A 57082-nucleotide genomic window follows, 5' to 3' on the forward strand; every position below is an offset into this window, starting at 1 on the left:
CATTGCTGGCTGTGCGGCGAACGCCAAAACTGAGGTCAAACACGGCAAGAAGGGCATGCACATCAACTGCTCGGGCCTGTCGTCTTCATGGAACAAGTGCTACGCCAAGGCCGCCAGTTCCTGCGGCACCAAAGGCTACAAAGTCGTCGCCAAGTCTGGCGATGGCGAAGACGAGCCAGGGGACTACCCCTTCGGGCTCAACCCCGCCGGCTACACCAGCCGAAGCATGATCGTCATCTGCAAGTAACGAAAAAGGGCAACCCGCAGGTTGCCCTTTTTCATGTGCCCGATCAGACAGCTTCGGTTCTTTGTTCCAGCCAGTGCAGAGCAGCACCTGCCAGCAGTGGCGAAAGCCGTTCACGCACCGTGCGGTGGTAATCATTGAGCCATTCGCGTTCTTCGCTGCCAAGTTGCTCAGGCAACAGGCATCGTGTGTCGATAGGGCACAAGGTCAGCGTTTCGAATTCAAGAAAGTCACCAAACCCACTCTTGCCCGAATCCCGGGTGAACACCAGGTTCTCGATGCGCACGCCCCACTGCCCAGGCCGATAGGTGCCCGGCTCGATGGAGGTGATCATGCCGGCCTGCATGGCTGTGTGCGGCGCAGGCGAGGCCTGATAGGCGATCACCTGTGGCCCTTCGTGCACGTTCATGAAGTAGCCGACGCCGTGGCCGGTGCCATGCCCGTAATCCACATGCTCGGCCCATAACGGTGCTCGGGCAATCGCATCGAGCAAAGGCGAGGCAATGCCCCGCGGAAAACGCGCCCTGGATAGTGCAATCATGCCCTTGAGCACCCGCGTGCAATCCAGCTTCTGTTCCAGGCTTGGCGTGCCGATGGGCACCATACGGGTAATGTCGGTGGTCCCTCCCAGGTACTGCCCACCTGAATCGATCAACAACAGCCCATCACCTTCGATGAGCGCATGCGAGGCGTCGGTGGCGCGGTAATGCGGCATGGCCCCATTGCTGTTGAAGGCGGCAATGGTGGCAAAGCTTGGGGACACATGACCGGGACGTCGAGCCCGGGCTGCGCCGAGCAAGGTGTCAACACTGACCTCGGTAAGGGTCGAATGCCCCAGTGCGGCTTCGAAGTCCGCGAAGAACTCGCACAACGCCGCACCATCCTGTTCCATCACCTGCCTGATATGAACGAGGTCCGCCTCGCTCTTTCTCGACTTGGACAGAACGCTTGGATTGATGCCTTCGAGCAGTTGCACCTGGGCACCGAGGTTGGCCAGCAACCCGCTGGTCACCCGTGCCGGATCTACCAGCAGGACACTGCCCGCCTCGATGCCTGCCAGCGCGCTGCCCACTGCTTCATACTCGCGCAGTTGCACCCCGTCAGACTCAAGTGCCTCGCGCACAGCGCTGTCGACCTTGCTCGATGCCACGAACAGAATGGCCTGATGCTGACCGATCAATGCGAAGGAAACGAATACCGGGTTGTATGAAACGTCGCTGCCACGCAGGTTGAACAGCCAAGCGATGTCATCCAGCGTCGCAATGAAATGCCAATCTGCGCCGCGCTCCTTGAGCGTTGTGCGCAGTTGCGCCAGCTTGTCGGCACGGCTGACGCTCGCGTGCGGCGGCAGGTGCTGGTAAACCGGGCTGCCTGGCAACGCAGGCCGCTCCAGCCACACCTGTGCCAGCAGGTCCCTGTCACTGAGCAGGCGCACATTGCGCACCCTGAGGCGATCCTGCAGCTGCCGCGCCGACGCCAGTTGCATCACCGCACCGTCTACTGCCACCGTGCCGCCTGCGGGCGCCTGCTCTGCCAGCCAGTCAAGGGCCCCCGGCTGACCCGGCATCAGCTTCATCAACGCGATGCCGCTACCCGCCAGCTCCTTTTCGGCCTGCTCCCAGTAACGACTGTCGGCCCACAGCCCGGCAAAATCGGCCGTCAGCACCAGCGTACCCACCGAGCCATGAAACCCGGACAGCCATTGGCGCCCCTGCCAGTAGCCTGGAAGGTATTCGGACAGGTGCGGGTCTGCCGAGGGCACCAGCAGTGCATCGACCCCTTCGCGGTTCATCACTGCACGCATGCGCGCCAGGCGCGCGGTTACTGCTTCCTGCATTCCAGGCTGACTGTTCATTATGTTGTGCCACCACCGCGACCAATGTTCTGGTGGACGATAATGAAGCAGCACTCAACCGTGGGCAACCGCCCAGAAAGGCACATTGTGTAACGCTGCGTGGATGGCACCGGCAGCGGCGTCGATATCCTCTTCGCGGGTATAGCGCCCCAGGCTCAGACGCAACGTCTGCCGTGCCGCACGCTCGTCATGCCCAAGCGCCAGCAGCACATGCGAAGGCGCACTGCTGGCCGAATTGCAGGCCGACGTCGAGGAAAACGCCAGCGTACGGGCCAGCGCCTGCAGATCGATACCGTCACCGCCAAAGGTCAGGCTCAACGTATGAGGGATGCGCTGGACAGGGCTGCCGTTGAGCCCCAGGCCGGGAATATCGGCCAGCTGCTCCAGCAGCCGCTCACGCAACCGGTGCATACGTGCAACTTCCTGCTGCTGCACCTGCCCGGCCAGTGCGAAGGCAGCGCCCATGGCGGCAATCTGGTGAGTGGCCAGGGTGCCCGAGCGCAATCCGTTCTCGTGCCCGCCACCGTGAATCTGTGCCTGCAGCAGCGGCGCGGCGCGCTTGCCGACGTAGAGCGCACCGATCCCTTTGGGCCCATACACCTTGTGCGCCGAAAACGACATCAGGTCCACCGGCCAGCGTGACAGGTCGATAGGCACCTTGCCTGCCCCCTGGGCGGCATCCACATGCAGCAATGCGCCGTGGCGGCGCACCCGCTCGCCGATGGCCTGCACATCGTTCAGGGTGCCCAGTTCATTGTTGACCAGCATCAGCGATACCAGAAAGGTGTCGTCACGCAGCGCCGCCGATACCGCCTGTTCAGTGATCAACCCCTGGGCATCGGGGCTCAGCCACGTCACCTCGATGCCTGCCAGCTCGAGCTGTCGGGCAGTATCGAGCACGGCCTTGTGCTCGATGCGGCTGGTGATGACATGCCCACCTGTGCGGCCCTGAGCCAGCCCTTTTAGGGCCAGGTTGTTGGATTCGGTGGCACCCGACGTCCAGATGATCTCGTCGGCCCGCGCCCCTACCAGGCCGGCGACCTGGGCCCGTGCCTGCTCGACCGCCAGGCGTGCCTGCTGACCATACCGATGGGAGCTGGAAGCCGGATTGCCAAAACGCCCGGATACCCCCAGACACTCCACCATTACCTGAATGACTCGCTCGTCGACGGGTGTCGTGGCGGCGTAGTCGAAATACAGCGGGAGTGTGGTCATGGCCAGGCGCTTCCTGAATGCGTGGAGTAGTCGTGCATCTATAGTGCACGAACACGCATAGAACCATTAATTATCAATTTTCATATTTATATAACAAAAATATAATTACGGTGATGACTCAGGCTCCCGCGTCAGACGAGCAGCCAATCCCTTGGCCTGCAACGCCACGTCGGTGACGGCAGTACTTTCCCACCACAGGCCACGCAGCGGCGGGCCCATCGCAAACAGGCGCGTACTGACCGCGCCATCGGCATCGATCACTGCGCCCTGCGGGTCGGCATCAATTCCAAGGGCCAGCGGCCCTGGCCGGATCAGCCTGCGCTGCAGCAATGCTTGCGGCAGCGGGCGTGCCACGCGCCGCCAGTCATACTCGATACCGGTGGAGTTGACCAGCGCGGCACCCTCGACCCGCGTCGCCTGGGCCTCGCCGCGAAACCGCAGGCGCACCCCCACCCCGGCTCCGGTAGCCGGTTCGACCCTCTGCAGGGAGGCCGCATAAATATGCAGGCGCCCCTCCTGGCGCAACCGCTCCAGCAGCGCTGCACCCTGGGGCGGCGAACGGTGATGATGGCTTTCCCACCAGGGCCGCACATGGCGCACGAACTGGCGGCGTTCGCGGTCACTGGCCTGGCTCCACAGCCTGGGGATATGCACCCGCACAGTGTCCAGCGGGGCCTGCCAGTCGATGCCCTGGGCCAACGCCAGCCTGCATTGCCGGCGCAGCGCACGCAGCAACTGGCGCGGGCTGCGCAGCGAAGGGTCCGCCTCGAGAAAATCCTCCCAGGGCGGTGGCTGACGGCGCTCGTGGGGCCACAACCCGTGGCGCGAAAATACCTCGACAGGCCCACGATGCCCGGCCAGTTGCAACGACACCAGGGTGTCGACCATGGTCAGCCCGGAACCGATGATCAACACTGTGCCTTGCGGGTCGATCGTGCGCATGGCGGCCACGTCCCAGGGGTCGATGGCTGCGGCGTTGAGGCTGTTCTCACCCACCTGCGCCGTGCGCGCCGCGGCAAACATGCCGGTAGCCAGCACCGCCTGGCGCGCCTGCACCCGGCGCCCATCCTGCAATTGCGCCTGAACCCTGTCATCGTGCACCTGCAGGTCAACCACCTCGGTACACACATGCTCCAGCGTGGAGCCGGCCTTGGCGCCGACACGCTCGGCCTCTGCCAGACGCTGGCGGGCATAGCGACCGAACAGACCTCGCGGCGGGAACAATTCGGCCACCGGCACGCCCTGCTCGGCGGATTCGGGCCACTGCCCGGCATCGATCTGCTGTTGCAGCCAGTGGGTCAGGTCATCGGGATTGTCCGGATCGACGCTCATGCGCGCCGCATTGCCATTGAGGGTATGACCGTTTTCGGTAGCGCTGTAGGCTTCGCCACGCCCCAGCTCCCCACGCGGCTCGACCACCAGCAGGCGCCAGCGTCCGGGGCGACGCAGCAATTGCGCCGCCAACAAGGCGCCGCTCAGGCCACCCCCGATGATCAGTACATCCGCCATGTCGTCGCAGGCAGGTGCCGGTTGTTGTTCGTGCATCGGTATCTCCTTTCCCGGGAGACCGGATAATAAGCAGCAATCCACCGCAAGGGCAGCAGTGCGGTACCAAAGGAGGATCAGCCCGCAGGCCCGACCACGTGCTTGCGGTACTCGCCTGGCGCAAGCCCTGTGACCTTGTGGAAGACCTTGCGAAACGCACCAGGGTCCTGGTAGCCAACACCCCAGGCGATCTGGTCGATGCTGCGGTTGGTGAACTCGAGCATCCGGCAAGCGCGCCCTACCCTCACCTGCTGACAGTACTCGGTGGGTTTGAGGCCGGTGGCGCTGCGAAAACGCCGCAGGAAGGTGCGCTGCTCGAGCCCTGCGCAGTCGGCCATCAAGGCCAGGTTGACCTCCCGCGCCCCCGTGCTCTGCAGCCAGTGCTGCACCTTGAGCACCGCTTCGTCGCCATGGTCCAGGCGCGGGCTGAACACGCTGCCCGGCCCAGGCATGGCATGCACTGGCGCCACCGCGAGAAATCGCGCCGTCTCAGCCGCCAGGGTCTGCCCCTGGAAGCGCTCGACCAGCTTGAGCCCCAACTCGGTCCAGGCCATCAATCCGGCCGAGGTAATGATGTCGCCATCTTCCAGCAACGGCAGGTTGGCCTCGACCTTGACCAGGGGAAAGCGCTCGGCCAGCGATTGGGCAAAATTCCAGTGAGTAGTGGCGGAGCGACCGTCGAGCAGGCCGCTGGCGGCAATGAAGAACACCCCGACACACACCGACACCAGCAGCGCGCCTTCGCGGTGCCACTGGCGCAGGTCGTTGCAGAAACGTTCGATCAGTTCGGGGCCCGGCTCCTCGGTCAGGCTGGGCGGGATGATCATCACTCGTGGGCGGTGATGCGCCTGCGGGTGACTGTCGAAGCTCACCGCCAGCGGCTGTCCCGGCACCTCGGCCCAGTGGCACACCCGCAGCAGCGGGCTGCGTCGCGCCCCGAGGTCGGCGGCCATGCGGTTGGCTACCGCGAACAGGTCGGTCAGGCCGTGCACTGCCGCCATCTGGGCACCTGGGTAAACCAGAATACCGATCTCGACCTGATCGCCGATTGCATCCATTGTCAGTTTTTCCCGCCAATTTGTCGGTCGCGCCAATGCGCAAGCCTGTCGCACAAGCCTATAACTATCAGCACGTCACAACCATTCTCCTGAAGGACTGCACCATGAGCAAACAGGCACTGATCATCGTCGACATCCAGAACGACTACTTCCCCGGCGGCAAATGGACGCTGCACGGCGCCGATGCGGCCGCCGACAACGCCGCACGGATCATCCAGGCCGCCCGCGAAAACGGCGACCTGGTGGTCCATGTACGTCATGAGTTCGAGTCCGCCGATGCACCTTTCTTCACTCCGGGCTCCGAAGGCGCGCAGATTCATCCGAAAGCAGCCGCTCGCGAGGGCGAGCCGGTGGTGCTCAAGCACAACGTCAACAGCTTTCTGGGCACCGACCTCAAGGCCCTGCTCGACCAGCACAAGATTACCGGCCTGACCCTGGTCGGCAGCATGAGCCACATGTGCATCGATGCCGCCGCCCGGGCCGCCTCGGACATGGGCTATGGCACCACGGTGGTGCACGATGCCTGCGCCACCCGCGACCTGGAATTCAACGGCGTGGTCGTACCGGCGGCCCAGGCCCACGCGGCGTACATGGCGTCGCTGGCCTTCGCCTACGCGCAGGTGGTCTCCACCCAGGAGTGGCTTGACGCCAATCGGCGCTGACAGGCCTTCAGATCACCACGTTGCGCACGAAGCGCGTCGCCACGTCGCCATCGTTGCGGTAGGCATGCATGCGGTTGCTGGCGAAGCTGTAGAAATCGCCAGCCGCCAGCACATATTCCTGCGTTTCTATCACCAGGGTAAGGCGCCCCTCGAACACGTAGATCTGTTCGCTCCAGCCGTCGAAATCGGCCTCGGCCGGGTACACCTCGCCCGGCTCCAGGCGCCACTCCCACAACTCCACCTCGCGGCTGGCCCTGGAACTGGCCAGCAACACGGCCTTGCTGCCGGGGTGCACACCGGCCCAGGCCAGTTCGTTGATGCGATCAGGGTCACGGCTGTCAGGTGCCTGGATCAGGTCGCTGAACGCCACCGACAAGGCCTCGGCGATCAGGTCGAGGGTGGTCAGGCTGACATTCTTTTCACCCGCTTCTATTGCCACCAGCATGCGTCGGCTGACACCGGATTTTTCTGCAAGGGCGCTCTGGCTCAGCTCTGCCGCATGGCGCAGGCGCCGGATATTCTGGCTCACGTGCTGAAGCACGGAGGCCCGCTGACTGGAATCTTTGTGCACTATATTGCTCACTCACATGGCTTGCGCAGTATACTGCCCACCTTCCGACGCATTGTGCGTCGCTCGCCCCACGTGTGCAAGCCCATGACCTCGCCGACCACTGCCCGATCCCTCTTCCTTTCATTGCGCCTGAGCAAGGCCGAACTGGTGCTGGTGTTCATCACCATGCTCTGGGGCGCCACTTTTCTGCTGGTGCATAACGTGATGACCGTCAGCGGCCCGATGTTCTTCGTCGGCCTGCGCTTTGCAGCGGCGGCGCTGTTTGTCGGAGCGTTCAGTGCGCGTGCGCTGTCCGGCCTGACCTGGTTCGAAGTCAAGGCCGGCGTGCTGATCGGCGCCTCGATCATGCTGGGCTACGGCCTGCAGACCGTGGGCCTGCAAACCATCACCAGTAGCCAGTCGGCATTCATCACCGCCTTGTACGTACCTTTTGTACCGCTGCTGCAGTGGCTGGTGCTGGGCCGGCGCCCGGGGCTGATGCCGAGCCTGGGCATTGGCCTGGCGTTCGCCGGACTGATGCTGGTGGCCGGCCCCAGTGGCAGCTCGCTGCAGTTCAGCCCCGGCGAAATCGCCACGCTGATCGGCGCCGTGGCGATCGCAGCCGAGATCATTCTGATCAGCAACTATGCCGGCAAGGTCGACGTGCGCCGCGTGACCGTGGTGCAACTGGCTACCGCGTCGGCGCTGTCGTTCATGATGGTGGTGCCCACCCGGGAAGCCCTGCCGGACTTTTCCTGGCTGCTGCTGGGCAGTGCCGTCGGCCTGGGCGCCATGAGTGCGGTGATCCAGGTGGCAATGAACTGGGCCCAGCAATCAGTCTCGCCCACCCGGGCTACGCTGATCTACGCTGCAGAGCCGGTATGGGCCGGTATCGTCGGCCGCCTGGCGGGCGAGCGTCTGCCGGGCATCGCACTGCTCGGCGGGCTACTGATCGTGATCGCGGTGGTGGTCAGCGAACTGAAGATCAAACGCCGTGGCGAGCCCCTCGGCGCCAGTGATGACGATCAACAGGTGCAACAAACGGACCGGTAATCTGCAATAGCGGCACAATTCTTGTAAAAAACTGTTATAAAAAAACGCGTTGATGAGGCGCAAAAGTAGGATTCTGCGACAGCTTGCGTGTTGGTGATCGACGGGACGCCACGTATGATCCCTTACAAACCTCTGCAGATTAGAAATCTATGTCCTTGATAGTTCTACTGCTTCTGCCGTTTGTTGGCAGCTGTCTGGCGGCTGTACTGCCGCACAACGCGCGTAACAGCGAATCACTTCTGGCCGGCCTTGTCGCGCTGGTCGGTACCGTGCAGGTCGCACTCCTGTACCCGCAAATTGCCGATGGCGGCGTCATCCGTGAAGAATTTCTGTGGCTGCCGAGCCTGGGCTTCAATCTCGTGCTGCGCATGGACGGGTTCGCCTGGCTGTTCTCGCTGCTGGTGCTGGGCATCGGCACCCTGGTGTCGCTGTATGCGCGCTACTACATGTCCCCCCAGGACCCGGTTCCGCGTTTCTTCGCGTTTTTCCTGGCGTTCATGGGTGCCATGCTGGGCCTGGTGATCTCTGGCAACCTGATCCAGATGGTGTTCTTCTGGGAACTGACCAGCCTGTTCTCGTTCCTGCTGATCGGTTACTGGCACCACCGTGCCGATGCACGGCGCGGCGCCTATATGGCGCTGATGGTCACCGGGGCCGGTGGCTTGTGCCTGCTGGCGGGGGTACTGCTGCTCGGCCATGTGGTGGGCAGCTATGACCTGGACAAGGTCCTGGCCGCCGGTGACCTGATTCGCAGTCATGCCCTCTACCCCATTCTGCTTCCCCTTATCCTGCTCGGCGCCCTGACCAAGAGCGCTCAATTCCCCTTCCACTTCTGGCTTCCCCACGCCATGGCCGCGCCCACGCCGGTCTCGGCCTATCTGCACTCGGCCACCATGGTCAAGGCCGGGGTGTTCCTGCTGGCCCGGCTATGGCCGTCGCTGGCCGGCAGCGAAGAATGGTTCTGGATCGTCAGCGGCGCAGGGGCCTGCACCCTGCTGCTGGGCGCCTATGCGGCCATGTTCCAGAACGACCTCAAGGGCCTGCTGGCCTACTCGACCATCAGCCACCTGGGCCTGATCACCCTGCTGCTGGGCCTGAACAGCCCGCTGGCAGCGGTAGCGGCGGTGTTCCACATTCTCAACCATGCCACCTTCAAGGCCTCGCTGTTCATGGCCGCCGGCATCATCGACCATGAAAGCGGCACCCGCGATATCCGCAAGCTCAGCGGGCTGTTCCGGCTGATCCCGTTCACCGCCACCCTGGCCATGGTCGCCAGTGCCTCGATGGCCGGCGTACCCTTGATGAACGGCTTTCTGTCCAAGGAAATGTTCTTCGCCGAAACCGTGTTCATCAGTTCCACGGCCTGGGTCGAAACCACCTTGCCGATCATCGCGACCCTGGCGGGCACCTTCAGCGTCGCCTATGCGCTGCGCTTCACCGTCGACGTGTTTTTCGGCCCGCCGGCCACCGACCTGCCCCATACCCCCCACGAGCCGCCCCGCTGGATGCGCGCGCCGGTCGAGCTGCTGGTGCTGACCTGCCTGGTGGTGGGTATCTTCCCTGCGCAGTCGGTGGGCCCGCTGCTGGCCGCTGCCGCACTGCCGGTGGTGGGTGGCACGCTGCCCGAGTACAGCCTGGCCATCTGGCACGGCTGGAATGCACCACTGATCATGAGCCTGATCGCCATGTGCGGCGGCGTGGTGCTCTACCTGGTGCTGCGCAATCAGCTCAAGCGCGGGCGCTTCCTCTACCCGCCGCTGATCGAGCTGTTCAATGGCAAGCGCCTCTTCGAACACGGCCAGGTACTGCTGATGCGGGTGGCGCGCCGCTTCGAGCGCCTGTTCACCACCCGCCGCCTGCAGAAGCAGCTGTTCATGCTGGTGCTCATCGCCCTGCTCGCCGGCGTGCTGCCCATGCTGCAAACCGGGTTGAGCTGGGGCGACCGGCCAAAAATCCCGGGCTCAGGTGTATTCGTGATGCTCTGGCTGATCGCGATCATCTGTGCCATCGGCGCTGCGTGGCAGGCCAAATACCACCGGCTGGCGGCCCTGACCATGGTCAGCGTCTGCGGCCTGATGACCTGCATCACCTTTGTCTGGTTCTCGGCGCCGGACCTGGCGCTCACCCAACTGGTGGTAGAAGTGGTCACCACGGTGCTGATCCTGCTGGGCCTGCGCTGGCTGCCACGGCGTATCGAAGACATCTCGCCCCTGCCCGGCAGCAAGGAGCGCGCTGTGGCACGCCGCCTGCGCGACCTGCTGCTGGCGGTGCTGGTCGGCGGTGGCATGGCCTTGCTGTCGTACGCAATGCTGACCCGCCCGACACCCAACGTGATTTCTTCCTTCTACCTGAGCCGGGCGCTGCCCGAGGGTGGCGGCACCAACGTGGTCAACGTGATGCTGGTTGACTTCCGCGGCTTCGATACCCTGGGTGAAATCACCGTACTGGTGGCTGTGGCACTGAGCGTGTTTGCCCTGCTGCGCCGCTTCCGCCCGCCCAAGGAGAGCATCCAGCTGCCTGCCCAGCAGCGCCTGCTGGCGCCGGACGTGGTCACCGACCTGGTCAACCCGCGTCAGGCCGCCGATACCGCGCTGGGCTTCATGATGGTGCCCGCCGCCCTGGTGCGATTGCTGCTGCCGATCGCGCTGGTGATCTCGATGTACCTGTTCATGCGCGGCCACAACCAGCCCGGTGGCGGCTTCGTCGCCGGCCTGGTGATGTCGGTGGCTTTCATCCTGCAGTACATGGTGGCCGGCACCCAGTGGGTGGAAGCCCAGATGAGCCTGCGTCCGCTGCGCTGGATGGGCACCGGCCTGCTGCTGGCAACCCTCACCGGGGCCGGGGCGATGCTGCTCGGCTACCCGTTCCTGACCACGCATACCGCGCACCTTGACCTGCCGATACTGGGCGACATCCATGTCGCCAGCGCCCTGTTCTTCGACACGGGCATCTTTACCGTGGTGGTCGGGTCCACGCTGCTGATCCTCACCGCACTGGCCCACCAGTCGGTGCGCAGCCACCGGCCGAGCAGCCAGCCCAAACCCACCGTCAACCCGGGAGCCGCCTGATGGAAGAAGTGATTGCAATTGCCATCGGTGTGCTCGCCGCGTCAGGCGTGTGGCTGATCCTGCGCCCACGGACCTTCCAGGTGGTGATGGGCCTGTGTCTGCTGTCGTACGGCGTCAACCTGTTCATCTTCAGCATGGGCAGCCTGTTCATCGGCAAGGAGCCGATCATCAAGGACGGCGTACCCCAGGACCTGCTCCATTACACCGACCCGTTGCCCCAGGCACTGGTACTGACGGCCATCGTCATCAGCTTCGCCATGACCGCCTTGTTCCTGGTGGTGCTGCTGGCTTCGCGCGGGCTGACCGGCACCGACCACGTGGATGGCCGGGAGCCTAAAGAATGAGTGTGATGAACCAACTGATCGTCGCGCCCATTCTGCTGCCGCTGCTGACCGCCGCACTGATGCTGCTGCTGGGCGAAAAGCGCCGGCCGCTCAAGGCCCGCATCAACCTGATCTCCAGCCTGGCCGGGCTGGGTATTTCGATCTGCCTGCTGCTGTGGGTGCAGGAGCAGGGCCAGGCCAGCTCGATTGGCGTGTACCTGCCGGGCAACTGGCAGGCACCTTTCGGCATCGTGCTGGTACTCGACCGCCTTTCGGCACTGATGCTGGTACTCACCGGCATCGTCGGGGTCAGCGCGCTGGTGTTCGCCACCGCGCGCTGGGACCGCGCAGGCGCCAGCTTCCACGCCCTGTTCCAGATCCAGCTGATGGGCCTGTACGGCGCCTTCCTGACGGCCGACCTGTTCAACCTGTTCGTGTTCTTCGAAGTGCTGCTGGCCGCCTCCTACGGCCTGATCCTGCATGGCTCGGGTCGTGCGCGGGTCAAGGCCGGCCTGCACTACATTGCCATCAACCTGCTCGCTTCCTCGCTGTTCCTGGTGGGGGCTGCGATGCTCTACGGGGTCACCGGTACCCTGAACATGGCTGACCTGGCCCTGAAGATTCCGCTGGTGCCCGAGGCCGACCGCGGCCTGCTGCATGCCGGCGCGGCGATTCTGGCCACGGCCTTTCTGGCCAAGGCGGGTATCTGGCCGCTCAACTTCTGGCTGGTCCCGGCCTACTCGTCGGCCAGCGCCCCGGTTGCCGCACTGTTCGCGATCATGACCAAGGTGGGCACCTATACCGTGCTGCGCCTGTGGACCTTGCTGTTCTCCGGTCAGGCCGGCGCTTCGGCGTTCTTCGGCGGCGAGTGGCTGGTCATCGGTGGCCTGGCCACCCTGGGCTGCGCGGCGCTGTCGATCCTGGCGGCGCAACGCCTGGAGCGCATGGCCAGCCTGAGCATCCTGGTCTCGGCCGGCACCTTGCTGGCCGCCATCGGCTTCGGCCAGGCGGCGCTGACCGCCGCCGCCCTGTTCTACCTGGTGAGCTCCACCCTGGCCTTGTGCGCGCTGTTCCTGCTGGCCGAGCTGATCGAGCGCTCGCGCTCGGCCAACGAGATCCCGCTGGAAGACGACACCGATGCGCTGCCCTCGCCCCTGGAATCGCTGCAGCCGCCCAAGGGCATCAACCTGGACGATGAACAGAAGGCGGTGATCGGCCAGGTGATTCCCTGGACCATGGCATTCCTGGGCCTGAGCTTCATCGCCTGCGCGCTGCTGATCATCGGCATGCCGCCGCTGTCCGGCTTCATCGGCAAGCTGAGCCTGATCAGTGCCCTGTTCAACCCCAACGGCCTGGGCGTGCCGGTCGACCAGCCGCTGTCCGCAGCCGGCTGGGGCCTGGTGGCCTTGCTGGTGCTCTCGGGCCTGGCATCGCTGATCGCCTTGACCCGTGTCGGCATCCAGCGCTTCTGGACCCCGCAGGAGCGCCCCTCGCCATTGCTACGGCGCAATGAGTGCATTCCCATCGTGCTGCTGCTGGGGCTGTGCGTGCTGCTGAGCGTGCGCGCCGAACCACTGCTGCGCTACACCCAGGACACGGCGGCCGGGCTCAAGGACCCTGCCAGCTACGTCAATGCGGTACTCGGCACGCGACCGGTGCCCGGCCCCACCAGCGAGGCGATTGCCGGGCAGGTGCAGCCATGAAGCGCCTGTTTCCCGCGCCACTGCTGTCGCTTTCGCTCTGGGGGTTGTGGTTGCTGCTCAACCTCTCGCTGAGTGCCGGCAACCTGCTGCTTGGCGCACTGCTGGCAATCCTGGCACCCATCCTGATGGCGCCGCTGCGTCCGCTACCGGTGCGCATACGCAAGCCGGGCACCATCGTGCGGCTGATTCTGCGAGTGGGGGGCGATGTGGTGATGTCCAACCTGCAGGTTGCCCGTAGCGTATGGCAGGCCGGTGGCCGGCCGCCACGCTCGCGCTTCATCCGTATTCCGCTGGACCTGCGCGATGCCCATGGCCTGGCGGCGCTGTCGATGATCACCACGGTCATTCCCGGCACCATCTGGTCGGAGCTGGCGCTGGACCGCAGCATCCTGCTGCTGCATGTCTTCGATCTGGACGATGAAACGCAGTTCATCGACCACTTCAAGCACACCTACGAACGTCCGCTGATGGAGATTTTCGAATGACTGGCCTGCTCGCCAACGCCATTCTCGCCAGCCTGTTCATCTTTGCCCTGGCCATGGCCCTGACCCTGGTGCGCCTGTTCAAGGGCCCTTCGGCGCAGGACCGGGTACTGGCGCTGGACTACCTGTACATTCTGGCCATGCTGATGATGCTGGTGCTGGGTATCCGCTACGCCAGCGACACCTACTTCGAAGGTGCGCTGCTGATAGCCCTGTTCGGCTTTGTCGGCTCGTTTGCCCTGGCCAAATTCCTGCTGCGTGGCGAGGTGATCGAATGAACTCGACCGTCGAATTGCCGTTCTGGCTTGAAGTGGTCACGGCTGTGCTGCTGGTCGTCAGCAGCCTGTTCGCCCTGAGCGGCGCGGTAGGCCTGCTGCGCCTGAAGACCTTCTTCCAGCGCATGCACCCGCCCGCCCTGGCGTCGACCTTCGGCACCTGGTGCGTGGCCATGGCTTCGATCCTGTACTTTTCGGGCCTCAAGCACTCGCCCGTACTGCACGCCTGGCTGATCCCGATCCTGCTGTCGATCACCGTGCCGGTGACCACCCTGCTGCTGGCGCGGGCCGGGTTGTTTCGCAAGCGCATGGCCGGGGATGACGTACCCGAAGAGGTCAGCAGTGGCCGCGGGCGCGATACCGGGCACTGACACCTGGCCCTATCGAGCTGCCAACACCTGCAGCTCGCGGCGCACCATTGCCGCATATTCCGGCGGGCTCAGCTGATACAGCTGCCCTGCCACCCAGTTCAACCAGGCGCCCTGCAGCACCGCGCGTTGTGCCAGCCACTCCAGGGCCTGGGCCTGGGCGCGGGCCTGATGCTCGGCGTGGAAGCGCGCACGCCCCGACGCCGCAGCGGTACTGCTCACTCGCTGGCCTTGAAGGTCAGTTCGCCCTTGCGCCATTTGGCGGCCTTGGCCGTGGCAGCCTTCAGGGTCTTGGTCAGGCCTTCCTTGATCTGCTCGTGGGCAGCAAACACCATCACCACGGTCTGCCCCTCGCGGAACACGATGCCATGCCCTTCGGGCACGGTCACGAACGCATAATCGCCCAGTTCGTAGACGGTCAGCTTGATGTCGCGAAAGCGGATCTCCAACTTGCCACCTTCGCGGCTGGGCAATACCGCCGCCCGAAAGTGATCGCCCACTTTCAGTTCAAGCCGCTGTTTGTCATCGACCACCAGGGCCTCTTCGGTATCGATCTCGGCAAGGTAGATACCTTCGGCACTTTGTTCGGTCACGTAGACGAAGCGCGATTGAAACTGTTTGACCAACTTGGCCCGCAGGTCGCCCAACACGAAGAGGGCGTGCATATCCAGATTACTGACTGCCAATGATTAATTCCTCAAAACCAGCATCACCCCGCCACCTCGCAGGCGGCACTGCGCCGCAAAGGTCCCGGTTTTCAATTTGAAGTCTGAAAGACTAGTGGATCAGTGCCAGGGTTGTTCGTACGCACAGACACCAGGCTGCGAAGGAAAACACGTCGTGCCCTGCCAGTTGATAACCGGCGGCTACAAACAGCCATTTCCCAAAGTGCAACCGATTTCTCTGACAGCGTGCTCGCTGAAAAAATGCGATAGCTGAAAGAAAGATCCCAGAACGAAGGACCTCTGGACGAACATGTTCACTGCACAGGGAAGCGAATATGCACGAAAACACCGAAACACGTCGAGTGGGCAATACACTAGAAGTATCAAAAAATATCGGGAGCGCATCCGGCAAAACCCGGCCGCGCTACATTGTAGTGCCGGCTGGCGTAGGTTTTTTCCATATCACGGAGTCTGCCACGGGCCGGGTGAAAGGCTTTCGCCGACATCACGGGGAGGCCTGCGACCTGGCAAGGACCCTCGAGGCCAGGCCCCGCGCCTACCCGGCCTGACAGGCGTCCAGCCCCTGCCCATCGAACTCTGCCAGCCAGGCGGCGCGACAGGCGTGTGCCTCGTCACGGCTGGCGAACGCGGTGCCTCTGCGCTCACCGTTGACCAGCACCACCCAGCACACGCGCATGCCCACCGAACGCAGCGAAATGGGAACGCCACTGCCGATCATCACCGCCACATCGACCTTGCACTGCATGATTCCCTCCGGAATTTAATTAGCAGCCTAACGATGAGGCGATGATAAACCCCTGCCCCTTGCGGGAAAAAGCTATCCCCGGCATAGCTGTTTTGCATCAAGCGCAACAAATCCGGCTCAGGAAATCACGCTGTGCTGGGGTCGATAGCCCAGGCGCAAGCCGCCCCAGTGGCGCCCCTGTACCTGGATCGGCACCGACAGGTCATGCATCAGCTCGCCCGTGTCACGGGTATAGGTCTGCAGCAGCACCGGTTGCTGATGGCTGCCGCAACGGATACCGGTACGGTCGTCGAACTTGCGCTTGCTGCGGTTGTGCGCGGTATCGGTCGCCTCGTCACCGGTCAGTGGCTGGCTGAAGGCGTTGTTGTGGGTCGGCACATAGCCCTGCTGGGTACAGGCAATGGCGAACACCAGGCCTTCATGCTGGGCCAGCAGCGGCTCCTGGATCGCGGGCAGTACCTGGTCGGTGTAGTCGTCGAAACGCGTGCGGTAACGGGCCGGGCGGGTACCGGGCAGCAGCTGATACTGGCGATCGAACAGAGCATCGACGCTGATGCGCCCCTGGGCGATGTCGGCCTCGAAGCGTTCGGCAATTTTCTGGGCCCCCTGGCGGGCAAGGTCGTATACGCGCTGGTGGTAGTCATCCAGCCCCACCTCGGCCAGACGCTCGCTGATACGCTCGGCCTGACCTTCCATCTGCACGGCTGCCTGGGCCAGGCGCTGGGTCTGCTGGTCGCTCACCACCAGGTCGCTGCGCATCTGCGCCACGGCCTGGAACAGGCTGTCGAGCTGAGTACGGTTGTTCTCGGTACCGGCAGCGATCGCATCGATCTGCTGCTCGACGCCAGCGGCGAGCCCGGCGATGGCGTCCAGTTGCTCGCCGGTGTGCTCGACCTGGTCCACCCCCTGGTGCAGGTCATCGGACAACTCACGGATCTGTTCCACCACCTGGGCGGTACGCTGCTGGATATCGGCCACCATCAGGCCGACCTCCTCGGTGGCACTGGCGGTACGTCCGGCCAGGCCACGCACCTCATCGGCCACCACGGCAAAGCCACGACCATGTTCGCCGGCGCGCGCGGCCTCGATGGCCGCGTTCAATGCAAGCAGGTTGGTCTGGCTGGCGATGGTCTGGATCACCAGGGTAACCCGGGCGATGTCTTCGCTGCGCTGGTGCAGCGCCTCGATCAGTTCGCGGCTGTCGTTGGCACGGGCGCTGAGCTGGTGCATGCGCTGGATCGACTCGGCCAGCACCGTTCTGCCGGCAGCACTGCTGTGGTGGGCCTCGCGGGCCGCGCCCAGGGCCTGCTGGCTGAGCTGCGAAGTGGCTTTCTCGGTACCGATCATGACTTCGGCACTGCTGACGATCTGCGCCGCCGACACCAGTTGCGATTGCAGCTTGTCGGCCAGTTGCTGCACCGCATGGGCAACGCCAGCGGCAGACAGCGCGTTGTGGCTGGTGGCCTGGGCCAGGTCACGGGTCAGGTCGCCCAGCGGGTCCTGCTCGCTCACCACCTCGGCCGGCCGCTTGCGCATCAACGGCAGCCACAGGGCCAGCAAGGCCAGTGGCAGACACAGGTAGAAGGACACATCGGCAAACGCCATGGCACTGAGCAACACCACCAGCACCAGGCTTTGCAGCGCCGTGCCCGACCAGCGCCGGGCGCCAGTGGACGTACCTTGCAGCGGCACCAGCGTGCCAGGCAGAGATCCTTCTCGCATCATAACAATGGTTCCCGCAGTGTCGTTATTGTGCCCCCATTAAACGCCACTACAAGGCCATTATCCATGCTTCGTTGGATGTAAGACCCTCCTGCTTGATGCAAGGCAAAGAAACGCAAAAGCCCCGGGCTGTGAACCCGGGGCTTGCTGGTACGACAGCGGGCGTCAGGCCTGACGCTGGTGCTTGTCGAGCTGCTCGTGGCGCTCTTGCGCCTCGATGCAGTACTTGGTGGTGGGGCTGATCAGCAGGCGCTTGAGGCCGATCGGCTCGCCGCTGTCTTCACACCAGCCGAAGCTGTCGTCCTTGATGCGGCCCAGGGCAATTTCCAGCTGGGGCAGCAGGCGCTGGTCGCGGTCGATGGTGTTGACCAGCCAGTGACGCTCTTCTTCGACCGAGGCGGCGTCGGCAGGATCAGCAGGGGTGTCCAGGCTTTCGATGGCTACACGACTTTTCTCGATGCGCTCATGGATCTCCACTTTCATCGACTGCAACAGCTCGGTGAAAAAGGCATGCTGCTCAGCGTTCATGTAGTCATCGGCCGGCATGGCCAGCAACTTTTCCTTTGTCATTGATTTCTCTATAAAAAATACGTGCATTTAGGCGATCGGGTGCTACCGGCGAACAGCTCGCCGGCGGCGCAATTCTTCAAGCACCATCCGGCACTCAATTTACAGGGGGCGGCAGTCTAAGGCCGAGTTTCGCAAGGGGCAATACAAATGAAGGTGGTTTTGTCCGAAATGCCCCTCGAACGAGCGTCAACGCTCCCCTGAGGGCGGCCTTTATAGCAAAAAAACTCGTCCGCGGGGGTAGTCTCACTGTTTATCGCACGCCCGCCTCGCCCAGCAGCTGGCTCAGCACCGCACGCAGCTTGCCCGGCTTGACCGGCTTGTTGAGCAATGGCGCGCCCAGGCGCTGCATCGCACGGCGGCTCTGGTCGCTGCGATCGGCGGTGATCATCACGGCGGGTATGGTCACCGCGAAATGCTCACGCAGGTCGCGCACCACTTCGCAGCCGGTCACCCCGTGGTCCAGGTGAAAGTCCGCCAGCACCAGTTCCGGCGCGCGCCCCTGCAACACCTGAAATGCCGTCTCGCGGTCGGTCGCGGTCAGCACCTCGCACCCCCACTGGGCCAGCAGGGCGGCCATGCTCTGCAAGATGCTCAGTTCGTTGTCCAGCACCAGCAGGCGGCGCCCCGGCAGCGGGTCGCCGACGCTCGGCAGCGGTGCTGGCGCCAGCACCGGCGGGCAACGACGTTCGGTGGAGAGCGGCACATCGATGCTGAACACCGAACCGCGCCCCGGCCAGGAGCGCACCCGTACCGGGTAATCGAGGATCCGCGCAATGCGCTCGACGATCGCCAGGCCCAGGCCCACCCCCTTGCGATCGGCGGCGCGGCCCACATCGAGCTGGTTGAATTCGAGAAAGATCGATTGCAGGCGCTGCGCAGCAATGCCGCGCCCGGTATCCCAGACCTCCAGGCGCAGGCAGTCGCCACGCCGCCGCGCCCCCAGCAGGATGCGCCCCTGTTCGGTGTAGCGGCAGGCGTTGCTGAGGAAGTTGCGCAGGATCCGCGTCAGCAGCCGCACATCGGTGCGGATCACCTGGCGCCCGCTGCGCAAACGCAGGCCCAGGCCCTCGGCAGCCGCCACCGGCTGGAACTCCGAGGCCAGCGGCGCCAGCACATCGTCCAGCAGGTACAGGTCAAGGTCAGGCTTGATTGCCGCCTGGTCGAGCCGGGAAATATCCAGCAGATCGCTCAACAGGTCTTCGGCACCTTCCAGCGCCTGGTGCGCGCGCTCCACCAGCAATTGCTCGGCCTGCGGCAACTGGCGCTCGCGCAGGGTCGAAATCAACAGGCGTGCAGCGTTGAGCGGTTGCAGCAGGTCGTGGCTGGCGGCGGCCAGGTACTTGTCCTTGCTGCGGTTGGCGGCCTGGGCCGCATCGCGTGCCTCCATCAGCTGGCGGGTACGCTCGGCCACGCGCTGCTCCAGCTCGTCGTTGAGTTGCTGCAGACGCTCCTGCGCCAGCTTGCGCTCGGTGATGTCGGCGACGAACCCCTCGACCACGCCCTCCTCGTCCGGGCGCAGCAACAGGTTCATCAGCACATCGATGCTGCTGCCGTCCTTGCGTCGCAGCTGGGTTTCGTAACCCAGCAGGGCCTGCTCGCGCTGCAGCACCTGGGCAATGTCCTGCAACTCGGCCTGGCCGCCCACGAACAGGTGGCTGGCCAGGTCACGCCGGGAAAACAGCACCGCCTGGGGGTCGGCATACCCCAGCATGCGCGCCAGCGCCGGGTTGGCGGCGCGCAGGCCATCGTCGAGGCTGGCCTGGAAGATGCCGTGCACCGCATGCTCGAACAGCCACGAATAGCGCTTGCGCTCGGTTTCCAGCTCGTCCAGGCGCGCCGCCAGTTCCGGGTAGTGGCTTTTGCGAACAGTGTGGTTGCTCAGCCCCAGCAGCCCGGCCAGCGCATTCGCGCCAGGCTCAGAGGGCCTCGCCATACACCACCTCGACATCACGCTGGCTCGAGGTCCGCGGGTTGGTGAGGATGCACGGGTCGTCCATCGCATGCTGCGACAGGAACGGAATGTCGCTGCTGCCCACCCCGTGCAAGGCCAGGGTTTCGTGAAAGCCCACGGCGTGCTTGAGCGCGATCAGGTGCTCGACCAGGCGCTGGCGGACCTGATTGTGGTTCAGCCCGCGGCAATCGATACCCAGGGTCTGCGCGATCAACTTGAAGCGATCGGGGGCGGCGCTGTAGTTGAAGGCCACCACATGCTCGACCAGCACCGCATTGCACAGGCCGTGGGGCAGGTCGAGAAACCCGCCCAGGCTGTGGGACATGGCGTGCACCGCCCCGAGGATGGCATTGGAGAAGGCCAGCCCGGCCTGCATGCTGCCGAGCATGATCTTCTCGCGCAGGGCAATGTCCTGCGGGTTGGCGATCATCTGCACCAGGTTGCCGTTGATCAGGCGCATTGCCTCCAGGGCATGGGGATCGGTCAGCGGCCCATGGCCGGTGGACACGAACGCCTCGATGGCATGCACCAGCGCGTCGATGCCGGTACAGGCCGACAGGAACGGGTCCATGCTCAGGGTGGTTTCAGGGTCGATCAGCGACACATCGGGTACCACCGCCTTGCTGACGATGGAGAACTTCATGCGTTCCTGCTGGTTGGAGATGATCACGAACTGCGACACGTCGGCCGAGGTGCCGGCGGTGGTCGGGATCAGGATCAGCGGCGGGCTCGGCACTCGGATGGTGTCGACCCCTTCGAACTCCAGGATGTGCCGGCCGTGGGCCGCCACGATGCCGATGCCCTTGGCGCAGTCCATCGGGCTGCCGCCGCCAACGGCCACGATCACGTCGCACTGTTCGCTGCGATAGCGCTCGGCGCCGGCCATGACCTCTTCGACCCGCGGGTTGGGCGACACGTCGCTGTACAGGCAGTAATCGATGCCCTGCGCCTGCAGGCTGGCCTCGATGTCGCCGACCCAGCCGGCGGCGATCACGCCAGGGTCACTGACCAGCAGTACCTTGCGCGCGCCGAAGGTCCTGGCGTAATTGGCCACATGGTGCCGACAGCCGGCACCGAAGATGATTTCCGGAGAGACGAATTTACGCAACTGGCTCAGGTTCGGGCTCATGCGACGCCTTCTTGTTCTTTTAAGGTAGCGCCAGCCTAAAGCATCAGGAGGGTTTTGCAATCAGACGATAGGGGGGATGCACAAGGCAGCGCCGGTGCCTTGGGGCACCGGCGCAAGAGGGATCAACGGCTGGCGAAGTACATGGTCACTTCAAAGCCGATACGCAGATCAGTGAACGCGGGTTTTTTCCACATAGGTCCATCCTCTTCTGGCACCACAGGATTGCGGTGCGTCTATTAATACACCGTTGCCGGCGCAGGTCGAATGCTACTTTGGAACAGATTTTCCCACAGCCATCGGGCGTCAGAAGAAGCCCAGCGGATTGATGTCGTAGCTCACCAGCAGGTTCTTGGTCTGCTGGTAGTGGTCGAGCATCATCTTGTGGGTTTCACGACCCACGCCGGACTTCTTGTACCCGCCGAACGCGGCGTGCGCCGGGTACAGGTGGTAGCAGTTGGTCCACACGCGCCCGGCCTTGATGCCACGGCCCATGCGGTAGGCACGGTTGATGTCGCGGGTCCACAGCCCGGCGCCCAGGCCGAACTCGGTGTCGTTGGCGATTGCCAGGGCCTCGGCCTCGTCCTTGAAGGTGGTCACGCCCACCACCGGGCCGAAGATCTCTTCCTGGAACACGCGCATCTTGTTGTGGCCCTTGAGCAGGGTCGGCTGGATGTAGTAACCGGTCGACAGGTCGCCGGCCAGGCGCTCGCTGGCGCCACCGGTCAGTACCTGCGCGCCCTCTTCGCGGGCGATGTCCAGGTACGAGAGGATCTTGTCGTACTGCTGCTCGGACGCCTGGGCACCAACCATGGTTTCGGTGTCCAGCGGGTTGCCACGCTTGATCTGGGCGATCTTCTTCATCACCACGGCCATGAACGGCTCGTAGATCGATTCCTGTATCACCGCACGCGATGGGCAGGTGCACACTTCGCCCTGGTTGAAGAACGCCAGCACCAGACCTTCGGCGGCCTTCTCGATGAAACTCGGCTCGGCCTGCATGATGTCTTCGAAGAAGATGTTCGGCGACTTGCCGCCCAGTTCCACGGTGCTGGGGATGATGTTCTCGGCAGCGCACTTCATGATGTGCGAGCCCACCGGGGTGGAACCGGTGAAGGCGATCTTGGCGATGCGCTTGCTGGTGGCCAGCGCTTCACCGGCCTCGCGCCCGAAGCCCTGCACGATGTTGAGCACGCCCGGTGGCAGCAGGTCGCCCACCAGCTCGGCGAACACGGTGATCGACAGTGGGGTCTGTTCAGCCGGCTTGAGCACCACGCAGTTGCCGGCGGCCAGGGCCGGGGCGAGCTTCCAGGCGGCCATCAGCAGCGGGAAGTTCCATGGAATGATCTGCCCGACCACACCCAGCGGTTCATGGAAATGGTAGGCGGCGGTGTTTTCGTTGATCTCGGCGGCGCTGCCTTCCTGGGCACGGATGCAACCGGCGAAGTAACGGAAATGGTCGGCGGCCAGCGGCACATCGGCATTCAGGGTTTCGCGAATGGCCTTGCCGTTGTCCCAGGTTTCGGCAATGGCCAGCACTTCGAGGTTCTGCTCGATGCGGTCGGCAATCTTGAGCAGGATGCGCGAGCGGTCCTGCACGCTGGTACGGCCCCAGGCATCGGCAGCGGCGTGGGCGGCGTCCAGGGCGCGCTCGACGTCTTCGGCGCTGGAACGTGGAAATTCGGCGATGACCTGGGCGTTCACCGGCGAGCTATTGGTGAAGTACTGGCCGTTCAGCGGGGCAACGAACTCGCCGCCGATGTAGTTGCCGTAACGCGGTTTGAAGTTGACAAGGGCGCCTTCGGTGCCGGGAGCTGCATAGATCATGTTCGGGCCTCTGTTGATCCGGGCCTGTCATGACGACAGGCGGTGTACGGATCTTAGGCAGCCCGGGGCGGCTGACGAATCGCCCTTTGGCAGAGGACAACTCGTCATTTGGTAGTAGGCGCGGCGCCGCTACAGGTCCAGGAACAGCGCCCGGGCCGAGCGGCTGTCGATCTGGCTGCGGTAGATCTGGATCACGCGCTCATTGTCGGCGTCTGCCGGCAACTGGTACTGCCCCCCCTCGAACCGCTGTGCGGCGGTTTTCAGATGCGCCGCGGTGTACAGCCCAGGCTCTGCGTCCAGGGTCGCGTAATGAAAGTGCGCGACCCACAGCAACTGCCCCGCCTTGTCGTGGATTTCGTACTCCTGAAGGAAATCCTGGGCATGGCCCTTGCGTTTTCGCGTGGGCTTGCGCGGCTGAAGCCTGTGCAGGCTGACCTCACCCTGGGCCTTGAGGTAGGCCACCCGACTGACCGTCGGCAACTGTGCCAGGGTCATCTGCACACGCAGACGGCGCCCTTCATCACGCAGATGCTTGGCCTGCTCGAGCAGGGCCTTGGCTTGCAGCGCCGCATCCTGGCCGGCAGCAGACCGGTCGGTGTCGTTGCCGGCAGTCAATGCTTGTTCGATCTGCCGGGCCAGCTCGTCAAGCGGGCGCGCCTGGTGCGTCAGGATTTCTTCCATCTCCACCGGAAGCATGGCGGTCCTGGCCTGGGCGACGGCGCGCCTGAGCTGCTGCGCCGAGTCGTTCAGCAACCGCGTGGAGCGCTCCAGCAAGCCCGGCAACTGCGCCTGGGTGGCGCGCGCAGGTGCTGGGCGGGGGCGCTCCACCGGCTGCCAGATACCGGCCTCGGCGGTTTCCTCGTAGCGGGCCAGCTCGCGCTGTTCCACCGGGTCGATCACCACCACCACGTTGCTGTCGGCCCCTGCCAGCCGACGCTGCTGGCCCACCACCACGCCGCGGTTGCGGGTGCGTATCAACGTGCGCGAGCGGCTGCCTGAGGCCGGTGGCGCCGAAGGTTGGCGTGGCAGGTCGCGAATCAGCCCGGCCAGTCGCTTCTGGGCAGCATCATGCAGGGCCTGCAGCACCTGCTGGTACTCCTCCACCTGTGCCGCCCCCTGCAAAACCGCGCTGGAGGCCTTGTACAGCTGGGTGCCCTGCAGTGCACTGGCATAGTGGCGCACACTGCTGTCGAGCATCTGCACCCGTTCCTGATCGGTGAACGCCCCGCCCATCTCGAGCTCCAGTTGCAAGCCCAATCGGGCAGACAATACCGTCTCGTAGATACCCTCGCCTCCGGCGTGCCCGCGGTCTGCCTGCAGCACCAACACCCCCAGCATGTTGATCTGGGACGAACGCCAGGCCTGGACTGCCAGCTCTTCACCGCGCATCGCCTCGATCCTGCTTGCCTGGGCCGGGCCGCCGGGCAGGATCTGGCGCAGCTGCCCGGTCAGGCGATCGAGGGCCTGATAGCAGTCGATGATCTGCTCGGTCAGGGTCTTGGCCCCTTCGAGCAGCACCACCAGTTGCCGATAGGTGGGCGAAGTGCCTTCCAGCACCAGTTCGCGCAGACGGTCCTGACCCTGGCCGCCGCGAAGGTTGTTTATGCCGTCCTTGTTATGCATGAACAGGCTTCGCAAGGCGTACAGCAACTGCACGGTAATGCTGGACTCCTCGAACAGGTAGTTGCCCTGCTGGGCGCGAAAGTTTGCCAGGGTTTTAAGCTGGTTCAGTTGCGCATGGCTTTCCCGCGCCTTGGCCAGCCCCTGCCCGTGCCGTCGCAGATCATCCACATAGCGCTGCAATCGCTCGGCCGAGGGCTGCGGCTCCTGTTTCACCACCTCGTCCAGATCGCGCTTGAGCTGCAAGGCGCTGGCCTGGCGCACCGGCTGGTAGTCGTCCAGTTCCTTCTGCAGAACCTCCACGCGAGCCTGGTTGGCCAGGCGCAACTGCTGGATGCGCCGATTCAGCGGCATGCCGCCACGCAAGCGCAAGCCCAGGTCGAACTGCCAGCTGCCATCGGCGGCGTGCCGCAGCCAGGGCCCGGGAGGCTGTTGCGCGTCGCGGATTCGCAGGCCGGCATCCTCCTCCACCACGGGGTAGACCTGCCCGCTGACACCCACCCACAGACGGTCCTCATGCAGGTACAACCCCTGCCAGGGCCCGTGGCTGATCGGTGCCCCCAGCCCCTCGCGGCCCTGCACGCGCTGCAGGGGCACCAGGCGCGCGCGCTGTTCGCCGTTCAGTCGGTCCGCCGCCGCTGCCCAGCTGAAATCCAGGCTGTCCAGCGCCTGGCCCGAGGGCGAAGCAAGGGCATGGCCGAACTCGGGCTCCAGCACCTGGGCCAGCGGCGACTCGCCCCTCTGCGCAAGGGTTGAGAGCTTGAGCCGGGTGGTATCGGTCCTGCTCGCCAGCAACGTCAGCGCCAGGTTGAACAACCATCCCGCCAGCTGCCCGTCACCCTCGCTCTGGTGTTGCTGCAAGGTATCGCGCAGGCCTGCCGTCAGTTGCACAAGCCAGCCGGCCACCGCAACCGGGCCATTGCACAGTGGCAACAGCGTGTTGAACATCAGCCAGCCCAGTTCGGCATAGGCCGCCCAGCGCTGTTCGCTGGATGACTGCGAGCCGGCCCGGGCGTGGGCCACCAGTTCCTGGGCGCAGCTACGGTACAGATGCACCAGCGGGTCGCCGTCGATCAGCGCGTCGCTGAACGACGCCGGGGCCGGCACCTGAAGGGGAGCGAAGTCTGAGCCGGGCAGAAAGCGCACCGTATGCGGCTGCTCCAGCCCGCCACGCGCGTACACCGGCTGTGCCTTGGCAGGCAGCCGCGCCAGCAGATCATCGTGCAGCGCGCCGGGCTCGCACAACCGCTCGAACAGGGCCTGGCGCGAGCTGAACTCCTGCAGCGGCTCGCGGTGCAGTGGGCGATACAGCAGGCACGGCCCCTGGCGCGGGTCGCGGCCCTCGACCAGGTACGCATTGAGCGCGACATCGGGGTGTGCACCCGCCTCGCGCAACAGGCCCAACGGACGCAGCACCGCGTCGGTTTCCTCGCCACGGCACAGTGCCGTGACACGCCGGGCACTCAGTGCACTGACCCCTTCGCGTTGACGCAGGCAGTACTCCAGCACCAGCATCGGTAGCTGTTCGCGCAACTGATCGACGAACAGCTGCTGGCGACTGGCCGACTGCACAGGGTCATCCAGCAGGCTGTGCTGCAACAGGTCCGGGTAGGTCTGGCCCACATCCAGGCGGGTGACCTGGGCCTTGATGAATGCAAGATCCAGCCATGTCGGCAGCACTGCGCCGCTGCGGCTGCGCAAGGTGACGCTGCCTGCCCTGAGCAGCCCCAGGTTGCCCACCGCCAGTTGGGCCAGGTTCAGCGTCACCTCGCGAATGCTGCCCGCCGGGGCAAAATCCCCCCCACTGCCGCCGGCGCCGGCAATCACCTGGCGGTTGACCAGCTCGACATCCTCCAGCTCGGCACGGGTAAAGCCCGGGTGCCCGGCACGCACCGCCGCCTGCCACTGGGCCCAGGCATACTCCGGCATGCCGGGCAGGTCATGCAGGAACGACTGCCCGCCACTGCGCTGCTGCACCCGCGCCAGGCGCACCAGCATCTCGGTGTACTGCAGGCGCGGCGCCTCGTCAGCGTCGCGCAACCACGTCGGCAACAGCCCGCGCAGGCTGGCCAGGGTCTGGCGCTCGCTCACATCGCATACCTGCACCAGCGAGGTGGCTTCTTCCAGGCGCGCGACCAGCGTCTGCACCGGGTCGACCTGCGAATCGAGAGGTGCTGCGGCGATGGCATCGATCAGGCGCAATTGCTGTTCGAACAACAACCGCGCCTGGGCCTGGAAAATCGACAGTTCGGTCTGGTACAGGTTGAGCTTGAAGGTGCCCGAAGCCTGCGCGCCCCAGCCCCTGGCCAATGCCTCCAGCAGTGCCTGGCGCGAATCGAAGCGATACAGCCCACCCGCCAGGGTGTAGAGCACCACGACAGTGCGCAACTGGCCGAGCACCTGGCGCTCGATCAGCACCGCGCTGGCCAGTTCAGGGTCCAGCCCGCCACCGGGTTCGGCATCCAGGCACAGCAGCGACACGCGTACATCCGCGCCGTTGCCGAACTGCGCGCGCTGCGTCGCCCGTGGATAGATGCCGACCATCGTCGCCGTGGCCAGCTCCAGCCCGTCCAGCACGCCAGCCCCTCGGGCCAGTTCGCAGGCGCTGGAAAAACGGCTTTTGAGGTAATCGGCCAGCCAGTCCCAGCGCGCGGTCTGGCCCGGCTCGGCCTGGCCCCAGTAACAGCTGAGCACACGCTTGTATTCATCGAGCAGCAACGGCCCGCATTCATTGAGCAGGGTTTCGACCGCGTGCAGGTCGACATCGGCGGCCTGCGGATACTCGGCGCCGCGCTGCAGGGTGAGGTAGTCCAGCCCGCTGGCCAGGTTGAGGCAGGTGCGTTCGCAATAGCGCCGTATCAGGGCATCGGCCAGCGTATCGAGCCGCGCGCCCTGCCCCGGCCGCCCCCTGACCAGGGTCAAGGCCGATGGCGCCGGGCCCTTGATCCCGCGCACCTGCCATTGCTGCGCGCACACCTGCGCAGCCACGGCGTGCAACGAGGGCCGGGTGACCATCTGGCGGCCGATGGGGCCGCACAGCGAAGCGTGTGTGGCCAACTGCCCGAAAAGCGTATCTGCTGCATCCATGATGCGACTTCCTTGTGAGTAAAGAAGCCGCAGTACAGCGTCACGCCCTGTCGGGCAGGTGGTAGATGTTGCTCAGCGGTCCTTGAACTGGGCCTCGCGCTTGGCGATGAACGCCGCCATGCCTTCCTTCTGGTCTTCGGTGGCAAACGCGGCATGGAACACCCGGCGCTCGAAGCGCACACCTTCGGACAGGCTCACCTCGAAAGCACGGTTGATGCTCTCCTTGACCATCATCGCCACCGGCACCGACTTGCTGGCGATCTGTGCCGCCACCTTGAGGGCCTCCTCGAGCAGCTGCTCCTTGGGCACGATACGCGCCACCACGCCGGCACGCTCGGCCTCCTCGGCCCCCATCATGCGCCCGCTCAGGCACAGCTCCATGGCCTTGGCCTTGCCCACCGCGCGGGTCAGGCGCTGGGTGCCGCCCATGCCCGGCAACACGCCCAGGTTGATTTCAGGCTGACCGAACTTGGCATTGTCGGCGGCCAGGATGAAGTCGCACATCAGTGCCAGCTCGCAGCCACCGCCCAGGGCGAAGCCGGACACCGCGGCGATGATCGGCTTGCGGCGGTTGGCGATGCGGTCGCTGTCGCTGAACAGGTCGTCGATGTAGATCTGCGGGTAGCTCAGCTCGGCCATTTCCTTGATATCGGCACCGGCGGCGAAGGCTTTCTCCGAACCGGTCAGCACCACGCAGCCGATGTTCGGGTCGGCTTCGAGCTGGTCCAGCGCCTGGTTCAGCTCGCGCACGATCTGCGCGTTGAGGGCGTTGAGCGCCTGGGGCCGGTTGAGGGTGATCAGGCCGACCTTGCCACGGATGTCCAACAGAATGGTTTCGAAACTCATGCAAGCTGCTCCCTTCAAAGATTGCGCGCAATGACCATGCGCTGAATGTCGCTGGTGCCTTCGTAGATCTGGCAAACCCGCACGTCACGGTAGATCCGCTCCAGCGGGAAGTCGCTCAGATAGCCATAACCGCCCAGGGTCTGCAAGGCATCGGAACAGACCTTTTCGGCCATTTCCGAAGCAAACAGCTTGGCCATCGAGGCCTCCACCAGCGCCGGGCGCCCGGCATCACGCAAGGCGGCGGCATGATGCACCATCTGCCGGGCCACGGCGATGCGCGTGGCCATGTCGGCCAGGCGAAACGCCACCGCCTGGTGTTCGATCAGGGGCTTGCCGAAGCTCTCGCGTTCGCGCGCATAGTCACGTGCCACCTCGAACGCGGCCCGCGCCATGCCCACCGATTGCGCGGCAATACCGATGCGCCCGCCTTCCAGGTTGGCCAGGGCGATCCGGTACCCCTCGCCCTCCTCGCCCAGGCGATTGGCCAGCGGCACACGCACGTTCTCGAAGACGATCTGGCAGGTATCGGAGGCATGCTGGCCGAGCTTGTCCTCCACCCGCGCCACCTGGTAGCCAGGCGAGTCGGTGGGCACGATAAAGGCACTGATGCCGCGCTTGCCGGCTGCCGGGTCGGTCACCGCGAACACGATCACCACGCCGGCATTCTGCCCCGAGGTGATGAACTGCTTGCAGCCGTTGAGCACATAGTGATCGCCCTCGAGGCGCGCACGGGTTTTCAGGCTGCTGGCATCGGAGCCCGCCTGGGGCTCGGTCAGGGCAAAGGCACCGAGCATCGCGCCCGTGGCCAGCGGCGTCAGAAACTGCTGCTTCTGCTGCTCGCTGCCGAACTTGAGGATCGGCACGCAGCCCACCGAGTTGTGCACGCTCATGATGGTCGAGCAGGCACCATCGCCGGCGGCGATTTCCTCCAGGGCCATGGCGTAGGCGACATAGCCGGTGTCGCTGCCGCCCCACTGCTCCGGCACCAGCATGCCGAACAGGCCCAGCTCGGCCATCTGCTCGATAGCCTCCCGCGGGAAGCGGTGCTCGCGGTCCCACTGCTCGGCAAAGGGCCGCAGGCGCTCCTGGGCAAACTGGCGAACGGCGTCGCTGATCTGCTGTTGTTCATCGTTGACTAGCATGGTGCACCTCAGTCCAGACACTCGACAGCCATGGCCGTGGCTTCGCCACCGCCGATGCAGATGGCCGCGATGCCGCGGCGCAGGCCCTTCTGGCGCAGCGCGGCAAGCAGGGTCACCAGAATACGCGCGCCCGATGCGCCGATGGGGTGGCCCAGGGCGCAGGCGCCGCCGTGGATGTTGACCTTGTCGTGGGGCAGGTCCAGCTGCTTCATCGCCGCCAGGGTGACCACCGCGAACGCCTCGTTGATTTCGAACAGGTCGACCTCGGTCAGGCTCCAGCCGGTGCGCTTGAGCAGCGCATCGATGGCGCCGATCGGCGCGGTGGGGAACAGTGCAGGCTCGTCGGCGAACGCCGCATGCCCGTGGATCACCGCCAGTGGCTTGAGGCCGCGCTGCTCGGCCTGGGACCTGCGCATCAGCACCAGCGCCGCCGCACCGTCGGAAATCGAGCTGGAGTTGGCTGCCGTGACCGTACCGCCTTCGCGAAACGCCGGCCTGAGCTGCGCGATCTTGTCCAGGCGGGCCTTGGGCGGCTGTTCGTCGTGGCTGACCAGGCGGGTCTGCCTGCCCTCGGTCACCTCCACCGGCACGATCTCGGCGGCAAAGCTGCCGTTCTCGATCGCCTGTTGCGCACGGGTCAGCGAGGCAATCGCAAAGTCGTCCTGAGCCTGGCGGCTGAAGCCCTGGGCCTGGGCGCAGTCCTCGGCAAAGGTGCCCATCAGGCGACCCTTGTCGTAGGCATCTTCCAGACCGTCGAAAAACATGTGGTCGATGACCTTGCCGTGGCCCATGCGGTAGCCGCTGCGCGCCTTGTCCAGCAGGTACGGGGCGTTGGACATGCTCTCCATGCCGCCGGCCACCACCACCTCGGCAGTACCGGCCAGCAGCAGGTCATGGGCCATGATCGCGGCTTGCATGCCCGAGCCGCACATCTTGTTCAGGGTGGTGCAGGTGGTGCCCTTGTCCAGGCCGGCCCCCAGGGCCGCCTGGCGTGCCGGGGCCTGGCCGAGACCGGCTGGCAGCACGCAGCCGAACAGCACCTGGTCGACGCTGTCGGCAGCCACGCCCGCACGCTCGACGGCTGCGCGAATGGCGGCAGCGCCCAGTTGCGGTGCAGTCAGGCTTTTGAGATCGCCCTGCAGGCCGCCCATGGGCGTGCGCACGGCGCTGACGATTACGATGGGATCATGGGACATGCTCATGCGGTTCTCCTGAATTACTTGGCAGCCATGCGCAAGGCACCGTCGAGGCGGATCACCTCGCCGTTGAGCATGCTGTTTTCAATGATGTGACGCGCCAGCGCCGCGTACTCCTGCGGGCGCCCCAGACGCGGCGGGAACGGCACGCCGGCCGCCAGCGAGTCGCGTACTTCCTGGGTCATGCCGGCCATCATCGGGGTTTCGAAGATGCCCGGCGCGATGGTCATCACGCGGATACCGAAGCGCGCCAGTTCGCGGGCGGCCGGCAGGGTCAGGCTGGCAATCGCGCCCTTGGAGGCAGCGTAGGCCGCCTGGCCGATCTGCCCGTCATAGGCGGCGATGGAGGCGGTATTGATGATCACCCCGCGCTCGCCGTCGGCGTCGGCACCGCCTTCGGCCATGGCCGCTGCCACCAGGCGCAGCAGGTTGAAGCTGCCGATCAGGTTGACGTTGATCACCCGGCTGAAGCTGTCCAGGCCGTGCGGCCCCTGCCTGCCCAGGACCTTCTCGGCGCCGACGATGCCGGCACAGTTGACCAGCCCGTGGAGGCTGCCAAAGGCGCTGACGGCCGCGTCCACGGCGGCCTTGGCCGGGGCCTCCTGACTGATGTCGGCCACGGCGAAACGGGCCTTGTCACCCAGGGCTTGCGCCTTGGCTGCAACGGCCTCGGCGTTAAGGTCCACCAGCATCACCTGGGCACCGGCGCCGATCAGCATCTCGGCGGTGGCGGCGCCCAGCCCGGAGGCGGCGCCGCTGACGATGAAGTTCTTGTTGGCAATTTGCATAAGGGGTCCTCAGGCGCTGGCGACGGGCGCCGGCGCGGTGTGTTGTTTGGCTATTTCCTGATTGCGCAGGATGAAACGCTGCAGCTTGCCGCTCGGGGTCTTGGGCAGCTCGCCGACAAATTCGATTTCGCGCGGGTAGGCATGTGCATAAAGGCGCTGGCGCACATGCTGGCGCAGGTTTTCGGCCAGCTCCGGCGTGCCCTCCACGCCGCTGGCCAGCACCACGAACGCCTTGATCAGTTCGGTGCGCTCCGGGTCCGGCTTGCCGACCACGGCGGCCTCGATCACCGCCGGGTGCTCGATCAGCGCGCTTTCCACATCGAACGGCCCGACCCGATACCCGGAGGTGGTGATCACGTCGTCGCTGCGCCCGACAAAGCTGATGCTGCCGTCTTGGTTCAGCTCCACCGTGTCGCCGCTGAGGTAGTACTTGCCGACGAAGGCCTTGGTCTGGACCCCGTGGTAGCCACCGAACCAGCACAGCGGTGACTGCTCGCGGTCCACCGCGAGGATGCCGGGCTGGCCGGGCGGCAGTTCGTGCTGCTGTTCATCAAGCACAACGATGCGATGACCCGGGATGGCAAAGCCGGCCGAGCCCAGGTGCACCGGGTGACGCAGGCCGTGGTGGTTGCACAGCACCATGCCCAGTTCGGTCTGGCCATAGTGATCGTGGATGGGCACCTGCAGGTGTTCGGCGAACCAGCGGATCACCTCCGGGTTGAGCGGTTCGCCGGCGCTGCTGACCACCCGCAGGCGGCCCTTGATCGGCTCGGCGAAGGCCTGGCCGGCAGCGATCAGCATGCGATAGGCCGTGGGCGACCCGGCCAGGTTGGTGATGGCGTACTTGTCGATCACCCGGCAGGTACTTTCGACACTGAACGGGCCGTCGAAGAAGGTGGTGGCCTGGCCCAGCGCCAGCGGCCCGGTGACGGCGTAGTACAGGCCGTAGGCCCAGCCGGGGTCGGCCAGGTTCCAGAAGTTGTCTTCGGGGCGCAGGTCGATGGCGTCGCGCATGTAGCCCTGAAACGCCACGATGGCCCGCAACGGCACCTCCAGCGGCTTGGCCGGGCCGGTGGTGCCGGAGGTGAACATCAGCAGGAAGGGAGCCTCCCCGGACAACAGCACAGGCGCGCAGTCGGCGCTGGCAGCGTCCAGGGCAGTGTGAAAATCCAGGTCGCCGCTGCCGGCCTGGGCATCGACGGTAATGATCCGCGCACAGCCCTCGACCTCGTCGAGCTTCGGGCGGTTGGTGCGGTCGGTGACCACCACGCGGGCGCCGGAACTGTGCAGGCGGTGCTCGATGGCCTTAGGCCCGAAGGCAGTGAACAGGGGCTGGTAGACCGCCCCCAGGCGCCAGGTGGCGAGCACCGTGACCAGCAGCTCGACGGTGCGCGGCAGCAGCCCCGCCACCCGGTCGCCCGGCCCCACGCCCTGCGCCTTGAGCACATTGGCCAGGCGTGCGGCGCGCTGCTGCAGGTCGGCAAAGGTGTACTGCGCGCAGGCCCCGTCGTGGCGCTCCCAGTACAAGGCCACGCCGCCCTCGGCGGCGTGCCGGTCGCAACACTCGACGCAGGCGTTGAGCGCACCCAGGTTGCCCGCCAGCACGGCATCGGCAGTGTGCAGGTAATCGAAAGCAAGCTGCGCGTCGTGGTAATCACGCATTGCCAGACTCCTCGTTTCTTATTGTTGGAATAGAACGAATGATCTGACGATAGTCGCGCCACCAGCGCGCAGCGACAATGGCCAAAGCTGTCAATCTGGATGACTGGTTTGGCCACTGCCTGCACAGCCCCCGGCGCTAGCCCGCAGGCGGCGCGGCAGCCTCCAGCGCCGCCTGGGTCAGGCGCAATGCCAGCGCCTGCACTACCGCCTCGCGTTCGCTGCGCAATGCGTTCATTCGCGTCAGGTACACCCCTTCCTGCAGCGTGCCCTGTTGCGCGGCCAGCACCTCGAGTCGATCCCAGAACGGTTGTTCGACCTGCTCGAACTCGCCTTCGTGAGCCTGGCGCAGGTAGGCCAGCCAGAAATCCCGGCCGCTGATGAACGTTGCCAGCTGGTCGGTCTGCTCGGCAGCCAGCACGACCCGCTGGGCCTCGTGTATCTGTGCCGGGGCCACGGCGGCCACTTCGGCGAACTGCATGTTGCGCGGTTGCCCGGGCAGGTCCAGTGCAGCGGCCAGACGGGTGCGATAGGCCAGGCTCACCTCGACCTCGTCCACCCCACGCGCCTCCTGCGTCCTGGCCTGGATGTCGGCACGCGCGAACTGTTCGACCTGTTCAAGACGAAACAGACGCCGCGCGAAGGCGAGCAACGCTTCGCCCTGCTGCTCGTTAGGGCTGTCTGCGCGCACGGTCTGAAACAGCAAAAACCGCACTTCGAGCGCACTGTAGGTGGACGACACGCTGTCCACGCACGTGGTCGGGCTGGCCGCCAGCTCGAACAGTTCCTCGCGCAGCGCCGTGTGCTGCGCCATCGCCTCGAGCATGCGCCACACGCGCTGGTCCAGTTCGGCCCGGGTATGCTGGAAATCCGCCGACCCGGTCAGTTCGGTCAGCAACTGGAAGAAGTCTGCGGCGCCAGGCTCTGCAATCAGGCTGTCCCAGTAACGGCTGCGCACATCCAGCTGCGCCTCGTTCGCCAGCTCCAGCCACAGTGCGCGGGCTTGCGCAGTCGTTTCAGCACGTACCATGACACCGGCCGCAGCCTCCACCACGGGCAGCAACTGCTGCAGATCGTTGATGCGGTCCCAGGTGGCCTGCGGCAGGGGGTTACGCTGGAGCAGGTAGATGTTCAGCGACTCGGGCACGAAGAACGTCTCCGGTAACTGGGTGATGAGGTTGTCGCGCAAGTCGACCACATCCAGAAACGGACATTCGAGCAACCCGGTCGGGAACAGCTGCAGGCGCGTGCTGCGCAACCACACGTGGCGCAAGTTGTACATGCCGGCCATGTTCGGCAGGATCTCGATGGGATTGTTGTCCAGGTTCAGCACTTCAAGCCGATGCAGGGACGCAAGGGTATTGACCCCGGTGTTGCGCAGGTTGATCTGGTTGAGGTTCAGGTTCACCTCACGCAACCAGTTCATGCCGTTCAAGGCAGGCGGTATGCGCCCGAAGCGGTTGTTGGCCAGGTTGAGCCAGCGCACGCCGACAAAGCGTTGCAGGAAGCTGTTCGACAGCTCGGTCAGCCCCATGCCCACCAGGCTCAGGTCTATCACGTGGGAAAAATCGATACCGGCCCCCAGCGGCGGCAGATGCCCCACCGGCATCGCCACCAGGTTCAGGCGATAGCCGATCAGCGTGCCACCCCCATTGGTCACGCGATCGGTCTGTCGTCGCCAGCACCGGCGCAGCTCATCGGCCACCAGGCGTCGCCACTCGCGGGACTGGCCAAAGACCTCCCGACACCACAGCTGCAGGCTCGCATCGAGGCGCTGGTACTGGTCCAGCAGGCGCATCAGTGCCGTCATCGGTTCAACCGAGCCCCCCTGCAGTTCGGTCAGAAGCACATCGATCTGGAGTTCGTCATAGCCCGGGAACAGCACACGCACCACACTGACCAGGGACCGTCGTGTCGCACTGCCCCGGCCACTGAGCGGATACCCGATGCGACCGTCGGGCAAGCGCTGGGGCGGGCTGAAGCGCCCGGCCGAGCGCGCCTGCCCGATCAGTTGCGCGGCCTCGGAGGGATTGGCCAGGGCCCGCGCAGCCAGGGCCTGGCGCATTTGTGCCGCGCTGTCATGACGCGTCCAGCCCAGGGCGCGACGCTGCTCGCGCGTCAGGCAGCAGGCAATCGCCTCGAACATTCCCTGGGGAGCCGGGATCTCGTCGTCGATCTCGTAGCCTTCAGTGTCGTACACCGAAAACTGCCCGTCGCGACGCACCAGCACGCGGGTCTGGCGGGTATCGCTGAGTGACAACTGGCGCTCGATCACCCGCCCGCTGGACGAACCTTCGCGCAGCTCCAGGTTCAGCCCGTCGGGCCAGGCCGGCATGCGTCGCAGCAAGCCGAAGGCCAGGCCCACGCTGTCGTCACTGTGCACGTTCTGCAGGCACAACCCCTCCAGCGCCCTGCTCAATCGCGCCTCACGCAAGGTGTGGCGTGCCTGCTCGGCGACCGCCAGGGGAATGCGCCGAGTCTGATCCATCATCTGGCGCTGCGTGGCATCGGCCTGCTCTGCCAGCGCCTGGGCATAGCGTCGCGCCAGCCCGGGAAAGTCACGTTGCAACAGGCTCACACGGCTATCGGCAGCGGTCAGCGTGGCCGCCTCAAGGTGCTCGAACAGTTCGAAGCGCAAGCGCGGCATCTGCTCCCAGATATGATCGAGCTCCGAGTCCTGCCCCGCGTCTTCGACACCCTGCAGATGCTCCCTGCAGAAGGCATGGAGCACAGGGTCCAGGCCCTGGGCATCGGTTTGCCGGTGCAGACGCTCGAAGAATGTCGAGATGCGCGTATCGATACCGAAGCGGACCAGGGTATCGCGCAGGCGAACCGGCATGCCCCGGTTCTCCACGTGCAGGCCGCGCAAACGCGCCTCGTCCATACCGGCAATCACCATGACCTGGTCGATCTGCGCATCGCTCAGCCCTTCGGCCAGCGGGCCCAGGCGCCGCATCAGCAGGGCATTGCCCGCCCACTGCAGCGCATGCTCGCCAGGCAGGCGCCAGGCGCCTTCGCCATTGGTTTCCAGGCCGGGCGAGTAGGCTTCGGCACGCTGCGGGGGCACCATAACCCAGCGCCCATCGCGCTGCTGAACCTGATAGGTCTGCCCTTCATGCCTGAGCCACAGCGCGCCTGCATCCTCATACAAGCCATCGCCGCGCGGCACCAGGGTTTCAGGCAAAGGGTGGGCATGACGGTAGCTTGCCAGGTCTTCGTTCCACAGCCTGTATTGGCCCGTGCTGCGCACTATCGGCATGAGGCCGTCGACGAAGGCCGAACGTTTGGCCACCGCCACCAGGCCCGCCACACCCGCCCCTGTTGCAACGCTGGCCAGCACGTTTTCGGCCACGCCGGTCAGATGCGCCAGGGCCTCCTTGCGCTGGCCCTTGCTCCAGTCGACGGCGCCCTCGTAGACCTCGCCCAGCAACTGCCCGACGCTACTGAGCAGCATGATCTGGCCAACCCCGGGGACGAACGAGGCCGCTATGCCGAGCAGGGTTTCACCTGCGGCCAGGTAGGCCTCGCGACGTGCTTCGGCCAGCGCATCGTCGACCCTGGCCGTAGGCACGGCAAGCACCGCTGCGTCGGCCTTGAGCCGGGCGATACGCCATTGCGCAAGGCTGGCGAACAACTCCCCGGCCAGCGGGTAATCGAGCAGCTCCAGGTCCGGGCGCGCCGCGTCTCGCTGCGCCTGCCAGGCCGCGCCGAAAGCTGCACGCTCCTGCAGGCTGATCAGGCTCTGGAAGTAGCTCAGGTAATCAGCCGATTTCAAGGCCAGGCCCAGATCGGTTGCACAGGCATACCAGGTCGGATACTGACGCAGCGGGCGCTGCGGATCGCCAGGCAGAAACACCACCACCTGGCGCACCAGGCCGGCCTCGGTCCAGCGTATCGCCCCCTCCAGGGGTTCGCCACGGGCCAGAAAGGCGACCGCGCCCTGTACCTGCTGCCCCAGCACCTCGATGCTGCGCACCCTTACCGGGTGCTCGGCGTAGGTCACCTGGCTCGCCCCGTCGACCACCTGGCGCAGCATGCGGTAGGCCACCTCGTCGATGTCCTTTTTCAGGTAGCCGACCTGGGCGGCCACATCCAGCTGATCGCGCTGTTCGCGGGCCAGCATCGCATGGCGCTGGCGCTTGAGTGCGTCATCCGGCGGGTCGAGCACACTGTCCAGATGAGCCTGATACTTCTGGCCCAGGTCCAGCGTGCGGCACAGGCCGGCAAACCGCTCGGGCGCGACGCCCAGTGCCTGACCCGCAGACACGATCGCCGTGCCGCGAAAGAATCCCCAGTAGCCGCCGGCAGTCTCGCTGAAGTTCTGCAGGGCACGCTGCAACAGCGGGCTCTGGATCTCGATCGCCTCCAGATAAGGCATGGGCGTGACCGAAAGCCCCGGGCGGTACTGACGCAGGCGCACTTCCTTCCAGTGCGCCGCACGCGTGTCCAGTTGCAGCCCCAGGGTGTCGCGCAAGGCCTTGTCCAGCAGGGGCGCAGCGAACACGTCGGGCGACTGCAGGAGCTGGAACAACTCGGTCAACGCTTCAAGCGACGCCTGATGCCGGATCAATGCAGCGCTCACTGCGCGCGCCTGGTCCCTGGATGCCGTGCGCAGCCAACCCGGCAGGCGTTCGGCGATGAATTGATCGAGAATGGTGGGATCGTCTGTGGTGCCGGTGGTTTTGCGGGTGCTCGAGGTCGGGCTCATGGCGCCTGCTCCATCAAGGGGTGGGCACCCAGACTAGGAACAGCCCCGCCGGCAAGGGAGCGGGAAGGCTTGCCTCGCGGCCTCAGCCCGAACCCAGCACGAGGCTGCGGTAATGCCCGGGGTTGCACCCCGACCACTTGCGAAAGGCCTTGTAGAACGAACTGGTGTCGGCAAACCCCAGGCGTTCGGCGATCTCCACGTAGCTGACCTGCGCATCGGCCAGCCAGCCGATGGCAAGCTCGCGGCGCACGCTGTCCTTGAGGGCCTGGTAGGTCTGGCCCTGCTCGGCCAGGCGTCGGCGCAGGGTGGAGGCCGACAGGCACAGCTGCTGGGCCAGTGCCTCGGCATCCGGCCACTGGCTGGCGGGCAACTGGCGCAGGTCGTCGCGGATCCGCCGCGCCAGGCTGGTGGGGTCGCGGTACTTCACCAGAATGTTGGCCGGCGCCTCGGCCAGAAAACGCTGCAGCTCTTCGGGTGTGCGCCTGAGCGGCAGGTCCAGGCAATCGGCAGCGAAAATCAGCCGCGTGCGTGGGCGCTCGAACTGCAGGTTCTGTGAAAACATCACGCGGTAGTCATCGCAGTAGTCCGGCTCGGCGCAGCGCAATTCGATGGCCAGAATCGGAATGCGCCGACCCGCCAGCCAGCAGGCCACACCATGCACGATCATCCAGAAGGTGAAATAGGTGAAGGGTCGGCGCGGCGCCTCGGCGGGTTCGCCGATCACGATTTCAGCCAGGCTTTGCTGGCGCACCAGCACCGGGTGCAGGTGCTCGAGCATCAGCGACAGAAACCCCAGCGCGCACTCCAGGCCCGCGCCCAGGGTCGGCTGGGCCATGGACGAGCGGCAGATGAACGCCAGGCTGCCGCTGCGCAGCCCGCGCGGGTCCATGCAGAAGAACTCGTCGTTGCAGCGACGCGCCAGCAGCCGCCACAGCCGGGCATAGGCACTGGCCGGCACGCGGGCCTGGGGCTGCTCCAGTTGCTGCGGGTCGATCCCCACCCGCTGCAGCAACGCCGCAGCCGCCGCGCCGGGTGCGCTGCTTTGCAACAGGGCCTCGCGCACCAGTTGCATGGAGATGGTGTCTTTCTCCTTCATCGACCCTCACTCGTGTTGCAGGTGGTGTGTGCCGGCCATCTTAGGGGGCCGACGGCAAAACGCCAACGCCGTGTCATGCCGATGACGCCAGCCCGAGAAAGGCCTGGATCAGGCGCAGCTCGCGGCGCCGCTCCAGGCAACCGAGCATGTGCTGGTTGACCAGCCCTGGCCCCTCTATGGGCCGGGCCACCACCCGCGGATCGTGGCTGGTCTCCATCGACGAGACGATACCCAGCCCCAGCTGCGCGGCCACCGCCTCGGTCACCGCTTCGCGGCTGTCGAGCTCCAGCAGCACCCGTGGCTGCACCCCGGCCCGGGCACAGGCCTGGTCGAAGGTGCGCCGGGTGATCGAGCCGGGTTCGCGCAGCACCATGATCTGCTGGTCCAGTTCGGCAAGGGGCAACTCGGGGCGGCTGGCCCAGCGATGGCCGGCCGGCAGCAAGGCACAGATACGCGACGGGCCCAGGTCCTGCAGGTGCAGGCCCTTGCGCGGTTCGACCTCGGTCAGCACGGCCACGTCGGCATGCTCGGACAGCAGCGCCGCCAGGGTTTCCTGGGCATTGCCCAGGCGCAGGTTGACCGTGATGCCGGGGTAGCGCACGCGCAGTTGGGCCAGCATCGGCATGACCTGGTGTGGCCCGTCGGCGGCAACTTCCAGGCGCCCGGTAAGCAACTGGCGGTTGGCTTCGAGCATCACCTGCGCCTCCTCGGCCAGGCCGAACATAGCGCGGGTGATGGCGGCCAGGCGGGTGCCCTCCTCGGTCAGCTCCACCCGCCGCGCAGTGCGCCGCAGCAGGGTGATCTGGTAATGCTCCTCGAGTGCCTTGATGTGCCCGGTGACCGCTGGCTGGCTGATGAACAGGCGCGCGGCAGCGCGAGTAAAGCTGCCCTCGCGGGCCACCGCATCGAAAGCGCGAAGCTGGAACAGGTTCATATCTATCGGCCTGACTTATGGTTGGCATAACGACAAACAATTTGATTGATGAAGCGCGCAATTGCAACGTAGGCACCGTAGTTTCAGCCCACCGCTTGCGAGGAGCATCGCCATGACCCACACCTCCGTCCTGCTGACGCCGGGCCCCCTGACCACCTCGGCACGCACGCGGCAGGCGATGATGCTCGACTGGGGCTCATGGGACCGCGAATTCAACACCTTGACCGCCAACCTGTGCCAGCAGTTGCTGAGCATCGTCAATGGCCACGCCAGCCACCATTGCGTGCCCCTGCAAGGCAGCGGCACCTTCGCCGTGGAGGCGGCCATCGGCACGCTGGTGCCCCGTGACGGCAAGGTGCTGGTGCTGGTCAACGGCGCCTATGGGCAGCGCCTGGCCAGGATCTGCCAGGTGCTGGGCCGCGCATTCACCACCTTCGAGACCGCCGAAGACCAGCCCACTACTGCCGCCGATGTCCAACGCCTGATCCGCGCCGATGCCAGCATTACCCACGTGGCGCTGATTCACTGCGAAACCAGTACCGGCATCCTCAACCCGCTGGCGCAGATCGCCCAGGTCGTCGCCGATCACGGCAAGCGCCTGATCATCGACGCCATGAGCTCGTTCGGCGCCCTGCCGATCGACGCGGCCCAGGTGCCTTTCGACGCCCTGATCGCGGCGTCCGGCAAGTGCCTCGAAGGCGTACCGGGCATGGGCTTCGTGTTCACCGACAAGGCCGCACTGGCTGGCGCCGAGGGCAACTCGCCGTCGCTGGCCTTGGACCTGCATGACCAGCATGCCTACATGGCCCGCACCGGCCAGTGGCGCTTCACCCCGCCTACCCACGTGGTGGCGGCGCTGCACGAGGCGCTGCTGCAGTACCACGAGCAAGGCGGCCTGGCGGCGCGCCACCAGCGCTATGCAAGCAACTGCAAGACCCTGCTCGACGGCATGGCGGCCATCGGCTTGCGCAGCTTTCTGCCCGCCACCATCCAGGCCCCGATCATCGTCACCTTCCACGCCCCGCGTGACCCGCGCTACCAGTTCGCGGACTTCTACGAACGGGTCAAGGCCAAGGGGTTCATCCTCTATCCCGGCAAGCTGACCCAGGTCGAGACATTCCGCGTGGGCTGCATCGGCTGCGTCGGCCCCCACGAGATGCGCGCCGCGGTCCAGGCCGTGGCCGATGCGCTGCGGGAAATGGAAGTGCTGCACATCTGATTCCGTTTTTTCCCCCTTTTCTGCGGTATACCGATCAAGGAACGCAATGATGAACTACAGCAACCCCACACAGCTGCAAGCGGCCATTCTCGACTGGGCCGGAACCGTGGTCGACTTCGGCTCGTTCGCCCCCACGCAGATCTTCGTCGAGGCCTTTGCCGAATTCGATGTACAGGTGTCCATCGAGGAGGCCCGCGGCCCCATGGGCATGGGCAAGTGGGACCATATCCGCACGCTGTGCGACCAGCCGCAGATTGCCGAGCGCTATCGCGCGGTGTTCGGCCGCGTGCCGAGCGATGATGACGTGACGGCGCTCTACAACCGCTTCATGCCGCTGCAGATCGAAAAGATCGCCACCCATTCGGCGCTGATCCCCGGCGCACTGCAGACCATCAGCGCCCTGCGCCGGCAGGGCCTGAAGATCGGTTCGTGCTCCGGCTATCCGAAGGTGGTGATGGACAAGGTAGTGGAACTGGCTGGGCGCAATGGCTATGTGGCCGACCATGTGGTGGCCACCGACCAGACCCCCAACGGTCGCCCGTGGCCGGCCCAGGCGCTGGCCAACGTGATTGCGCTGGGTATCGACGATGTGGCGGCGTGCGTGAAGGTGGACGACACCGTACCGGGCATTCTGGAAGGGCGTCGTGCCGGCATGTGGACCGTGGCGCTGGTGTGCTCGGGCAACGCGCTGGGGCTGACCCATGAAGGTTACCTGGCACTGGATGCCGAGCAACTGGCCAACGAGCGTGCGCGCATTCATGCGCTGTTCGAAGGGTCACGCCCGCACTACCTGATCGACACCATCAATGACCTGCCGCAGGTGGTGGAGGATATCAATCGGCGTTTGGCGCAGGGTGAGATGCCGCAGGGGGTATAGACCGCGTTGGAGCTTTCGCCGGCAAGGCCGGCTCCTACGTCCGGCAAGGCGGCTCCTGCAGGCCAGGAACCGCCCTCGCCAGCCAAGGGCGCGCCTGGGCCCTATGCCAGGTGCCGCGCCACCCACGCCGCATAACTGTCGATGAAGCTCTGCAGAAACGGCCGGGTCTTCTCCGAAAGCTTGCCATGCTCGTCGAACAGCGTCGCCGCCCCACCCACATAGGCCTCTGGCTGCTGCATGCAGGGCACATCGAGAAACACCAGGGACTGGCGCAGGTGGTGGTTGGCACCAAAGCCCCCCACCGCCCCCGGCGACACACTGATCACCGCCCCCGGCTTCTTGCTAAACACGCTCTGCCCATACGGGCGCGAACCGACGTCGATGGCATTCTTGAGCACGCCAGGCACCGAGCGGTTGTACTCGGGGGTCACGAACAGCACCGCGTCGCTGGCACGCACCTTGTCGCGAAAGGCCTTGTAGGCTGCCGGTGGGTCGGTGTCGATATCCTCGTTGTACAACGCCAGCTCGCCAATTTCGACGATACCCAGCTTGAGGCTGGCCGGTGCCAGCTCTGCAAGCGCCCTGGCGACCTTGCGGTTGATCGACTCCTTGCGCAAGCTGCCTACCAACACCGCAACCGAATAGACCTGGCTCATGACCACGCTCCAACCTGATCGACATAGAGAAGTGGTAGTTATAGACGCTACGGCGCGGCCCACAGGTTTTTTTCCAGGGGGACTAAACTTCCCAGGCAAAACAGTGGTCTATGGCCCATAGAGAACATTTCAGAGGGCACACGCCAAATGACAGCAGTACTGGTCGGACAATTTCATGCTCGGGATGCTGAAGGACGCATCTACCCCGTTCATGAATTTCAGGAAGCCACCCTGCAGGCCGATGGAAGTGCCGACTCCTTGCCGATCACCAGCTATCGCCTGGCCATCGGCGATCGGGTCAACCACCTGGGCGAGGATCGCTTCGAGTTGGTACAGAGCGGCGTGGAGATCACCCGTATCCCCTGATGCACCGCGCGGCCCGAGCAATCCGGCCGCGCCCTTTGCTTCAGGCAAACAAAAAGGGCGACCATTGCGGGTCGCCCTTTTTGTGTTACCGCCAGCAGGGGCGGTGATGTTTGGTAGGCACAATTGGATTCGAACCAACGACCCCCACCATGTCAAGGTGGTGCTCTAACCAACTGAGCTATGTGCCTGCTGCGGGGCGCATTCTACTCAGGTTCAAGCCCCCTCGTAAAGCGAAATGTACAAAAAAATCAGCAGCTTTGCCGCGCCCATGAAAACGGCCCAAACGAAAAAGGCGACCCTCTCGGATCGCCTTTTTCGTGTACCGCCAGCAGGGGCGGTGATGCTTGGTAGGCACAATTGGATTCGAACCAACGACCCCCACCATGTCAAGGTGGTGCTCTAACCAACTGAGCTATGTGCCTGCTGTGAGGCGGCATTCTACGCAATCGACGCAGCGTGTCAATACTTTTTTTCACGCTAAGCCACTGAATACTAATATTTTTTACCCCAGCCCGGGTTTGCGCGATTTTTACCGTCTGGCTGGCGGGTGTTTATTATTGTTGATACGATCTGCACAATCGTAAAAAATATAGAACATACAACTACAAACCCTGAGGTGCCCGCACATGGCCAACACCCCCTACCCCCAGTCGTATTACGCCGCATCGGCCAACCCCGTCCCGCAGCGCCCGAGCCTGCAGGAAGAAGTACAGACCGACGTCTGCGTGATCGGTGCGGGTTACACCGGCCTGTCCAGTGCCCTGTTCCTGCTCGAGAACGGTTTCAGCGTCACCGTGCTTGAAGCCGCCAAGGTCGGCTTCGGTGCCTCTGGCCGCAACGGCGGTCAGATCGTCAACAGCTACAGCCGCGACATCGACGTGATCGAACGTACCGTCGGCCCCAAACAGGCACAGCTGCTCGGCCAGATGGCCTTCGAGGGCGGGCGCATCATCCGCGAGCGCGTGGCCAAGTACAACATCCAGTGCGACCTGAAGGACGGTGGCGTGTTCGCCGCCCTGACCAAAAAGCAGATGGGCCACCTGGAATCCCAGCAACGCCTGTGGGAACGCTACGGCCACACCCAGCTGGAACTGATGGACCAGCGCCGCATCCGTGAAGTGGTCGCCTGCGACAGCTACATCGGCGGCATGCTGGACATGAGCGGCGGCCATATCCACCCGCTCAACCTGGCCCTGGGCGAAGCCGCCGCAGTGGAATCGCTGGGTGGCAAGATTTACGAACAGTCCCCGGCCATCCGCATCGAGCGCGGTGCCAACCCGGTCGTGCATACCCCGCAGGGCAAGGTGCGCGCCAAGTTCATCATCGTGGCGGGCAACGCCTACCTGGGCAACCTGGTACCGGAGCTGGCCGCCAAGTCGATGCCATGCGGTACTCAGGTGATCACCACCGAGCCGCTGAGCGAAGAGCTGGCACGTACCCTGCTGCCGCAGGACTACTGCGTGGAAGACTGCAACTACCTGCTCGACTACTACCGCCTGACCGGCGACAACCGCCTGATCTTCGGCGGTGGCGTGGTATACGGCGCGCGTGACCCGGCCAACATCGAGGCGATCATCCGCCCGAAAATGCTCAAGGCCTTCCCGCAGCTCAAGGACGTGAAGATCGACTACGCCTGGACCGGCAACTTCCTGCTGACCCTGTCGCGCCTGCCGCAGGTAGGTCGTCTGGGCGACAACATCTACTACTCCCAGGGCTGCAGCGGCCACGGCGTCACCTACACCCACCTGGCCGGCAAGGTGCTGGCCGAGGCCCTGCGCGGCCAGGCCGAGCGTTTCGACGCCTTCGCCGAACTGCCGCACTACCCGTTCCCGGGTGGCCAGATGCTGCGCGTACCGTTCAGTGCCCTGGGCGCGTGGTACTACAGCCTGCGCGACCGCCTGGGCGTGTAAGCCGGCAACCCCGGGCCGTCACTGCCCCACGGCATTGACGGCCTGGCGGGCCGCCTGCTCCTGGCCTGCCTGGGCCAGTTCATTGGCGGCCTTGAGCCAGCGCTGGCGGTCCACCTGGGCCGGCAGTTGGCCGGGCGGCTGCACCAGCACCGCCCAGCTCCCCTCCTTCTTCCAGGCTGCGGCGAAATCGTCGAAGTCCATCAGCAACCGCCGATTGTTGCCCGCACGCAGCAGCACCCGCGACTTGTAGCGGTCATAGCCCACCAGCAGGGCATAGCGCGGCTCGCTCCAGAACGCCGAACCTTCCTGATAGCGCAACAGCACCGGATTGCCCGCGGCCACCTGAGTCAGCAACGCCGGCAGGGTGCCGTCGAGCGGGTACACCACCATGCCGTACTGGCGTGCCACGGTCGCTACCGAGGCCTGCAGCCTGTCGACACCTTGTGGCAGTTGCAAGGGCCCTTCGAGCAGGCCGGGGGTGATGCGCACCCCCTGCTGCGAGAGGATCGCGGCCAGCGCCATCGGCGCGCTCTGGTTGGCGTTACCACGGTAGAACGGCACCGCGCCCAGTTCCACGCGCTGGGGCAGGCTGTTGAGCTGGGATGAAGGCTGGCTGGCGCAACCGGCCAGGCTGGCGGCCAGCAGGCAAGCCAGCAGCAGACGATGGGACACGCGACGTTTGGGGGCGGTGGGCAACATGGACACTCGCTTGTGCTGATGCCGGGCAGACGACGCCCGGCCCTGGCTTGCGATCATAGGCTGGCGCGGGCCTGCGGTATAGCCCGCGGCACGCTTAGAGCGAACTGAACCAAGGCGCTGGACCACTGGTCAACCGTCTGTCACAGACGATGGGCTAGACTGAGCTTGTGTCCGAATGGCGAGTGCAGCTTGCCCAGTCGAAGGAGGCACGCAATGAGTCTGACGATGGGAATCTTTCTGTTGATAGGCACGTGGCTGGTGGTAGCCGCAGCCATGCTCTGGGGGGTGTTGCGCATCGCGCGCCGCCACCATCTTCACCATCCGCAGCCGACCAGGGCTGCATCCGAGGCACAGCGGCACGCTCGCCGCCACGCTAACGCGCACTGACGCGACACTGCATAACAACCTTCGCCGACAACGCCGGCGTCTGCAGGTGCGTCCTGCAGAGCCGACGTCGCTGGCGAAGCGGTCAGTCAGGTTTCGCTTGCAGCGCCTCGCGCCGCTCGCGAGCCCGGCGCGACATGATGTTGAGCACCTCGATCGCGGTGGAGAACGCCATCGCCGCATACACATAACCCTTGGGCACATGGGCACCGAAGCCTTCGGCGATCAGGGTCATGCCGATCATGATCAGGAAGCCCAGGGCCAGCATCACCACGGTAGGGTTGTCGTTGATGAACCGGGCCAGCGGGTCGGCGGCCACCAGCATCACGATCACCGCACTGATCACCGCGATGATCATGATCGGCAAGTGCTCGGTCATGCCCACGGCCGTGATGATGCTGTCGATCGAGAACACGATGTCCAGTACCAGGATCTGCCCGATCGCCGCGGCAAAGCCCAGGGTCACGGTAGACGACGCCTTGGTCTCTTCCTTGGCACGCGGGTCGACGCTGTGGTGAATCTCGGACGTCGCCTTCCACAGCAGGAACAGGCCACCGGCGATCAGGATCATGTCCTTCCACGAGAAGGCATGGCCGAACACGTCCACCACCGGCTCGGTAAGCTGCACGATCCACGCCACGGTGCTGAGCAGGCCCAGGCGCATCACCAGCGCCATGCTGATACCGATGCGCCGTGCCTTGGAGCGGAACTGCTCAGGCAGCTTGTTGGTGAGAATCGAGATGAAGATCAGGTTGTCGATGCCCAGCACGATCTCCATGGCCACCAGGGTAGCCAGGGCCACCCAGGCGGTCGGGCTTGCAGCAAGTTCCAACAGGTATTCCATGAATCAATCCTGAATCAGTGTGGGTAAAAAATCAGATTTCCCGGGCGCTGTCGTCGCGCTCGGGTTTGTCCTGGGCCTCATCGGGCTTTTTCGCCAGGGGCGAACCGGTCGCGTCGCTGAGCGCCTGCTGGGCGGCATCGTTGGTCTTGTCGATCGCTTCCTTGGCCGACTGGGCAGCCTGGTTGAGCATCTGCTGGGCAGATTTTTCCGCCTGCTCGCAACCGCTCATGGCCAGCAGCGCCAGCGCCATCACCAGGGGTGTGCCAATCGATTTGAAATACAGCATGGGTTCCTCTCTGAAGGTCTTGCCTTGATAGCGACGCATTCTAAAGAGACTGAAACATCCGGAAAATTCGTATTTTCAGCAGTTATACTTCGATTTTTACGAATCGGAGATGCACATGCTCAACTACCGACAACTGCATTACTTCTGGGTCGTGGCCAAGACCGGCAGCATCGTGCGTGCCGGCGAGCAGCTCAATCTCACCCCGCAGACCATCAGCGGGCAGATCAGCCTGCTTGAGCATAGCTACGGTATCGAATTGTTTCGCCGTGTGGGACGCCAGCTCGAACTGACCGAGACCGGGCGCCAGGCCCTGTCCTACGCCGAGCAGATGTTCCAGATTGGCGGCGAACTGGAAGCAGTGCTGCGCGCCCAGCCCGATGAGCAGCAGATTCTGTTTCGCGTGGGGGTGGCCGACGTGGTGCCCAAGTCGATCGTGTACCGGCTGCTGGCGCCGACCATGGAGCTGCCCGACCCGCTGCGCCTGACCTGCCGCGAGGACAAGCTCGAACGCCTGCTGGCAGATTTGGCAGTACAGCGCCTGGACATGGTGATCTCCGACAGCCCGATGCCCAGCCATCTGGACATCAAGGGCTACAGCCAGAAGCTCGGGGAGTGCGGCATCAGTTTCTTCGCCACCCCGGCACTGGCTGCCCTGCATCCGGCGCCCTTTCCTGTCGGCCTGCAGCATGCACCGATGCTCATTCCCGGCCAGGAGACGGTGGTGCGCAGCCGGCTGCTGCGCTGGTTCGCCGAGCAACAGTTGCAGCCGCGCATCGTCGGCGAGTTCGATGACAGTGCGCTGATGCAGGCATTCGGGCAGTCGGGCAGCGGCATCTTCATCGCCCCCAGCGTGATCGCCGACGAGGTCTGCCGCCAGTACGGGGTGGAGTTGATCGGCCAGACCGATGCCGTCACCGAGTCGTTCTATGCCATTTCGGTAGAGCGCAAGGTCAAGCACCCGGGCATCGTCGCGATCACCGAAGGTGCCCGCCGCGAGCTGTTCAACTGGCCTGCGCCCTGAGAGACACACGGCACCGACATCACATCCCGGGCCTAAACATTCCACGGCCCGCACCGTCGATAGAAGGACGCGCCGACGCATCGCGACAACACGCCCCACCTACCGCCAGGCAGTGTGCTGCGGTCAGGGCCCGCGTGCTGTGCTAAAGTCCCGCCCCTTTCGCCGCAGGGCTTGCCCGCGGCATGCCTTTGCTACGCTATCCGGGCCTCCCGGACCTTGCACAAGAACGAGAAACACCTGTCATGACCCCACTTCTGAACCTGTTGAACCGTACCAGTCTGGTACTGCAGATCGTGATCGGCCTGGTGGCCGGCATTGCCGTGGCGCTGCTCTGGCCAGCCGCCGCGCTGAACCTGGCATTTATCGGCAAGGTATTTGTCAGTGCACTCAAGGCGGTGGCACCCATTCTGGTGTTCATCCTGGTGATGGCTTCCATCGCCAACCACAGGCACGGCCAGGAAACCCATATCCGTCCTATTCTGGTGCTCTATCTTTTCGGCACCTTTTCCGCAGCGGTAGTGGCGGTGGTCGCCAGCATGCTGTTCCCCTCCCAACTGGTGCTGGCCACTCATGATGTGGCGATGAGCCCGCCTGGTGGCATCAGCGAAGTGCTGCAAGGCCTGCTGCTGAGCGTGGTGGCCAACCCGGTGACCGCGCTGATGGAGGCCAACTTCATCGGTATCCTGGCCTGGGCGATCGCCCTGGGCGTGGCTATCCGACATGCCGGTGAAACCACCCGCACCGTGGTCGACGACCTGTCCAAGGGCGTAACGCTGATCGTGCGCATGGTCATCCGTTTCGCGCCTCTGGGGATCTTCGGCCTGGTGGCGGCGACCCTGGCCGAATCCGGCCTGGGGGCCCTGCTGGGCTACCTGCACCTGCTGGCGGTGCTGATCGGCTGCATGCTGTTCGTGGCGCTGGTGATGAACCCGCTGATCGTGTACTGGAAAATCCGTCGCAACCCATTCCCGCTGACGCTGCTGTGCCTGCGCGAAAGCGGCATCACCGCGTTCTTCACCCGCAGCTCGGCCGCCAACATTCCGGTCAACCTGGCCCTGAGCGAAAAGCTCGGGCTGCATGAAGACACCTACTCGGTGTCGATCCCGCTGGGTGCGACCATCAACATGGCCGGCGCGGCCATCACCATCACCGTGCTGACCCTGGCGGCGGTGCATACCCTGGGCATCAGCGTCGACCTGCCCACGGCCATCCTGCTCAGCGTGGTCGCCGCCGTGTGCGCATGCGGCGCCTCGGGGGTGGCGGGCGGCTCGCTGCTGCTGATTCCGCTGGCGTGCGGCCTGTTCGGCATTCCCAGCGAGGTGGCCATGCAGGTGGTGGCGGTAGGCTTCATCATCGGCATCCTGCAGGACTCGGCCGAAACGGCGCTCAATTCGTCCACCGACGTGCTGTTCACGGCCGCCGCGTGCGAGGCCGAGGAACGCCAGGCGAGCTGATCCTGGCAGGCATGAAAAAGCCCGGCAAGGCGTTGACCTTGCCGGGCTTTTTCATGCCTGGGTAATCAGAACGCGCCCATGTAGTCGCGCTTGCCGATTTCCACGCCATTGTGGCGCAGGATGGCGTAGGCCGTGGTCACGTGGAAGAAGAACTGCGGCAGGCCGTAGGTCAGCAGGTAGCTCTGGCCGGTGAAGCGTTTTTCTTTCGGCGTACCCGGACGGGTGATGATCTCGATACCTTCCTTGCCGTCGATCTGCTTCGCTTCGATCTGCTCGACGAAGGCCAACACCTTGGCGATCAGCGCCTGCAGCTCGGCAAAGGTGGTTTCAGTGTCGTCGTACTTGGGCAGTTCGACCTCGGCCAGGCGGGCCGAAACCCCCTTGGCGAAGTCCACGGCAATCTGCACCTGGCGAACCAGCGGGAACATGTCGGGGTACAGGCGCGCCTGCAGGAAGACATTGGCGTCGATATTCTTCGCCTCGGCGTGCGCCTGGGCCTTGCCCAGCACATCGCTCAGGGCATTGAGCATCTGCTTGAAAACGGGAACAGAGGCGGCGTACAGGGAAATGGTCATGACAGTCTCGCTGGGTGATGGATTGAGCGTGGCCGATTATAGACACGCTTGGCGGCGCCCGGCGGCTTGTCTTTTATTCTGCAAGGATTAGGCTAGTTGCCTTCCACAGCATAGGGAACGCGCGATGAGCACTGAGTTGGACACCCCCGTTGACGAGCAGCGCCTCGACAGCACGCAAATCCGTATCCTCGGCGCCTTGATCGAAAAGCAGGCCACCAGCCCCGAAACCTACCCCCTCACCCTCAACGCCGTGGTGCTGGCCTGCAACCAGAAGACCAGCCGCGAGCCGGTGATGAACCTGACCCAGGGCCAGGTCGGCCAGAGCCTGCGTGCCCTCGAAAGCCAGGGCCTGGCGCGCCTGCAGATGGGCAGCCGGGCCGACCGCTGGGAGCACCGCGTCGACAAGGCGCTGGAGCTGGTACCGGCGCAACAGGTGCTGCTGGGGCTGATGTTCCTGCGCGGGCCGCAGACGGTCAGCGAGCTGCTGACGCGCAGCAACCGCATGCATGAATTCGAGGATGCCGAACAGGTGCTGCATCAGCTGGAGCGCCTGGTAGCCCGGGGCTTTGCCCTGCACCTGCCGCGCCAGCCCGGCCAGCGCGAAGACCGCTACACCCATGCCTTCGGCGACCCGGCCGACATCGAAGCGATTCTGGCGGCACGCCAGCAAGGCGCGGAACGCCCTGTCGGCGGCGTGTCGGCCGAGCGCATCGAGGCACTGGAGGCGCGTATCGCGGCGCTGGAAGAACGCCTGGCGCAGCTGGAGTAGCCAGCTCGGCACAGGGTCGAGCAACACGTTGCGGGAGCGCGTTCAGCCGCTCCCGCTCACTGCCTGGCGCGAACCTGCCTGCAGGGCTCAATCGCCCCGCGCAAACGCCACCGCTTCGGCGATCTGCCGTGAATCGGGGCGCACCCCGGTATACAGCACGAACTGCTCCAGCGCCTGCAACGCAATCACCTCCAGCCCGGTAACCACTGGTTTGCCAGCAGCCTGGGCGGCCACGATCAAGGGCGTCTGCGCCGGCATCGCCACCACGTCGAACACCGCCTGCGCCGCCTCGATCTGCTCGTGCTCGAAGGCCAGTTGCTGCGCCTCGGCCCCGCCCGCCATGCCGATCGGCGTCACGTTCACCAGCAACCGGGCCCTCACACCGTGTGGCTCGGCCTGCCAGCGATAGCCACAGGTGCGGGCCAGCCGCTCGCCAGCCTCGCGATTGCGCGCAACGATCGTGCCGTCGCTGAAACCGGCATCGCGCAGCGCGCACGCCACCGCCTTGGCCATGCCGCCGCTGCCGCGCAGCGCCACGCTCCATGCAGGGTCCAGGCGATGCTGGTGGATCAGTTGACGCACCGCCAGGTAGTCGGTGTTGAAGCCCTTGAGATGCCCCTGGGTGTTGACCAGCGTGTTCACCGAATCGATGGCCGCCGCCGACGGGTCCAGCTCATCGAGCAACGCGATGCAGGCCTCCTTGAACGGCATCGACACACCACACCCACGCACACCCAGCGCGCGAATGCCGGCCACGGCGGCCGGCAGGTCGGTGGTGGTCATGGCCTTGTAGTAGTAATCCAGCCCCAGCTGCTGGTACAGATGGTTATGAAAGCGCACGCCGAAGGTACCGGGGCGCCCGGCCAGGGACATGCACAAAACGGTGTCTTTGCTGGGGGTCATCGATTGGCTCCTGAAAACGGCTGGGGCACCAGTATGCACTCACTGCCCACCGAACCGTTGATCGGGGCTTACACAACCTTTACTCAACGCCCGTGCCATTTTTCCGGGGGCTGCGGTCTTATGGGTATCCCCGCGCCACGTCTTGGGTGTCTCGACAGCACCAGCGCCGGGGCTGCAAACCGAGGAGTCTTCATGAACCGTCACATCCCGAGAATCGCCCTGCTGGTTGGCGCCCTGGCCGTCTGCGGGCAAGCGGCCGCCCACGGTGGTGGCGGCGGCTGGCACGGCGGTGCCGGCCCGGTGCTTGGCGCGGCCGTCGTCGGTGCCGTGGTGGGTGCGGTGGTGTCCGGCAACCACGACCGTACCGTCTACGTCGAGCGCCAGCCGGCCTACTACGGTCCCCCGCCGGTGTATGTCCAGGCCCCGCCGCCGGTGTACTACCAGCCGTACCCGCCGTATCCGGTTGTGGAGCGCTACGTACCGGTGCCGCCGCCGTATTACCGCGAGCGCTACTACAGCCCGCCACCGGTGTACTACGGACCGCCCCGCTGGTAGCACCGGCCCTGCGCCCTGCCTGCGGGCAGGGCGCAGGCTGTCGGGGAAACCGCCCGCATTGGCTTGATCGCCGTTCAGGCCTAGGCTGGCAAACCCTCACAGCCTGACCCCAGGAGTTCGCATGACCGCTGAAAAAGGATTTCCAGCCCCGCTCGACCCAGCCCAACACCCCCTCGCCGCCGCGCAGCAGATGACCCTGGCGATCATCCTCAGCGGCCAGTACAAGCTGCCGCAGACGCCCGCCAAAGCGGCCGAGGCAGGTCACGAGCTGCTCAAGGCCGTCACCGCCGGCTACCTCAATTTCCGCTAACATCCCGATTGGCTGGTTCGGCACGCCGATCCAGCCGCTGCAGACGAAGCCCAAGGTTAAATAAATTTCATAGTTCGCCCAATGTTTACGGGGCAATCGACACAGACTCGACCATACTCCTAGAATGTAACGGCTTGTAATAAAAACCCGTGCACAGCCAACGACATACCTACATTTAGTGAGCACCAACGTGAAAACCTCCCTGTCTATTCTCAGCCTGCTGCTGATGCTCACTGGCACTGCCAGCGTCACGTCGAACGCTGTTGCCCAACCGGCCCCCCAGGTCCAGCGCGACCCTGCCAAGCTGCACCTGGCCTCGGGCAGTGCACTGCTGATCGACCTGCAGACCAACAAGGTGCTGTATGCGAGCAACCCGGACCGTGTGGTGCCGATCGCCTCGGTCACCAAACTGATGACCGCGATGGTGGTGCTCGATGCCAAGCAGGCCATGGACGAACCCCTGACCATCACCATCGCCCAGACCAAGGAAATGAAGGGCGTGTACTCGCGGGTTCGCCTGGGTAGCGAGCTGAACCGTCGCGACACCCTGCTGATCACCCTGATGTCCTCGGAAAACCGGGCCGCCGCGACCCTTGCGCACCACTACCCCGGTGGCTACGCCGCCTTCATCAAGGCCATGAACGCCAAGGCCAAGGCCCTGGGCATGAGCCATACCCGCTATGTGGAACCCACCGGCCTGTCGACCAGCAACGTGTCCACCGCCCGCGACCTGAGCAAGCTGCTGCTGGCCGCGCGCAGCTACCCGCTGCTGAGCGAGCTGAGCACCACCCGCGAAAAGACCGTGGCCTTCAAGAAACCCAACTACACCCTGGGCTTTCGCAACACCGACCACCTGGTCAACAAGAGCAACTGGGACATCAAGCTGACCAAGACCGGCTTCACCAACGAGGCCGGTCATTGCCTGGTGCTGCTGACGCGGATGGACAATCGCCCGGTGGCCATGGTGATACTCGATGCCTTCGGCAAGTACACCCATTTCGCCGATGCCAGCCGCATGCGCCAATGGCTGGAAACCGGCGACGCCAAACCCGCCCCGGCCGTCGCGATCCGCTACAAGGCCGAACGCAGCCAGAACCGCCCTGCGGTCGACTGATCGCACACACTGCCGTGCCTCGCGCACGGCAGACACCCCACCCGCCAAGAGCGTGAAGCCACAACTCCGAGCGCGCGCCGGAGGTTGTAAATTTAGCCCTCCATCAATCGTCCTTCCCCTGACACCCGACCTTCGCCTGACACAGCCAGGCCGTCGGACCGATCAGTACTGCGACCGAGATGGCAATGACCAGAACCCGTTCCCGAAAAGCCCTGTACATCGGCCTGCCGCTTGCCCTGGCAGCAGTCGTGGGCGCAGCCGCCGCTGGCTACCTGTACTGGAAGCAAGGGCCTGCCTACCCCCGCGAGATCGTCGAGCAGGCCAATGCCCTGCACGAGCACATGCTGTCCTTCGATAGCCACGTCACCGTACCGCTGGACATGGGCACCGCTGGCCACGAGGTGGACAAGAACAGCGGCGGCCAGCTCGATCTGGTCAAGGCCGGCCAGGGGCGACTATCCGGCGCGGCGCTGACGATCTTCGGCTGGCCCGAACTGTGGAACGGCCCGAATGCGCCCCACCGCCCCACTCCGGGATTTGTCGACGAGGCCCGCCACCAACAGGAGGTGCGCTACAAGATCATCAGCGCCATGGTGCGCGACTTCCCCAACCAGATCGGCATCGCCTACACCCCCGACGACATGCGCCGCCTGCATGGCGAGGGCAAGTTCGCCATCTTCATCAGCATGCTCAACGCCTACCCACTGGGAAACGACCTGTCCCAGCTCGACCTGTGGGCGGCCCGTGGCATGCGCATGTTCGGCTTCAGCTACACCGGCAACAATGACTGGGCGGACTCCTCGCGGCCGCTGCCGTTCTTCAACGACACCGCTGACGCCCTGGGAGGGCTGTCGCCAATCGGCAAGCAGGCGGTCAAGCGCCTGAACGATCTGGGGGTGATCATCGATGTCTCGCAGATGTCGACCCTGGCCCTGGAGGACGTGGCTCGCCTGAGCCGCACCCCGATCGTGGCCTCGCACTCGGCGCCACGGGCGTTGGTAGATATCCCGCGTAACCTCAGCGACAAGGAACTGAAACTGATCAGGGACAGCGACGGCGTGGTCCAGGTCGTCGGCTTCGGCACCTATCTCAAGCCCCTGAGCAAACCGACCCTGGACAAACTCGAGGCTCTGCGCGCCCGCTTCGACCTGCAGCCCCTGCAGGGGCTGGCCAATGCGCTGATGCCGGGCGATGCGGTGATTGCGATCTGGCCCGAGGCGCGCTTTGGCGAGTATGCCGGCAACCTCTACGGCATCATCGATGAGGAGCCCAAGGCCACCCTCAAGGATTTCGGCGATGCAATCGACTACGTCGTGAAGAAGATCGGCATCGACCATGTGGGCATCAGCTCGGACTTTAACGACGGTGGCGGCCTGGACGGCTGGAAGGACGCCAGCGAAACCCGCAACGTGACTGCCGAACTGCTCAGCCGCGGCTACTCCGAAGCAGACATCGCCAAGCTGTGGGGTGGCAACTTCCTGCGCGTGTGGGCCCAGGTGCAGAAAGCCGCACAACCCGTTGCCACGCTAGCCCCCTGACCCTTATCGAGCGCCGACATGACCGACCGTCGTACATTCCTCAAGCAGGCCGGGGTACTTGCCGCCAGCCTGCCGCTAGGCACCAGCCTGCTGCCAGCCGCCCAGGCGGCCCCTACCGCGCAGTTAAACGGCCCGGACAAATGGCGAAACCTGCGTCAACTGTTCCCGCTGGACCCGAATGTGGCCCACTTCGCCAACTTCCTGGTCACCGCCCACCCCAGGCCGGTACAGGAGGCCATCGATCGGTTTCGTGCCGAAGTCGATCTCAATCCCGCCGAGCAGATGGACTGGGAAAGCCAGAACGAGTGGAAGCGTGAAGGCGAAGTGCGCAACTGGGCGGCCCGTTATCTGGAGGTCAAGCCCCGCCAGATCGCCCTTACCGGCAGTACCACCGAAGGGCTGGGCATGATCTACGGTGGCTTGCAGGTGGGCCCCGGGCAAGAGATCCTGACCACCGAGCACGAGCATTACTCCACGCATAAATGCCTGGCCTTCCGCCACCAGCGCCAGGGCACGTCCGTGCGCAAACTGCGCCTGTTCGAGCAGCCCTGGCAGGTGTCCACCGACCAGGTGCTGAGCACAATCGACCAGAATATCCGCCCCAACACCCGCGTGCTCGGCATGACCTGGGTGCACTCGGGCAGCGGGGTCAAGTTGCCGGTGGGCGAGATCGGCGCTCTGTTGCGCCGCCACAATCGCGAACGCAGCGAGCAGGACCGCATCCTGTATGTGATCGACGGCGTGCACGGGTTCGGCGTGGACAACCAGCGCTTCGACGACTTCAACTGCGACTATTTCATCGCTGGCACCCACAAGTGGATGTTCGGTCCGCGGGGTACGGGAATCATCTGCGCCGCCTCGGAAAAAATGCAGCATCTGGTGCCCACCTTCGCGACCTTCTCCGAGGATGAGGACTTCGCCACCATCATGACCCCCGGGGGCTACCACGCCTTCGAGCATCGATGGGCACTGGGCAAGGCCTTCGAACTGCACCTGCAACTGGGCAAGGCGCAGGTGCAGGCACGCATCCACCAGCTCAACAACGCGCTCAAACAGCGCCTGCTCGAACACAAGGCGATCGAGCTGGTGACACCGTTGAGCACCGAGTACTCCGCCGGGTTTACTTTCCTGCGCATCAAGGACCACGACGCCCGCGCCGTGGCCGCCCATCTGGTACGCAACCGCGTGATGGTCGATGCCGTCTCCCGCGATGCCGGGCCGGTGATCCGCTTCGCACCCGGCCTGCTCAACGACGAACAGCAGATCGATCGGGCCATGGCCCTGCTGACCCAATACCTCTGACAGAGCCCGTTTCCAGCCCTGCCGCCGGGCGGCAGGGCTCCCTGAAGCAGGGTCAGCGGTAAATTCCAAGCCTCACAGCTCGTTCTATCGGAGTACCTGAGCAGGATCAGGGGCGCAAAAAACTGGCGCCCCACCTCGACCACACACGGGAGCCGCACCCATGAACCAGCCCTCAACATCCGAAACAATCCACGAC

The 57082-nt window shown here is 65.0% G+C and carries 51 protein-coding genes and 2 tRNA genes (2 of these 53 only partly in view); 22 read left to right on the forward strand and 31 right to left on the reverse strand.

The features are described 5' to 3' along the window. Positions 1-247, forward strand: the 3' portion of a protein-coding gene (locus ACPRTJ_RS00425; protein ID WP_043859840.1) for a hypothetical protein. The gene continues 35 nt to the left of window position 1, outside the view; 247 of the gene's 282 nt are visible here — the last part of the coding sequence; the start codon falls outside the window, past its left edge; it ends in the stop codon at positions 245-247. Positions 248-290: 43 nt separating this feature from the next. On the opposite strand, the gene ACPRTJ_RS00430 is transcribed toward ACPRTJ_RS00425, so the two are convergent. The 4 genes from ACPRTJ_RS00430 to ACPRTJ_RS00445 all read right to left on the reverse strand — a co-directional run bounded on the left by ACPRTJ_RS00430 (position 291) and on the right by ACPRTJ_RS00445 (position 5917). Further along, positions 291-2099: an aminopeptidase P family protein gene (locus ACPRTJ_RS00430; protein ID WP_054915732.1), complete on the reverse strand. Its 1809-nt coding sequence runs from the start codon at positions 2097-2099 to the stop codon at positions 291-293. Positions 2100-2153: 54 nt separating this feature from the next. Next, positions 2154-3314 carry a cysteine desulfurase family protein gene (locus tag ACPRTJ_RS00435; protein WP_255002346.1) on the reverse strand — a complete coding sequence of 387 codons (1161 nt, stop codon included), beginning with the start codon at positions 3312-3314 and terminating at the stop codon, positions 2154-2156. Positions 3315-3419: 105 nt separating this feature from the next. After that, entirely contained in the window at positions 3420-4859 is a 1440-nt protein-coding gene (locus tag ACPRTJ_RS00440) for an FAD/NAD(P)-binding protein (protein ID WP_426427744.1), read from the reverse strand. Positions 4860-4936: 77 nt separating this feature from the next. Further along, positions 4937-5917 carry a GlxA family transcriptional regulator gene (locus ACPRTJ_RS00445; RefSeq protein ID WP_058540605.1) on the reverse strand — a complete coding sequence of 327 codons (981 nt, stop codon included), beginning with the start codon at positions 5915-5917 and terminating at the stop codon, positions 4937-4939. Positions 5918-6021: 104 nt separating this feature from the next. Here ACPRTJ_RS00445 and ACPRTJ_RS00450 point away from each other — a divergent pair, with 104 nt between their 5' ends. Beyond that, positions 6022-6579 (forward strand): cysteine hydrolase family protein, encoded by a 558-nt coding sequence (locus ACPRTJ_RS00450; RefSeq protein ID WP_054915728.1) that lies wholly within the window; start codon positions 6022-6024, stop codon positions 6577-6579. 7 nt (positions 6580-6586) lie between these two features. On the opposite strand, the gene ACPRTJ_RS00455 is transcribed toward ACPRTJ_RS00450, so the two are convergent. Further along, positions 6587-7150, reverse strand: a complete 564-nt coding sequence (locus ACPRTJ_RS00455; RefSeq protein ID WP_058540604.1) for a helix-turn-helix domain-containing protein — start codon at positions 7148-7150, stop codon at positions 6587-6589. A gap of 84 nt (positions 7151-7234) precedes the next feature. Between ACPRTJ_RS00455 and ACPRTJ_RS00460 the strand changes: the two genes are divergently transcribed. The 7 genes from ACPRTJ_RS00460 to ACPRTJ_RS00490 all read left to right on the forward strand — a co-directional run bounded on the left by ACPRTJ_RS00460 (position 7235) and on the right by ACPRTJ_RS00490 (position 14404). After that, positions 7235-8182, forward strand: coding sequence for a DMT family transporter (locus tag ACPRTJ_RS00460; RefSeq protein WP_078480523.1), 948 nt, complete (start codon positions 7235-7237; stop codon positions 8180-8182). A 149-nt stretch (positions 8183-8331) separates the two neighbouring features. After that, positions 8332-11250, forward strand: coding sequence for a monovalent cation/H+ antiporter subunit A (locus tag ACPRTJ_RS00465; protein ID WP_054915726.1), 2919 nt, complete (start codon positions 8332-8334; stop codon positions 11248-11250). Continuing rightward, complete coding sequence (locus ACPRTJ_RS00470; RefSeq protein ID WP_007986256.1) at positions 11250-11594, forward strand: Na+/H+ antiporter subunit C; 345 nt, start codon at positions 11250-11252, stop codon at positions 11592-11594. The genes ACPRTJ_RS00465 and ACPRTJ_RS00470 overlap by 1 nt, the downstream gene beginning before the upstream one ends. Continuing rightward, positions 11591-13276 carry a monovalent cation/H+ antiporter subunit D gene (locus ACPRTJ_RS00475; RefSeq protein WP_043860101.1) on the forward strand — a complete coding sequence of 562 codons (1686 nt, stop codon included), beginning with the start codon at positions 11591-11593 and terminating at the stop codon, positions 13274-13276. Before ACPRTJ_RS00470 ends, ACPRTJ_RS00475 begins: the two co-directional genes overlap by 4 nt. Then, the gene (locus tag ACPRTJ_RS00480; RefSeq protein ID WP_043860102.1) at positions 13273-13761 is read left to right on the forward strand and encodes a Na+/H+ antiporter subunit E; all 489 of its coding nucleotides are present in this window, start codon (positions 13273-13275) and stop codon (positions 13759-13761) included. Before ACPRTJ_RS00475 ends, ACPRTJ_RS00480 begins: the two co-directional genes overlap by 4 nt. After that, complete coding sequence (locus ACPRTJ_RS00485) at positions 13758-14036, forward strand: K+/H+ antiporter subunit F (RefSeq protein WP_043860103.1); 279 nt, start codon at positions 13758-13760, stop codon at positions 14034-14036. The genes ACPRTJ_RS00480 and ACPRTJ_RS00485 overlap by 4 nt, the downstream gene beginning before the upstream one ends. Further along, positions 14033-14404 carry a Na+/H+ antiporter subunit G gene (locus ACPRTJ_RS00490; protein ID WP_043860104.1) on the forward strand — a complete coding sequence of 124 codons (372 nt, stop codon included), beginning with the start codon at positions 14033-14035 and terminating at the stop codon, positions 14402-14404. The genes ACPRTJ_RS00485 and ACPRTJ_RS00490 overlap by 4 nt, the downstream gene beginning before the upstream one ends. Before the next feature lie 9 nt (positions 14405-14413). Here ACPRTJ_RS00490 and ACPRTJ_RS00495 read toward each other — a convergent pair whose 3' ends face one another. The 18 genes from ACPRTJ_RS00495 to ACPRTJ_RS00580 all read right to left on the reverse strand — a co-directional run bounded on the left by ACPRTJ_RS00495 (position 14414) and on the right by ACPRTJ_RS00580 (position 40104). Continuing rightward, complete coding sequence (locus ACPRTJ_RS00495; protein WP_235384112.1) at positions 14414-14623, reverse strand: hypothetical protein; 210 nt, start codon at positions 14621-14623, stop codon at positions 14414-14416. Then, positions 14620-15087: a hypothetical protein gene (locus tag ACPRTJ_RS00500; RefSeq protein WP_043860106.1), complete on the reverse strand. Its 468-nt coding sequence runs from the start codon at positions 15085-15087 to the stop codon at positions 14620-14622. The genes ACPRTJ_RS00495 and ACPRTJ_RS00500 overlap by 4 nt, the downstream gene beginning before the upstream one ends. Before the next feature lie 535 nt (positions 15088-15622). Then, positions 15623-15832 carry a hypothetical protein gene (locus tag ACPRTJ_RS00505; RefSeq protein WP_426427752.1) on the reverse strand — a complete coding sequence of 70 codons (210 nt, stop codon included), beginning with the start codon at positions 15830-15832 and terminating at the stop codon, positions 15623-15625. A 117-nt stretch (positions 15833-15949) separates the two neighbouring features. Beyond that, on the reverse strand, positions 15950-17557 hold the full coding sequence (locus ACPRTJ_RS00510; RefSeq protein ID WP_426427754.1) for a methyl-accepting chemotaxis protein: 1608 nt from the start codon (positions 17555-17557) through the stop codon (positions 15950-15952). A 162-nt stretch (positions 17558-17719) separates the two neighbouring features. Further along, positions 17720-18124, reverse strand: coding sequence for a TraR/DksA family transcriptional regulator (locus ACPRTJ_RS00515; protein ID WP_043860109.1), 405 nt, complete (start codon positions 18122-18124; stop codon positions 17720-17722). 250 nt (positions 18125-18374) lie between these two features. Continuing rightward, positions 18375-20057: a hybrid sensor histidine kinase/response regulator gene (locus ACPRTJ_RS00520; RefSeq protein ID WP_054915724.1), complete on the reverse strand. Its 1683-nt coding sequence runs from the start codon at positions 20055-20057 to the stop codon at positions 18375-18377. Next, positions 20041-21204, reverse strand: a complete 1164-nt coding sequence (gene ercA, locus ACPRTJ_RS00525; protein WP_043860111.1) for an alcohol dehydrogenase-like regulatory protein ErcA — start codon at positions 21202-21204, stop codon at positions 20041-20043. Before ercA ends, ACPRTJ_RS00520 begins: the two co-directional genes overlap by 17 nt. 122 nt (positions 21205-21326) lie before the next feature. Next, positions 21327-21398, reverse strand: a complete 72-nt coding sequence (gene pqqA / locus ACPRTJ_RS00530; protein ID WP_020289857.1) for a pyrroloquinoline quinone precursor peptide PqqA — start codon at positions 21396-21398, stop codon at positions 21327-21329. A gap of 109 nt (positions 21399-21507) precedes the next feature. Beyond that, the gene (gene exaC, locus ACPRTJ_RS00535) at positions 21508-23028 is read right to left on the reverse strand and encodes an acetaldehyde dehydrogenase ExaC (RefSeq protein ID WP_043860112.1); all 1521 of its coding nucleotides are present in this window, start codon (positions 23026-23028) and stop codon (positions 21508-21510) included. Positions 23029-23157: 129 nt separating this feature from the next. Further along, positions 23158-27735, reverse strand: a complete 4578-nt coding sequence (locus ACPRTJ_RS00540; protein ID WP_426427758.1) for a hypothetical protein — start codon at positions 27733-27735, stop codon at positions 23158-23160. 72 nt (positions 27736-27807) lie between these two features. Beyond that, complete coding sequence (locus tag ACPRTJ_RS00545; RefSeq protein ID WP_043860114.1) at positions 27808-28581, reverse strand: enoyl-CoA hydratase; 774 nt, start codon at positions 28579-28581, stop codon at positions 27808-27810. 14 nt (positions 28582-28595) lie between these two features. Then, positions 28596-29723 (reverse strand): acyl-CoA dehydrogenase, encoded by a 1128-nt coding sequence (locus ACPRTJ_RS00550; protein WP_043860115.1) that lies wholly within the window; start codon positions 29721-29723, stop codon positions 28596-28598. 8 nt (positions 29724-29731) lie between these two features. After that, on the reverse strand, positions 29732-30925 hold the full coding sequence (locus ACPRTJ_RS00555; protein WP_054915720.1) for an acetyl-CoA C-acyltransferase: 1194 nt from the start codon (positions 30923-30925) through the stop codon (positions 29732-29734). A gap of 14 nt (positions 30926-30939) precedes the next feature. Next, on the reverse strand, positions 30940-31707 hold the full coding sequence (locus ACPRTJ_RS00560) for an SDR family NAD(P)-dependent oxidoreductase (protein WP_058541897.1): 768 nt from the start codon (positions 31705-31707) through the stop codon (positions 30940-30942). A gap of 9 nt (positions 31708-31716) precedes the next feature. Then, positions 31717-33369, reverse strand: a complete 1653-nt coding sequence (locus ACPRTJ_RS00565; protein WP_426427761.1) for an AMP-binding protein — start codon at positions 33367-33369, stop codon at positions 31717-31719. A gap of 136 nt (positions 33370-33505) precedes the next feature. Next, positions 33506-38074, reverse strand: a complete 4569-nt coding sequence (locus tag ACPRTJ_RS00570; RefSeq protein ID WP_426427763.1) for an NEL-type E3 ubiquitin ligase domain-containing protein — start codon at positions 38072-38074, stop codon at positions 33506-33508. Positions 38075-38156: 82 nt separating this feature from the next. After that, a complete protein-coding gene (locus ACPRTJ_RS00575) occupies positions 38157-39170 on the reverse strand; it encodes an AraC family transcriptional regulator (protein WP_043859675.1) in 1014 nt (337 codons plus the stop codon). Positions 39171-39243: 73 nt separating this feature from the next. Next, positions 39244-40104 carry a LysR substrate-binding domain-containing protein gene (locus ACPRTJ_RS00580; RefSeq protein WP_043859676.1) on the reverse strand — a complete coding sequence of 287 codons (861 nt, stop codon included), beginning with the start codon at positions 40102-40104 and terminating at the stop codon, positions 39244-39246. 112 nt (positions 40105-40216) lie between these two features. Between ACPRTJ_RS00580 and ACPRTJ_RS00585 the strand changes: the two genes are divergently transcribed. Both ACPRTJ_RS00585 and phnX read left to right on the forward strand, forming a co-directional pair. Next, positions 40217-41323 (forward strand): 2-aminoethylphosphonate--pyruvate transaminase, encoded by a 1107-nt coding sequence (locus ACPRTJ_RS00585; protein ID WP_426427766.1) that lies wholly within the window; start codon positions 40217-40219, stop codon positions 41321-41323. Between the two features lie 49 nt (positions 41324-41372). Continuing rightward, complete coding sequence (gene phnX, locus ACPRTJ_RS00590; protein ID WP_426427768.1) at positions 41373-42200, forward strand: phosphonoacetaldehyde hydrolase; 828 nt, start codon at positions 41373-41375, stop codon at positions 42198-42200. Between the two features lie 101 nt (positions 42201-42301). Here phnX and ACPRTJ_RS00595 read toward each other — a convergent pair whose 3' ends face one another. Continuing rightward, positions 42302-42856: an NADPH-dependent FMN reductase gene (locus ACPRTJ_RS00595; RefSeq protein ID WP_043859679.1), complete on the reverse strand. Its 555-nt coding sequence runs from the start codon at positions 42854-42856 to the stop codon at positions 42302-42304. 147 nt (positions 42857-43003) lie between these two features. Between ACPRTJ_RS00595 and ACPRTJ_RS00600 the strand changes: the two genes are divergently transcribed. Further along, positions 43004-43222, forward strand: coding sequence for a hypothetical protein (locus ACPRTJ_RS00600; protein WP_043859680.1), 219 nt, complete (start codon positions 43004-43006; stop codon positions 43220-43222). A gap of 111 nt (positions 43223-43333) precedes the next feature. Here the strand turns inward: ACPRTJ_RS00600 and ACPRTJ_RS00605 are convergent. Further along, positions 43334-43410, reverse strand: a tRNA-Val gene (locus ACPRTJ_RS00605). A gap of 157 nt (positions 43411-43567) precedes the next feature. Then, positions 43568-43644, reverse strand: a tRNA-Val gene (locus ACPRTJ_RS00610). Positions 43645-43848: 204 nt separating this feature from the next. Between ACPRTJ_RS00610 and ACPRTJ_RS00615 the strand changes: the two genes are divergently transcribed. After that, the gene (locus tag ACPRTJ_RS00615; protein ID WP_043863032.1) at positions 43849-45132 is read left to right on the forward strand and encodes an NAD(P)/FAD-dependent oxidoreductase; all 1284 of its coding nucleotides are present in this window, start codon (positions 43849-43851) and stop codon (positions 45130-45132) included. Between the two features lie 18 nt (positions 45133-45150). On the opposite strand, the gene ACPRTJ_RS00620 is transcribed toward ACPRTJ_RS00615, so the two are convergent. From ACPRTJ_RS00620 to ACPRTJ_RS00630, 3 genes are all read right to left on the reverse strand, one after another. Beyond that, positions 45151-45888: a peptidase C39 family protein gene (locus tag ACPRTJ_RS00620; RefSeq protein ID WP_054915713.1), complete on the reverse strand. Its 738-nt coding sequence runs from the start codon at positions 45886-45888 to the stop codon at positions 45151-45153. Between the two features lie 412 nt (positions 45889-46300). Then, a complete protein-coding gene (locus tag ACPRTJ_RS00625) occupies positions 46301-47059 on the reverse strand; it encodes a TerC family protein (protein WP_043863034.1) in 759 nt (252 codons plus the stop codon). A gap of 31 nt (positions 47060-47090) precedes the next feature. Continuing rightward, a complete protein-coding gene (locus ACPRTJ_RS00630; protein WP_043863035.1) occupies positions 47091-47345 on the reverse strand; it encodes a hypothetical protein in 255 nt (84 codons plus the stop codon). A 115-nt stretch (positions 47346-47460) separates the two neighbouring features. Between ACPRTJ_RS00630 and nhaR the strand changes: the two genes are divergently transcribed. Together nhaR and sstT are read left to right on the forward strand one after the other, a co-directional pair. After that, a complete protein-coding gene (gene nhaR / locus ACPRTJ_RS00635) occupies positions 47461-48366 on the forward strand; it encodes a transcriptional activator NhaR (protein WP_043863167.1) in 906 nt (301 codons plus the stop codon). 242 nt (positions 48367-48608) lie between these two features. Continuing rightward, positions 48609-49820: a serine/threonine transporter SstT gene (gene sstT, locus ACPRTJ_RS00640; RefSeq protein ID WP_043863036.1), complete on the forward strand. Its 1212-nt coding sequence runs from the start codon at positions 48609-48611 to the stop codon at positions 49818-49820. Between the two features lie 65 nt (positions 49821-49885). On the opposite strand, the gene ACPRTJ_RS00645 is transcribed toward sstT, so the two are convergent. Next, entirely contained in the window at positions 49886-50395 is a 510-nt protein-coding gene (locus tag ACPRTJ_RS00645) for a DUF1993 domain-containing protein (RefSeq protein WP_043863037.1), read from the reverse strand. Between the two features lie 124 nt (positions 50396-50519). Here ACPRTJ_RS00645 and ACPRTJ_RS00650 point away from each other — a divergent pair, with 124 nt between their 5' ends. Further along, a complete protein-coding gene (locus ACPRTJ_RS00650; RefSeq protein WP_043863038.1) occupies positions 50520-51164 on the forward strand; it encodes a YceH family protein in 645 nt (214 codons plus the stop codon). 87 nt (positions 51165-51251) lie between these two features. Here ACPRTJ_RS00650 and ACPRTJ_RS00655 read toward each other — a convergent pair whose 3' ends face one another. Beyond that, complete coding sequence (locus ACPRTJ_RS00655) at positions 51252-52067, reverse strand: shikimate 5-dehydrogenase (protein WP_043863039.1); 816 nt, start codon at positions 52065-52067, stop codon at positions 51252-51254. A gap of 192 nt (positions 52068-52259) precedes the next feature. Between ACPRTJ_RS00655 and ACPRTJ_RS00660 the strand changes: the two genes are divergently transcribed. From ACPRTJ_RS00660 to ACPRTJ_RS00685, 6 genes are all read left to right on the forward strand, one after another. Further along, the gene (locus ACPRTJ_RS00660) at positions 52260-52622 is read left to right on the forward strand and encodes a hypothetical protein (RefSeq protein WP_426427774.1); all 363 of its coding nucleotides are present in this window, start codon (positions 52260-52262) and stop codon (positions 52620-52622) included. A 121-nt stretch (positions 52623-52743) separates the two neighbouring features. Continuing rightward, positions 52744-52932, forward strand: coding sequence for a hypothetical protein (locus tag ACPRTJ_RS00665; protein ID WP_426427775.1), 189 nt, complete (start codon positions 52744-52746; stop codon positions 52930-52932). Between the two features lie 190 nt (positions 52933-53122). Then, complete coding sequence (gene pbpG, locus ACPRTJ_RS00670; RefSeq protein WP_043863168.1) at positions 53123-54046, forward strand: D-alanyl-D-alanine endopeptidase; 924 nt, start codon at positions 53123-53125, stop codon at positions 54044-54046. A 185-nt stretch (positions 54047-54231) separates the two neighbouring features. Further along, positions 54232-55584, forward strand: coding sequence for a pyoverdine-tailoring dipeptidase-like protein PvdM (gene pvdM, locus ACPRTJ_RS00675; RefSeq protein ID WP_213607275.1), 1353 nt, complete (start codon positions 54232-54234; stop codon positions 55582-55584). Positions 55585-55602: 18 nt separating this feature from the next. Then, positions 55603-56886 (forward strand): aminotransferase class V-fold PLP-dependent enzyme, encoded by a 1284-nt coding sequence (locus ACPRTJ_RS00680; protein WP_426427778.1) that lies wholly within the window; start codon positions 55603-55605, stop codon positions 56884-56886. A 160-nt stretch (positions 56887-57046) separates the two neighbouring features. Further along, on the forward strand, positions 57047-57082 hold the 5' portion of the coding sequence (locus ACPRTJ_RS00685) for a lysine N(6)-hydroxylase/L-ornithine N(5)-oxygenase family protein (protein ID WP_104572292.1). It continues 1299 nt past the right edge of the window; 36 of the gene's 1335 nt are visible here — the first part of the coding sequence; its start codon is at positions 57047-57049; its stop codon lies off the right edge, out of view.

This window comes from Pseudomonas palmensis (genome assembly GCF_049942755.1).
GTDB classification, from domain to species: Bacteria; Pseudomonadota; Gammaproteobacteria; order Pseudomonadales; family Pseudomonadaceae; genus Aquipseudomonas; species Aquipseudomonas palmensis.

Coding starts and splice junctions, on each gene's coding strand:
- ACPRTJ_RS00430 (WP_054915732.1), bottom strand. CDS start 2,099: ATGAACAGTCAGCCTGGAATGCAGGAAGCAGTAACCGCGCGCCTGGCG.
- ACPRTJ_RS00435 (WP_255002346.1), bottom strand. CDS start 3,314: ATGACCACACTCCCGCTGTATTTCGACTACGCCGCCACGACACCCGTC.
- ACPRTJ_RS00440 (WP_426427744.1), bottom strand. CDS start 4,859: ATGCACGAACAACAACCGGCACCTGCCTGCGACGACATGGCGGATGTA.
- ACPRTJ_RS00445 (WP_058540605.1), bottom strand. CDS start 5,917: ATGGATGCAATCGGCGATCAGGTCGAGATCGGTATTCTGGTTTACCCA.
- ACPRTJ_RS00450 (WP_054915728.1), top strand. CDS start 6,022: ATGAGCAAACAGGCACTGATCATCGTCGACATCCAGAACGACTACTTC.
- ACPRTJ_RS00460 (WP_078480523.1), top strand. CDS start 7,235: ATGACCTCGCCGACCACTGCCCGATCCCTCTTCCTTTCATTGCGCCTG.
- ACPRTJ_RS00465 (WP_054915726.1), top strand. CDS start 8,332: ATGTCCTTGATAGTTCTACTGCTTCTGCCGTTTGTTGGCAGCTGTCTG.
- ACPRTJ_RS00470 (WP_007986256.1), top strand. CDS start 11,250: ATGGAAGAAGTGATTGCAATTGCCATCGGTGTGCTCGCCGCGTCAGGC.
- ACPRTJ_RS00475 (WP_043860101.1), top strand. CDS start 11,591: ATGAGTGTGATGAACCAACTGATCGTCGCGCCCATTCTGCTGCCGCTG.
- ACPRTJ_RS00480 (WP_043860102.1), top strand. CDS start 13,273: ATGAAGCGCCTGTTTCCCGCGCCACTGCTGTCGCTTTCGCTCTGGGGG.
- ACPRTJ_RS00485 (WP_043860103.1), top strand. CDS start 13,758: ATGACTGGCCTGCTCGCCAACGCCATTCTCGCCAGCCTGTTCATCTTT.
- ACPRTJ_RS00490 (WP_043860104.1), top strand. CDS start 14,033: ATGAACTCGACCGTCGAATTGCCGTTCTGGCTTGAAGTGGTCACGGCT.
- ACPRTJ_RS00505 (WP_426427752.1), bottom strand. CDS start 15,832: ATGCAGTGCAAGGTCGATGTGGCGGTGATGATCGGCAGTGGCGTTCCC.
- ACPRTJ_RS00510 (WP_426427754.1), bottom strand. CDS start 17,557: ATGATGCGAGAAGGATCTCTGCCTGGCACGCTGGTGCCGCTGCAAGGT.
- ACPRTJ_RS00515 (WP_043860109.1), bottom strand. CDS start 18,124: ATGACAAAGGAAAAGTTGCTGGCCATGCCGGCCGATGACTACATGAAC.
- ACPRTJ_RS00520 (WP_054915724.1), bottom strand. CDS start 20,057: ATGGCGAGGCCCTCTGAGCCTGGCGCGAATGCGCTGGCCGGGCTGCTG.
- ercA (WP_043860111.1), bottom strand. CDS start 21,204: ATGAGCCCGAACCTGAGCCAGTTGCGTAAATTCGTCTCTCCGGAAATC.
- exaC (WP_043860112.1), bottom strand. CDS start 23,028: ATGATCTATGCAGCTCCCGGCACCGAAGGCGCCCTTGTCAACTTCAAA.
- ACPRTJ_RS00540 (WP_426427758.1), bottom strand. CDS start 27,735: ATGGATGCAGCAGATACGCTTTTCGGGCAGTTGGCCACACACGCTTCG.
- ACPRTJ_RS00545 (WP_043860114.1), bottom strand. CDS start 28,581: ATGAGTTTCGAAACCATTCTGTTGGACATCCGTGGCAAGGTCGGCCTG.
- ACPRTJ_RS00550 (WP_043860115.1), bottom strand. CDS start 29,723: ATGCTAGTCAACGATGAACAACAGCAGATCAGCGACGCCGTTCGCCAG.
- ACPRTJ_RS00555 (WP_054915720.1), bottom strand. CDS start 30,925: ATGAGCATGTCCCATGATCCCATCGTAATCGTCAGCGCCGTGCGCACG.
- ACPRTJ_RS00560 (WP_058541897.1), bottom strand. CDS start 31,707: ATGCAAATTGCCAACAAGAACTTCATCGTCAGCGGCGCCGCCTCCGGG.
- ACPRTJ_RS00565 (WP_426427761.1), bottom strand. CDS start 33,369: ATGCGTGATTACCACGACGCGCAGCTTGCTTTCGATTACCTGCACACT.
- ACPRTJ_RS00570 (WP_426427763.1), bottom strand. CDS start 38,074: ATGAGCCCGACCTCGAGCACCCGCAAAACCACCGGCACCACAGACGAT.
- ACPRTJ_RS00575 (WP_043859675.1), bottom strand. CDS start 39,170: ATGAAGGAGAAAGACACCATCTCCATGCAACTGGTGCGCGAGGCCCTG.
- ACPRTJ_RS00580 (WP_043859676.1), bottom strand. CDS start 40,104: ATGAACCTGTTCCAGCTTCGCGCTTTCGATGCGGTGGCCCGCGAGGGC.
- ACPRTJ_RS00585 (WP_426427766.1), top strand. CDS start 40,217: ATGACCCACACCTCCGTCCTGCTGACGCCGGGCCCCCTGACCACCTCG.
- phnX (WP_426427768.1), top strand. CDS start 41,373: ATGAACTACAGCAACCCCACACAGCTGCAAGCGGCCATTCTCGACTGG.
- ACPRTJ_RS00595 (WP_043859679.1), bottom strand. CDS start 42,856: ATGAGCCAGGTCTATTCGGTTGCGGTGTTGGTAGGCAGCTTGCGCAAG.
- ACPRTJ_RS00600 (WP_043859680.1), top strand. CDS start 43,004: ATGACAGCAGTACTGGTCGGACAATTTCATGCTCGGGATGCTGAAGGA.
- ACPRTJ_RS00615 (WP_043863032.1), top strand. CDS start 43,849: ATGGCCAACACCCCCTACCCCCAGTCGTATTACGCCGCATCGGCCAAC.
- ACPRTJ_RS00620 (WP_054915713.1), bottom strand. CDS start 45,888: ATGATCGCAAGCCAGGGCCGGGCGTCGTCTGCCCGGCATCAGCACAAG.
- ACPRTJ_RS00625 (WP_043863034.1), bottom strand. CDS start 47,059: ATGGAATACCTGTTGGAACTTGCTGCAAGCCCGACCGCCTGGGTGGCC.
- ACPRTJ_RS00630 (WP_043863035.1), bottom strand. CDS start 47,345: ATGCTGTATTTCAAATCGATTGGCACACCCCTGGTGATGGCGCTGGCG.
- nhaR (WP_043863167.1), top strand. CDS start 47,461: ATGCTCAACTACCGACAACTGCATTACTTCTGGGTCGTGGCCAAGACC.
- sstT (WP_043863036.1), top strand. CDS start 48,609: ATGACCCCACTTCTGAACCTGTTGAACCGTACCAGTCTGGTACTGCAG.
- ACPRTJ_RS00645 (WP_043863037.1), bottom strand. CDS start 50,395: ATGACCATTTCCCTGTACGCCGCCTCTGTTCCCGTTTTCAAGCAGATG.
- ACPRTJ_RS00650 (WP_043863038.1), top strand. CDS start 50,520: ATGAGCACTGAGTTGGACACCCCCGTTGACGAGCAGCGCCTCGACAGC.
- ACPRTJ_RS00655 (WP_043863039.1), bottom strand. CDS start 52,067: ATGACCCCCAGCAAAGACACCGTTTTGTGCATGTCCCTGGCCGGGCGC.
- ACPRTJ_RS00660 (WP_426427774.1), top strand. CDS start 52,260: ATGAACCGTCACATCCCGAGAATCGCCCTGCTGGTTGGCGCCCTGGCC.
- ACPRTJ_RS00665 (WP_426427775.1), top strand. CDS start 52,744: ATGACCGCTGAAAAAGGATTTCCAGCCCCGCTCGACCCAGCCCAACAC.
- pvdM (WP_213607275.1), top strand. CDS start 54,232: ATGACCAGAACCCGTTCCCGAAAAGCCCTGTACATCGGCCTGCCGCTT.
- ACPRTJ_RS00680 (WP_426427778.1), top strand. CDS start 55,603: ATGACCGACCGTCGTACATTCCTCAAGCAGGCCGGGGTACTTGCCGCC.